Origin of the sequence: Pseudomonas sp. GM79 (assembly GCF_000282495.1) — a bacterium.
Lineage (GTDB): Bacteria > Pseudomonadota > Gammaproteobacteria > Pseudomonadales > Pseudomonadaceae > Aquipseudomonas.
This window is the reverse complement of sequence record NZ_AKJE01000047.1, coordinates 1-56,874: the sequence shown is the minus strand read 5'-3', so window position 1 is coordinate 56,874 and position 56,874 is coordinate 1. Positions and strand designations below refer to the sequence as shown.

General features: G+C 59.5%; 52 protein-coding genes and 1 other RNA gene (1 of these 53 only partly in view). 32 read left to right on the top strand and 21 right to left on the bottom strand.

Annotated elements, in window-relative coordinates; translation table 11 throughout:
* The 17 genes from rnpB to lpxC form a co-directional block, all read left to right on the top strand.
* Nucleotides 1–5, top strand: an RNA gene (gene rnpB / locus PMI36_RS30075) — RNase P RNA component class A; it begins 349 nt to the left of the window's first position.
* Between the two features lie 355 nt (nt 6–360).
* Nucleotides 361–816, top strand: coding sequence for a division/cell wall cluster transcriptional repressor MraZ (gene mraZ / locus PMI36_RS14965; protein ID WP_003205355.1), 456 nt, complete (start codon nt 361–363; stop codon nt 814–816).
* Nucleotides 813–1,760 carry a 16S rRNA (cytosine(1402)-N(4))-methyltransferase RsmH gene (gene rsmH, locus PMI36_RS14970; protein ID WP_008072115.1) on the top strand — a complete coding sequence of 316 codons (948 nt, stop codon included), beginning with the start codon at nt 813–815 and terminating at the stop codon, nt 1,758–1,760. Before mraZ ends, rsmH begins: the two co-directional genes overlap by 4 nt.
* Complete coding sequence (gene ftsL, locus PMI36_RS14975) at nt 1,757–2,050, top strand: cell division protein FtsL (RefSeq protein ID WP_032830409.1); 294 nt, start codon at nt 1,757–1,759, stop codon at nt 2,048–2,050. The genes rsmH and ftsL overlap by 4 nt, the downstream gene beginning before the upstream one ends.
* A complete protein-coding gene (locus PMI36_RS14980) occupies nt 2,050–3,789 on the top strand; it encodes a peptidoglycan D,D-transpeptidase FtsI family protein (protein WP_177319036.1) in 1,740 nt (579 codons plus the stop codon). Before ftsL ends, PMI36_RS14980 begins: the two co-directional genes overlap by 1 nt.
* Nucleotides 3,789–5,252, top strand: coding sequence for a UDP-N-acetylmuramoyl-L-alanyl-D-glutamate--2,6-diaminopimelate ligase (locus PMI36_RS14985; RefSeq protein ID WP_008072113.1), 1,464 nt, complete (start codon nt 3,789–3,791; stop codon nt 5,250–5,252). Before PMI36_RS14980 ends, PMI36_RS14985 begins: the two co-directional genes overlap by 1 nt.
* On the top strand, nt 5,245–6,612 hold the full coding sequence (locus PMI36_RS14990; RefSeq protein ID WP_008072112.1) for a UDP-N-acetylmuramoyl-tripeptide--D-alanyl-D-alanine ligase: 1,368 nt from the start codon (nt 5,245–5,247) through the stop codon (nt 6,610–6,612). Before PMI36_RS14985 ends, PMI36_RS14990 begins: the two co-directional genes overlap by 8 nt.
* Entirely contained in the window at nt 6,612–7,694 is a 1,083-nt protein-coding gene (mraY, locus tag PMI36_RS14995; protein WP_007904350.1) for a phospho-N-acetylmuramoyl-pentapeptide-transferase, read from the top strand. Before PMI36_RS14990 ends, mraY begins: the two co-directional genes overlap by 1 nt.
* Before the next feature lie 5 nt (nt 7,695–7,699).
* Nucleotides 7,700–9,046, top strand: a complete 1,347-nt coding sequence (gene murD / locus PMI36_RS15000) for a UDP-N-acetylmuramoyl-L-alanine--D-glutamate ligase (RefSeq protein ID WP_008072111.1) — start codon at nt 7,700–7,702, stop codon at nt 9,044–9,046.
* Nucleotides 9,043–10,260, top strand: a complete 1,218-nt coding sequence (ftsW, locus tag PMI36_RS15005; protein ID WP_008072110.1) for a putative lipid II flippase FtsW — start codon at nt 9,043–9,045, stop codon at nt 10,258–10,260. The genes murD and ftsW overlap by 4 nt, the downstream gene beginning before the upstream one ends.
* Entirely contained in the window at nt 10,250–11,320 is a 1,071-nt protein-coding gene (murG, locus tag PMI36_RS15010) for an undecaprenyldiphospho-muramoylpentapeptide beta-N-acetylglucosaminyltransferase (RefSeq protein WP_008072109.1), read from the top strand. The genes ftsW and murG overlap by 11 nt, the downstream gene beginning before the upstream one ends.
* Nucleotides 11,313–12,773: a UDP-N-acetylmuramate--L-alanine ligase gene (murC, locus tag PMI36_RS15015; RefSeq protein ID WP_008072108.1), complete on the top strand. Its 1,461-nt coding sequence runs from the start codon at nt 11,313–11,315 to the stop codon at nt 12,771–12,773. Before murG ends, murC begins: the two co-directional genes overlap by 8 nt.
* Entirely contained in the window at nt 12,770–13,753 is a 984-nt protein-coding gene (locus PMI36_RS15020; protein ID WP_008072107.1) for a D-alanine--D-alanine ligase, read from the top strand. Before murC ends, PMI36_RS15020 begins: the two co-directional genes overlap by 4 nt.
* A 4-nt stretch (nt 13,754–13,757) precedes the next feature.
* On the top strand, nt 13,758–14,624 hold the full coding sequence (locus PMI36_RS15025; RefSeq protein ID WP_008005022.1) for a cell division protein FtsQ/DivIB: 867 nt from the start codon (nt 13,758–13,760) through the stop codon (nt 14,622–14,624).
* A gap of 15 nt (nt 14,625–14,639) precedes the next feature.
* Nucleotides 14,640–15,899 carry a cell division protein FtsA gene (gene ftsA / locus PMI36_RS15030; RefSeq protein WP_007904319.1) on the top strand — a complete coding sequence of 420 codons (1,260 nt, stop codon included), beginning with the start codon at nt 14,640–14,642 and terminating at the stop codon, nt 15,897–15,899.
* 67 nt (nt 15,900–15,966) lie between these two features.
* On the top strand, nt 15,967–17,160 hold the full coding sequence (gene ftsZ, locus PMI36_RS15035; protein ID WP_007939850.1) for a cell division protein FtsZ: 1,194 nt from the start codon (nt 15,967–15,969) through the stop codon (nt 17,158–17,160).
* A 112-nt stretch (nt 17,161–17,272) separates the two neighbouring features.
* A complete protein-coding gene (lpxC, locus tag PMI36_RS15040) occupies nt 17,273–18,184 on the top strand; it encodes a UDP-3-O-acyl-N-acetylglucosamine deacetylase (RefSeq protein ID WP_007904315.1) in 912 nt (303 codons plus the stop codon).
* A gap of 150 nt (nt 18,185–18,334) precedes the next feature.
* Here lpxC and PMI36_RS15045 read toward each other — a convergent pair whose 3' ends face one another.
* The 3 genes from PMI36_RS15045 to PMI36_RS15055 form a co-directional block, all read right to left on the bottom strand.
* Complete coding sequence (locus tag PMI36_RS15045; RefSeq protein ID WP_008072105.1) at nt 18,335–19,831, bottom strand: sensor domain-containing diguanylate cyclase; 1,497 nt, start codon at nt 19,829–19,831, stop codon at nt 18,335–18,337.
* 269 nt (nt 19,832–20,100) lie between these two features.
* Nucleotides 20,101–23,193, bottom strand: a complete 3,093-nt coding sequence (locus PMI36_RS15050; RefSeq protein WP_008072104.1) for a multidrug efflux RND transporter permease subunit — start codon at nt 23,191–23,193, stop codon at nt 20,101–20,103.
* On the bottom strand, nt 23,190–24,350 hold the full coding sequence (locus PMI36_RS15055) for an efflux RND transporter periplasmic adaptor subunit (protein WP_008072103.1): 1,161 nt from the start codon (nt 24,348–24,350) through the stop codon (nt 23,190–23,192). The genes PMI36_RS15050 and PMI36_RS15055 overlap by 4 nt, the downstream gene beginning before the upstream one ends.
* 700 nt (nt 24,351–25,050) lie before the next feature.
* On the opposite strand from PMI36_RS15055, the gene PMI36_RS15060 reads away from it, so the two are divergent.
* The 3 genes from PMI36_RS15060 (at nt 25,051) to PMI36_RS15070 (ending at nt 27,122) form a co-directional block, all read left to right on the top strand.
* Complete coding sequence (locus tag PMI36_RS15060) at nt 25,051–25,413, top strand: DUF6124 family protein (protein ID WP_008072102.1); 363 nt, start codon at nt 25,051–25,053, stop codon at nt 25,411–25,413.
* 166 nt (nt 25,414–25,579) lie between these two features.
* Nucleotides 25,580–25,837 carry a hypothetical protein gene (locus PMI36_RS15065; RefSeq protein WP_007905458.1) on the top strand — a complete coding sequence of 86 codons (258 nt, stop codon included), beginning with the start codon at nt 25,580–25,582 and terminating at the stop codon, nt 25,835–25,837.
* Nucleotides 25,838–25,979: 142 nt separating this feature from the next.
* Nucleotides 25,980–27,122: a transporter substrate-binding domain-containing protein gene (locus PMI36_RS15070; protein WP_008072101.1), complete on the top strand. Its 1,143-nt coding sequence runs from the start codon at nt 25,980–25,982 to the stop codon at nt 27,120–27,122.
* A gap of 53 nt (nt 27,123–27,175) precedes the next feature.
* Here PMI36_RS15070 and PMI36_RS15075 read toward each other — a convergent pair whose 3' ends face one another.
* From PMI36_RS15075 to norR, 5 genes are all read right to left on the bottom strand, one after another.
* Nucleotides 27,176–27,925 (bottom strand): YkgJ family cysteine cluster protein, encoded by a 750-nt coding sequence (locus tag PMI36_RS15075; RefSeq protein WP_008072100.1) that lies wholly within the window; start codon nt 27,923–27,925, stop codon nt 27,176–27,178.
* Between the two features lie 83 nt (nt 27,926–28,008).
* Nucleotides 28,009–28,335, bottom strand: coding sequence for a hypothetical protein (locus tag PMI36_RS15080; RefSeq protein WP_008072099.1), 327 nt, complete (start codon nt 28,333–28,335; stop codon nt 28,009–28,011).
* 177 nt (nt 28,336–28,512) lie between these two features.
* Nucleotides 28,513–28,971 (bottom strand): GNAT family N-acetyltransferase, encoded by a 459-nt coding sequence (locus tag PMI36_RS15085; protein ID WP_032830406.1) that lies wholly within the window; start codon nt 28,969–28,971, stop codon nt 28,513–28,515.
* Nucleotides 28,972–28,998: 27 nt separating this feature from the next.
* On the bottom strand, nt 28,999–29,901 hold the full coding sequence (locus tag PMI36_RS15090; protein WP_008072097.1) for a chemotaxis protein CheV: 903 nt from the start codon (nt 29,899–29,901) through the stop codon (nt 28,999–29,001).
* A gap of 190 nt (nt 29,902–30,091) precedes the next feature.
* On the bottom strand, nt 30,092–31,645 hold the full coding sequence (gene norR, locus PMI36_RS15095; protein ID WP_008072096.1) for a nitric oxide reductase transcriptional regulator NorR: 1,554 nt from the start codon (nt 31,643–31,645) through the stop codon (nt 30,092–30,094).
* Between the two features lie 147 nt (nt 31,646–31,792).
* Between norR and hmpA the strand changes: the two genes are divergently transcribed.
* Entirely contained in the window at nt 31,793–32,974 is a 1,182-nt protein-coding gene (gene hmpA, locus PMI36_RS15100) for an NO-inducible flavohemoprotein (protein WP_008072095.1), read from the top strand.
* A 234-nt stretch (nt 32,975–33,208) separates the two neighbouring features.
* The gene (locus PMI36_RS15105; RefSeq protein WP_007905477.1) at nt 33,209–33,985 is read left to right on the top strand and encodes an ABC transporter substrate-binding protein; all 777 of its coding nucleotides are present in this window, start codon (nt 33,209–33,211) and stop codon (nt 33,983–33,985) included.
* Nucleotides 33,986–34,109: 124 nt separating this feature from the next.
* Here the strand turns inward: PMI36_RS15105 and PMI36_RS15110 are convergent, their stop codons facing one another.
* The 5 genes from PMI36_RS15110 to PMI36_RS15130 form a co-directional block, all read right to left on the bottom strand.
* A complete protein-coding gene (locus PMI36_RS15110) occupies nt 34,110–34,751 on the bottom strand; it encodes a helix-turn-helix transcriptional regulator (RefSeq protein ID WP_008072094.1) in 642 nt (213 codons plus the stop codon).
* Nucleotides 34,752–34,843: 92 nt separating this feature from the next.
* Nucleotides 34,844–35,971, bottom strand: a complete 1,128-nt coding sequence (locus tag PMI36_RS15115) for an NAD(P)/FAD-dependent oxidoreductase (RefSeq protein WP_008072093.1) — start codon at nt 35,969–35,971, stop codon at nt 34,844–34,846.
* Between the two features lie 149 nt (nt 35,972–36,120).
* Nucleotides 36,121–37,068: an ornithine cyclodeaminase family protein gene (locus PMI36_RS15120; protein WP_008072092.1), complete on the bottom strand. Its 948-nt coding sequence runs from the start codon at nt 37,066–37,068 to the stop codon at nt 36,121–36,123.
* Nucleotides 37,069–37,207: 139 nt separating this feature from the next.
* Nucleotides 37,208–38,695, bottom strand: coding sequence for an ATP-dependent RNA helicase RhlB (gene rhlB / locus PMI36_RS15125; RefSeq protein WP_008072091.1), 1,488 nt, complete (start codon nt 38,693–38,695; stop codon nt 37,208–37,210).
* Nucleotides 38,696–38,780: 85 nt separating this feature from the next.
* Entirely contained in the window at nt 38,781–39,437 is a 657-nt protein-coding gene (locus tag PMI36_RS15130) for an alpha/beta hydrolase (protein WP_008072090.1), read from the bottom strand.
* A gap of 469 nt (nt 39,438–39,906) precedes the next feature.
* Between PMI36_RS15130 and PMI36_RS15135 the strand changes: the two genes are divergently transcribed.
* The 4 genes from PMI36_RS15135 (at nt 39,907) to PMI36_RS15150 (ending at nt 44,068) form a co-directional block, all read left to right on the top strand.
* Nucleotides 39,907–40,938, top strand: a complete 1,032-nt coding sequence (locus PMI36_RS15135) for an amino acid ABC transporter substrate-binding protein (RefSeq protein WP_008072088.1) — start codon at nt 39,907–39,909, stop codon at nt 40,936–40,938.
* A gap of 65 nt (nt 40,939–41,003) precedes the next feature.
* The gene (locus tag PMI36_RS15140; protein ID WP_008072087.1) at nt 41,004–42,185 is read left to right on the top strand and encodes an amino acid ABC transporter permease; all 1,182 of its coding nucleotides are present in this window, start codon (nt 41,004–41,006) and stop codon (nt 42,183–42,185) included.
* Between the two features lie 10 nt (nt 42,186–42,195).
* Nucleotides 42,196–43,293 (top strand): amino acid ABC transporter permease, encoded by a 1,098-nt coding sequence (locus PMI36_RS15145; RefSeq protein ID WP_008072084.1) that lies wholly within the window; start codon nt 42,196–42,198, stop codon nt 43,291–43,293.
* Nucleotides 43,294–43,303: 10 nt separating this feature from the next.
* Nucleotides 43,304–44,068 (top strand): amino acid ABC transporter ATP-binding protein, encoded by a 765-nt coding sequence (locus PMI36_RS15150; protein ID WP_007905492.1) that lies wholly within the window; start codon nt 43,304–43,306, stop codon nt 44,066–44,068.
* Nucleotides 44,069–44,133: 65 nt separating this feature from the next.
* Here the strand turns inward: PMI36_RS15150 and PMI36_RS15155 are convergent, their stop codons facing one another.
* Complete coding sequence (locus PMI36_RS15155) at nt 44,134–44,622, bottom strand: type II toxin-antitoxin system MqsA family antitoxin (RefSeq protein WP_008072082.1); 489 nt, start codon at nt 44,620–44,622, stop codon at nt 44,134–44,136.
* Nucleotides 44,619–44,930, bottom strand: coding sequence for a type II toxin-antitoxin system MqsR family toxin (locus PMI36_RS15160; RefSeq protein ID WP_008072080.1), 312 nt, complete (start codon nt 44,928–44,930; stop codon nt 44,619–44,621). Before PMI36_RS15160 ends, PMI36_RS15155 begins: the two co-directional genes overlap by 4 nt.
* A gap of 167 nt (nt 44,931–45,097) precedes the next feature.
* Between PMI36_RS15160 and PMI36_RS15165 the strand changes: the two genes are divergently transcribed.
* From PMI36_RS15165 to PMI36_RS15185, 5 genes are all read left to right on the top strand, one after another.
* Nucleotides 45,098–45,757 carry a FadR/GntR family transcriptional regulator gene (locus PMI36_RS15165; protein WP_008072079.1) on the top strand — a complete coding sequence of 220 codons (660 nt, stop codon included), beginning with the start codon at nt 45,098–45,100 and terminating at the stop codon, nt 45,755–45,757.
* Complete coding sequence (locus PMI36_RS15170) at nt 45,747–47,063, top strand: CynX/NimT family MFS transporter (protein WP_008072076.1); 1,317 nt, start codon at nt 45,747–45,749, stop codon at nt 47,061–47,063. Before PMI36_RS15165 ends, PMI36_RS15170 begins: the two co-directional genes overlap by 11 nt.
* Nucleotides 47,064–47,177: 114 nt before the next feature.
* Entirely contained in the window at nt 47,178–47,648 is a 471-nt protein-coding gene (locus PMI36_RS15175; RefSeq protein ID WP_008072074.1) for a nuclear transport factor 2 family protein, read from the top strand.
* Between the two features lie 39 nt (nt 47,649–47,687).
* Nucleotides 47,688–48,008, top strand: coding sequence for a GIY-YIG nuclease family protein (locus PMI36_RS15180; protein WP_007905504.1), 321 nt, complete (start codon nt 47,688–47,690; stop codon nt 48,006–48,008).
* A gap of 88 nt (nt 48,009–48,096) precedes the next feature.
* Nucleotides 48,097–49,032, top strand: a complete 936-nt coding sequence (locus PMI36_RS15185; RefSeq protein ID WP_008072068.1) for a glutathione S-transferase family protein — start codon at nt 48,097–48,099, stop codon at nt 49,030–49,032.
* Nucleotides 49,033–49,155: 123 nt separating this feature from the next.
* Here PMI36_RS15185 and PMI36_RS15190 read toward each other — a convergent pair whose 3' ends face one another.
* Both PMI36_RS15190 and yejK read right to left on the bottom strand, forming a co-directional pair.
* Nucleotides 49,156–49,503 (bottom strand): glutaredoxin family protein, encoded by a 348-nt coding sequence (locus PMI36_RS15190; protein ID WP_008072066.1) that lies wholly within the window; start codon nt 49,501–49,503, stop codon nt 49,156–49,158.
* Nucleotides 49,503–50,507, bottom strand: coding sequence for a nucleoid-associated protein YejK (yejK, locus tag PMI36_RS15195; RefSeq protein WP_007905511.1), 1,005 nt, complete (start codon nt 50,505–50,507; stop codon nt 49,503–49,505). Before yejK ends, PMI36_RS15190 begins: the two co-directional genes overlap by 1 nt.
* Before the next feature lie 508 nt (nt 50,508–51,015).
* Between yejK and PMI36_RS15200 the strand changes: the two genes are divergently transcribed.
* Nucleotides 51,016–51,297 carry an HU family DNA-binding protein gene (locus PMI36_RS15200; protein WP_007905514.1) on the top strand — a complete coding sequence of 94 codons (282 nt, stop codon included), beginning with the start codon at nt 51,016–51,018 and terminating at the stop codon, nt 51,295–51,297.
* Nucleotides 51,298–51,524: 227 nt separating this feature from the next.
* Here PMI36_RS15200 and rlmF read toward each other — a convergent pair whose 3' ends face one another.
* From rlmF to PMI36_RS15220, 4 genes are all read right to left on the bottom strand, one after another.
* Nucleotides 51,525–52,547: a 23S rRNA (adenine(1618)-N(6))-methyltransferase RlmF gene (gene rlmF / locus PMI36_RS15205; protein ID WP_008072063.1), complete on the bottom strand. Its 1,023-nt coding sequence runs from the start codon at nt 52,545–52,547 to the stop codon at nt 51,525–51,527.
* Between the two features lie 275 nt (nt 52,548–52,822).
* Nucleotides 52,823–55,669 carry a valine--tRNA ligase gene (locus tag PMI36_RS15210; RefSeq protein WP_008072061.1) on the bottom strand — a complete coding sequence of 949 codons (2,847 nt, stop codon included), beginning with the start codon at nt 55,667–55,669 and terminating at the stop codon, nt 52,823–52,825.
* A gap of 222 nt (nt 55,670–55,891) precedes the next feature.
* Entirely contained in the window at nt 55,892–56,281 is a 390-nt protein-coding gene (locus PMI36_RS15215) for a hypothetical protein (RefSeq protein WP_008072054.1), read from the bottom strand.
* A gap of 8 nt (nt 56,282–56,289) precedes the next feature.
* Complete coding sequence (locus PMI36_RS15220) at nt 56,290–56,718, bottom strand: DNA polymerase III subunit chi (RefSeq protein ID WP_008072051.1); 429 nt, start codon at nt 56,716–56,718, stop codon at nt 56,290–56,292.
* Between the last annotated feature and the right edge of the window lie 156 nt (nt 56,719–56,874).

Sequence of the window (56,874 nt, the reverse complement as noted above, 5' to 3'; positions counted from 1 at the left end):
TCCACCTTTTTTTCCCTCTCTGCCGAGTCATTGGCAGCGATGTGTGTAATGGCAATTTCCCTCCCTGCTGAATCAATAGCAGAAGCGCTTTTGTAATACCGAAAAAATCTTACTCTTAACAAACTACTTTAACTTCTGAACGCAGCCTTATGTGCTGATTCAAGTTATTGAGCGAATTCATCCGTCAGATTCTCGTTAACCCTCCTTTTACGCTCCTAAATCTCCGTTCTGTAAGGCTTTTCCTTTAATCCGCGCCTTGACGGTGTGGTGGGCGCATTCCTATAGTGTGCGCAAGTGGCGGAAAGTGGCATGAAGTGGGTTTTTTGAGCGTAAAACGCTAATATTTGGAGAAACGCTGACGTGTTTCGCGGAGCTAACGCTATCAGTCTCGATGCAAAGGGCCGTCTCGCTATGCCGAGCCGGTACCGTGACGAGCTGGTTTCGCGTAGTTCCGGTCAATTAATCGTCACCATCGATGCCGTTGATCCGTGTTTGTGTGTTTATCCCCTCGATGAGTGGGAAATTATCGAAACCAAACTGCGCGCACTGCCTTCGCTTCGCGAAGAGAACCGCCGCCTGCAACGTTTACTGATTGGTAATGCCGTCGACCTCGAGCTCGATGGCAGTGGTCGTTTTCTGGTTCCGCCGCGTCTTCGCGAATATGCCAAGTTGGATAAGCGCGCGATGTTGGTAGGCCAACTGAACAAGTTCCAATTGTGGGACGAGGATGCCTGGAATGCGGTTTCTGCCGCTGACCTGGCTGCTATTCAACAACCGGGCGCCATGCCTGATGAACTGCGTGATTTAATCCTGTGACTATTGATAGCGGCTTTAACCACATCACCGTACTGCTTGACGAAGCCGTCGAGGCTCTCGCCGTACGTCCTGATGGCTGCTATCTGGACGGTACGTTCGGACGTGGCGGGCACAGTCGGTTGATCCTCAGCCAGCTCGGGCCTGATGGCCGGTTGCTCGGATTCGACAAAGATCCTCAAGCGATTGCCACCGGGCAAACGCTAGCGGCCGAAGACGGCCGCTTTGTCGTTGTGCAGCGCAGCTTTGCCGAGCTCGGTTCGGAAGTCGCCGAACGCGGTCTGGCCGGCAAGGTCAGCGGTGTTCTGCTCGACCTCGGCGTGTCCTCGCCACAGCTCGACGACCCGGAGCGCGGCTTCAGCTTCCTCAACGACGGTCCGTTGGACATGCGCATGGATCCGTCCCGCGGGATCAGCGCTGCCGAGTTCGTCAACACCGCGCCGGTGGAAGAAATCGCCCGGGTGTTCAAGCAATACGGCGAAGAGCGTTTCTCCGGTCGCATGGCGCGTGCCGTGGCTGAGCGTCGCGACATCAAGCCGTTCGAGCGCACTGGTGATCTGGCTGAAGTGCTAAAAGTCGCCAACCCGGCATGGGAAAAGGGCAAGAACCCGGCGACCCGTGCATTCCAGGGCCTGCGTATTCACGTCAACAACGAACTGGGCGATCTGGAAGCCGGCCTCGAAGCGGCGCTGGAATGCCTGGAAGTGGGCGGCCGTCTGGTTGTCATCAGCTTCCACTCGCTGGAAGACCGCATCGTCAAACTGTTCATGCGCAAACTGGTGAAGGGCGAAGCCGACAACCTGCCGCGCAACCTGCCGGTCCGTCACGTTGCTTTCGAACCGGTAATCAAAATCCATGGCAAAGCGCAGACCGCCTCGGAGGCCGAACTCAAAGCCAACCCACGTTCCCGTAGTGCCGTCATGCGTGTCGCGGAGAAGCTGCGGTGAGCAAGCTTTTCGCCAAGCCACTTCCCGGCGGAAGCTTTTTCATGCTGCTGTTGTTTGCCGGCGTGCTTGTGTCGGCTATAGGCGTGTCCTATAGCGCGCACTGGAACCGTCAGTTGCTCAATTCGCTGTACGGCGAGTTGAGCGTGCGCGACAAGGCGCAGGCGGAGTGGGGCCGGTTGATTCTCGAGCAGAGTACCTGGACCGCCCATAGCCGCATCGAAGTCCTGGCCACCGAGCAACTGAAGATGCGCATTCCCGGCGCCGCTGAAGTGCAGATGGTGGCGCCATGATGAAACTCGAAGGCGCGCTCTTTCCATGGCGGTTCCGTCTGGTGGTCGGGTTGCTCGGCATCATGGTGGCGGCGATTGCCTGGCGCATCATCGATTTGCAAGTGGTCGACCGTGCCTTCCTTAAAGGTCAGGGCGATGCGCGCAGTGTTCGTCATATTCCAATTCCGGCTCACCGTGGTCTGATCACCGACCGTAACGGCGAGCCGTTGGCCGTGAGTACCCCGGTCACCACCCTGTGGGCCAACGCCAAGGAAATGCAAACGGCCAAAGAGAAGTGGCCGGCACTGGCGGCTGCCTTGGGGCAGGACCCGAAAGCCCTGGCTGAACGTCTCGAAGCCCAGGCCAACAAAGAATTCATTTATCTGGTGCGCGGGCTGACCCCCGAGCAAGGCCAGGCTGTGCTCGATCTGAAAGTGCCGGGTGTTTATGGCATCGAAGAGTTCCGGCGTTTCTACCCGGCCGGCGAAGTCACCGCCCACATGGTCGGCTTCACCGACATCGATGACCACGGGCGCGAAGGCGTCGAGCTGGCCTACGACGAATGGCTGGCCGGCGTCCCCGGCAAGCGGCAGGTGATCAAGGACCGGCGCGGCCGGCTGATCAAAGATGTCCAGGTCACCAAAAACGCCAAGGCCGGCAAGCCCTTGGCGTTGTCCATTGACCTGCGTCTGCAATATCTGGCCAACCGTGAACTGCGCAATGCGATCATCGAGAATGGCGCCAAGGCCGGTAGCCTGGTGATCATGGACGTGAAGACCGGCGAGATCCTCGCCATGGTCAACCAGCCGACCTACAACCCGAACAACCGTCGCAACCTGCAACCGGCGATGATGCGCAACCGCGCGATGATCGACGTATTCGAGCCGGGTTCGACCATGAAGGCGATCTCCATGAGCGCCGCGATTGAAACCGGCCGCTGGAAGCCGACCGATACCGTCGAAGTGTATCCAGGCACCTTGCAGATTGGTAAGTACACCATCAAGGACGTATCGAAGAGTGAAGGCCCGGTACTCGACCTGACCGGTATCCTGATCAATTCCAGTAACGTCGGCATGAGTAAGGTCGCGTTCGATATCGGCGGCGAAACGATTTTCCGCCTGGCGCAGAAAGTCGGCCTCGGCCAGGATACCGGGCTCGGTTTCCCGGGCGAGCGCGTCGGCAACCTGCCGAACTACCGCGAATGGCGCAAGGCTGAAACCGCCACGCTGTCCTACGGCTACGGTATTTCCGTGACTGCGATCCAGTTGGTCCACGCCTTCTCGGCCCTGGCCAACAATGGTCGCCTTGCGCCGCTGACCCTGATCAAAACCGACAAAGCACCGCAAACCACACAGGTATTGCCGGAAGCTGTCGCGAAAACCATGCAAACCATGCTGCAACAAGTGATCGAAGCCCCGCGCGGTGTATTCCGTGCGCAGGTGCCGGCGTATCACGTGGGCGGCAAGTCGGGTACTGCACGTAAAACGTCGGTCGGCACCAAGGGCTACGCCGAGAACTCCTATCGCTCGCTGTTCGCCGGCTTCGGCCCGATGAGCGATCCGCGCTACGCAATCGTGGTGGTGATTGATGAACCGACCAAAGCCGGTTACTTCGGTGGTCTGGTATCGGCGCCGGTGTTCAGCAAAGTGATGTCCGGGACCCTGCGCCTGATGAACATCACCCCGGACAACCTGCCTGCCACTCAACAAGCGAACGCCGCACCGGTCGTTCCGCTGAAAGCTAATGGAGGGCGCGGCTGATGTCGCTGAGCCTGAACAAGATTTTCGCCCACGCCGGCCGCGATCTGTTGATCCGCGAATTGGCGCTGGACAGCCGCAACGTACGAGCAGGCGATCTGTTCCTCGCGGTTCCTGGTGGCAAGTTCGACGGGCGTGCGCACATCGCCGACGCCTTGCAACGCGGCGCTGCTGCCGTGGCTTATGAAGTCGAAGGCGCGACTGTGCTGCCGATCACCGACGTGCCGTTGATTCCGGTCAAAGGCCTGGCGGCGCAGCTGTCGGACATCGCCGGGCGCTTTTATGGCGACCCGAGCCGTCATTTGAACCTGATCGGCGTGACTGGCACCAACGGTAAAACCAGCGTGACGCAATTGGTCGCCCAGGCGCTCGACCTGCTTGGTCAGCACTGCGGCATTGTCGGCACCCTGGGCTCCGGTTTCTACGGCGCGCTGGAAAGCGGTCTGCACACCACGCCAAACCCGATTGCGGTGCAAGCGACCCTCGCCGACCTGAAAAAAGCCGGCGCCAAAGCCGTGGCCATGGAAGTCTCTTCCCACGGCCTGGATCAGGGCCGCGTGACGGCGTTGGCGTTCGATGTGGCGGTGATGACCAACCTGTCGCGCGATCATCTGGATTACCACGGCACCATGCAGGCCTATGGCGAAACCAAGGCCAAGTTGTTTGCCTGGAATGATCTGAAGTGCCGGGTGGTCAACCTGGACGACGATTTCGGCCGGCAACTGGCTGGCGATGAAGGCGAGTCGCGACTGATCACTTACAGCCTGGAAGATTCCAGCGCCTACCTGTATTGCCGCCAGGCGCAGTTCGACGACGAAGGCGTGCGCGCCACGCTGGTCACGCCGCAAGGCGAACACCATTTGCGCAGCACCTTGCTCGGCCGTTTCAACCTGAGCAACGTCTTGGCAGCCATCGGCGCCTTGCTCGGGCTGGACTACGCACTGGACGAAATCCTCAAAGTGCTGCCGAAACTCGAAGGCCCGGCCGGTCGCATGCAGCGCCTGGGTGGTGGTACTCAGCCGTTGGTGGTGGTTGATTACGCCCACACACCGGATGCGCTGGAAAAAGTCTTGATGGCCCTGCGTCCACACGCCAAAGGCCGGTTGCTGTGCCTGTTCGGTTGCGGCGGTGATCGCGATCGCGGCAAGCGTCCGCTGATGGCGGAAGTGGTCGAGCGCCTGGCCGATGGCGTACTGGTCACCGATGACAATCCACGCACCGAAGACCCAACAGTGATTTTCGACGACATCCGCGCCGGTTTTACCGCTGTGGATAAAGTGACCTTCGTCGCAGGCCGTGGCCAGGCGATTGCCCAATTGATCGCCAGCGCATCGGCCGATGACGTGATTGTCCTGGCCGGTAAAGGTCACGAGGACTATCAGGAAATCAACGGCGAGCGCCACGCTTTCTCCGATCTGGTCGAGGCCGATCACGCCCTGACCGCGTGGGAGGTGGCCCATGCTTAAAGCCTTGAAACTGAGCGAACTGACCGGCGCACTGAATGCCCGTCTGATTGCCAGCGACGCCAGCTTCGACGGCGTCAGCATCGACAGCCGCGCGATCAAGCCCGGCCAATTGTTTATTGCCTTGGCCGGCCCGCGTTTCGATGGTCATGACTACCTCAATGATGTCGCCGCCAAAGGCGCCGTGGGTGCCCTGGTCGAGCGCGAAGTCGCCGACAGCGCGCTGCCGCAGCTGCTGGTCAAGGACACCCGTCAGGCCCTCGGCCAATTGGGCGCGATGAACCGCGCTGCGTTCACTCATCCGGTCGCAGCCATCACCGGTTCCAGCGGCAAGACCACGGTCAAGGAAATGCTTGCGAGCATCCTGCGTACGCGCGGTCCGGTGCTGGCGACCCGTGGCAACCTGAACAACGACCTCGGTGTTCCGCTGACCCTGCTCGAACTGGCGCCGGAACACACGGCGGCGGTCATCGAGTTGGGGGCTTCGCGTCTTGGCGAGATTGCCTACACCGTTGCCATGACCAAACCGCATGTCGCTGTGCTGAACAATGCCGGCACTGCCCACGTCGGTGAGTTCGGCGGCCCGGAAAAAATCGTCGAGGCCAAGGGCGAGATTATTGAAGGGCTGGATGCCTCGGGCATCGCCGTGCTGAACCTCGACGACAAGGCGTTCCCGATCTGGAAGGCCCGTGCCGCTGCCCGACGGGTGCTGAGTTTCTCTCAGCTGGATGCCACCGCAGATTTCCATGCCAGCTTCATCGTTTCCGATGCACGCGGCTGCCCTGCATTCGAACTGCACACGCCGCAAGGTATTGCCCGGATTCAATTGAACCTGCTCGGCGGGCACAACGTCACCAACGCAGTCGCCGCCGCCGCGGCGGCTCACGCCCTGGGCGTGTCCTTGTCGCATATCGCTTCGGGGCTCAATGCAGTGCAACCGGTCAAGGGTCGTGCCGTCGCGCAACTGGCGACTAACGGTATGCGCGTGATTGATGACACGTACAACGCAAACCCCACCTCCATGTGCGCCGCCGTTGATATACTCGCCGGCTTTTCCGGCCGCACCGTTCTGGTGCTCGGAGATATCGGCGAGTTGGGCGATTGGGCGGAGCAGGGGCACCGCGATGTGGGCGAGTACGCCCGCGGCAAGGTTTCCGCGCTTTACGCGGTCGGGCCAATGATGACCCACGCCGTAAACGCTTTCGGCGAGCAGGCTTTTCACTTCAGCACTCAGGCTGAGCTGATCAAGGCCCTGGAAGCCGAGCAGGACACAAACACCACCATTTTGATCAAGGGCTCGCGCAGCGCCGCGATGGAAAACATCGTCGCCGCTTTGTGCGGGACCCGTCTGGAGAAACATTAATGCTGCTGCTGCTAGCGGAGTATCTGCAACAGTTCTACAAAGGCTTCGCGGTCTTTCAGTACCTGACCCTGCGCGGGATTCTCGGTGTGCTGACCGCGCTGGTCTTGTCGCTGTGCTATGGCCCGTGGATGATCCGCACTTTGCAGAACCGTCAGATCGGTCAATCCGTTCGCAACGACGGTCCGCAATCGCACCTGTCCAAATCCGGCACCCCGACCATGGGCGGCGCGCTGATTCTTTCGTCCATCGGTGTCAGCACCTTGCTTTGGGCCGACCTGGCCAACCGTTACGTTTGGGTGGTGTTGCTGGTGACCCTGCTGTTCGGTGCCATCGGCTGGGTAGACGACTACCGCAAAGTCATCGAGAAAAACTCCCGTGGCCTTCCGAGCCGCTGGAAGTATTTCTGGCAGTCGGTGTTCGGCCTGGGCGCGGCGATCTTCCTTTATATGACTGCCGCGACGCCGGTAGAAACCACCCTGATCCTGCCGATGCTCAAGGACTACAGCATTCCACTGGGCGCGGGTTTCATCGTCCTGACCTATTTCGTGATTGTCGGCTCGAGCAACGCGGTCAACCTGACCGATGGTCTCGACGGTCTGGCGATCATGCCTACCGTGATGGTCGGCGGCGGTTTGGGGATCTTCTGCTACCTGTCGGGTAACGTGAAATTCGCTGAGTACCTGCTGATCCCCTACGTACCGGGCGCGGGTGAGTTGATTGTGTTCTGCGGCGCGCTGATCGGTGCGGGCCTGGGGTTCCTGTGGTTCAACACCTATCCGGCCCAAGTGTTCATGGGCGACGTCGGCGCACTGGCGCTGGGCGCGGCCCTGGGTACCATCGCGGTGATCGTCCGCCAGGAAATCGTTCTGTTCATCATGGGCGGCGTGTTCGTGATGGAGACCCTGTCGGTCGTCATCCAGGTTGCCTCCTTTAAGCTGACCGGTCGCCGTGTGTTCCGCATGGCACCGATACACCACCACTTTGAACTCAAGGGCTGGCCCGAGCCGCGCGTGATCGTCCGTTTCTGGATCATCACCGTGATTCTGGTACTGGTCGGCCTTGCCACCCTGAAGCTGAGGTAGAACGAGTGTCTCTGATCGCTTCTGACCACTTCCGCATCGTTGTCGGCCTCGGCAAGAGCGGCATGTCCCTGGTTCGCTTCCTGGCGAACCGGGGCGTGTCGTTTGCTGTCGCCGATACGCGGGAAAATCCACCGGAACTGGCCACGCTCAAGCGTGACTATCCGCACGTGGAAGTGCGTTGTGGCGAGCTGGACGTCGAGTTCCTGTGCCGTGCCGATGAGCTCTACGTGAGCCCCGGCCTGGCGCTGGCGACCCCGGCCCTGCAGGCTGCCGCCGCCCGTGGCGTGAAATTGTCCGGCGACATCGAGCTGTTCGCGCGTAACGCGAAGGCGCCGATTGTCGCCATCAGCGGTTCCAACGCCAAAAGCACCGTCACCACCCTGGTCGGCGAAATGGCGGCTGCGGCTGGCAAGCGTGTTGCTGTCGGCGGCAATCTCGGCACACCGGCGCTGGATTTGCTCAGCGACGACATCGAGTTGTACGTGATGGAGTTGTCGAGCTTCCAGCTCGAAACCACCGATCAACTCAACGCCGAAGTGGCGACCGTGCTCAACATCAGCGAAGACCACATGGATCGCTACAGTGGTCTGCCGGCCTATCACCTGGCCAAGCACCGGATCTTCCGGGGTGCCAGGCAGTTTGTGGTCAACCGTCAGGACGCCCTGAGCCGTCCGCTGATGGGTGAAGGCCAACCGTGCTGGACCTTCGGTCTGAACAAGCCCGACTTCAAGGCCTTCGGGATCCGGGAAGAGGACGGCGAGAAATACCTGGCCTTCGAATTCCAGAACCTGATGCCGGTGCGCGAGTTGAAAGTTCGTGGGGCGCATAACCAGTCCAACGCTCTTGCGGCCTTGGCACTGGGGCATGCCGTCGGCCTGCCGTTCGACGCCATGCTTTCGGCCCTGCGCAATTTCGCCGGGCTCGAGCATCGCTGCCAATGGGTACGCGAGCTGAATGGCGTGAGCTACTACAACGATTCCAAAGCCACCAACGTCGGTGCCGCTCTGGCCGCCATCGAAGGCCTGGGTGCGGACATCGACGGCAAACTCGTGCTGATCGCCGGTGGCGATGGCAAGGGGGCCGAATTCAAGGATTTACGTGATCCGGTGGCGGCCAACTGCCGCGCCGTCATTTTGATGGGCCGTGATTCCGACAAGATCGGCGAGGCCATCGGCGATGCCGTGCCACTGATTCGTGTCGGCTCGCTGATCGAAGCGGTCGCGCAATGCCGCGCCATCGCAGAAAAGGGCGACGCGGTGCTGCTGTCGCCGGCCTGCGCCAGTTTCGACATGTTCAAGAACTACGAAGATCGCGGTCACCAGTTTGTCCGCGCCGTGGAGGACTTGGCATGAGCCTCCTGAATATCATCAAGCCGTACCCGTCGCCGATCATCACCGGGCGCGGCATCGACCTCGATTTCCCGATGCTCGCCGGTTGTCTGGCGCTGCTGGGCCTGGGCCTGGTCATGATTGCATCGGCATCCACTGAAGTGGGGGCGGTGCAATCGGGCAGTGCCCTGTATTACATGATCCGCCACCTTATCTACGTGGTGCTGGGACTTGGCGCCTGCATCGTCACCATGATGATTCCGATCGCTACCTGGCAACGCCTGGGCTGGCTGATGCTGATTGGTGCATTCGGTTTGCTGGTGATGGTGATCATCCCCGGCATTGGCCGTGAAGTGAACGGTTCGATGCGCTGGATCGGCTTCAGCTTCTTCAACGTTCAGCCTTCCGAGATCGCCAAGGTGTTCGTGGTGATCTACCTCGCCGGTTATCTGGTGCGTCGCCAGAAAGAAGTACGTGAAAGCTGGATGGGTTTCTTCAAGCCGTTCATCGTTCTGCTGCCGATGGCGGGGCTGTTGCTGATGGAACCGGACTTCGGTGCCACCGTCGTAATGATGGGGGCGGCTGCAGCGATGCTGTTCCTCGGCGGCGTCGGGCTGTTCCGTTTTTCCTTGATGGTTGTCCTGGCTGTCGGTGCGGTGGTGTTGTTGATTCAAATGCAGCCGTATCGAATGGCGCGACTGACCAACTTTGCGGACCCGTGGGCCGACCAGTTCGGTGCGGGCTATCAGTTGTCTCAAGCCTTGATCGCTTTCGGTCGCGGCGAATGGCTGGGCGTTGGCCTGGGCAACAGCGTGCAGAAACAGTTCTACCTGCCGGAAGCCCACACTGACTTCGTGTTCTCGGTGCTGGCCGAAGAACTGGGTGCCGTGGGTTCGTTGTGCACCTTGGCGCTGTTCGTCTTTGTTTGTATTCGTGGCATGTACATCGGTTATTGGGCCGAGAAGGCCAAACAATTTTTCGCCGCCTATATCGCGTATGGCTTGTCGTTCCTGTGGATCGGTCAGTTCCTGATCAACATCGGAGTGAACGTAGGCCTATTGCCGACCAAGGGGCTGACTCTGCCATTCCTCAGTTATGGCGGCAGTTCGTTGGTGATCTGCTGTGCCTGTCTTGGCTTGTTGCTGCGCATCGAGTGGGAGAGTCGAACCCACTTGGGCAGTGAAGAGATGGAGTTCCATGAGAGCGACTTCGCCGAGGAGCCGAACCATGGGCGCTAACGTATTGATCATGGCTGGCGGCACTGGGGGCCACGTGTTCCCGGCACTGGCCTGCGCTCGCGAGTTCCAGGCCCGCGGTTACACCGTGCACTGGTTGGGCACGCCGCGCGGGATCGAGAACGATCTGGTGCCGGCGGCCGGCCTTCAATTGCATCGGATCAACGCCAGCGGTTTGCGCGGCAAGGGCAAATTGTCCCTGCTCAAGGCACCGTTCATGTTGCTCAAGTCGATCTGGCAGGCGCGGGCGATCATTCGTCAGCTGCGACCAGTCTGCGTCGTCGGCTTCGGGGGTTATGTGACCGGGCCCGGCGGCGTTGCAGCCAAATTGTCCGGCGTGCCGGTGATCGTTCACGAACAGAACGCCGTGGCCGGTACCGCCAATCGGTTGCTGGTGCCGTTGGCCGCCCGAGTCTGTGAAGCGTTCCCCGACACCTTTACCCTGTCGAACAGCCGTCGCACCACCGGTAACCCGGTGCGTACCGAGTTGTTCCTCGAAACACCGCGACCTGCCCTGGCCGGTCGCAAGGCGCGTTTGCTGATCCTGGGCGGAAGCCTGGGCGCAGAGCCGTTGAACAAGTTGCTGCCTGAAGCCCTGTCGCAAGTCGCTCCCGATCTGCGCCCGGACGTGTTTCATCAGGCCGGCAAAAACCACGATGAAGTGACTGCAGAGCGCTATCGCGCAGCTGGCGTCGAGGCGCAAGTGCAGCCTTTCATCAAAGACATGGCCCAAGCCTATGGCTGGGCCGACCTGGTGGTGTGCCGCGCAGGCGCGCTGACCATCAGTGAACTGGCGGCAGCCGGTCTGCCCTCGATGCTGGTGCCTTTGCCCCACGCGATCGACGATCACCAGACCCGCAACGCCGACTATTTGGCCCGTGAAGGCGCTGCCTTCCTGATGCCGCAAAGAACGACTGGCGCAGCGGACCTTGCCGCTCGCCTGACAGAGGTCTTGATGCAACCGCAACGACTCAACGACATGGCCACCGCGGCACGCCGCCTGGCCAAACCCGATGCCACTCGTAACGTGGTCGATACCTGCCTGGAGGTGGCCCATGGTTGAGAACAAGAAAGCCATGCCGCACCCGGAAATGCGCCGCATCCGTCGCATCCACTTCGTCGGTATCGGCGGCGTGGGTATGTGCGGCATTGCCGAAGTGTTGCTGAACCTGGGCTATGAAGTGTCCGGTTCCGACCTGAAAGCATCGCCGGTGACCGAGCGCCTGGAATCCTTCGGTGCCCACATTTATATCGGCCACCGTGCCGAGAACGCCGCGAACGCCGATGTGCTGGTCACCTCCAGCGCTGTGAACACTTCCAACCCGGAAGTGGCCACCGCCCTGGAACGCCGGATTCCGGTGGTGCCACGGGCCGAGATGCTGGCTGAATTGATGCGCTACCGTCACGGCATCGCCGTCGCCGGTACCCACGGCAAAACCACCACCACCAGCCTGATCGCTTCGGTGTTCGCCGCCGGTGGCCTGGACCCAACGTTCGTCATCGGTGGTCGTCTGAATGCCGCGGGCACCAATGCCCAGCTCGGCACCAGCCGTTACCTGATCGCCGAAGCCGACGAAAGCGATGCCAGCTTCCTGCACTTGCAGCCGCTGGTGGCCGTGGTCACCAACATCGATGCCGACCACATGGCGACCTACGACGGCGACTTCAACAAACTGAAGAAAACCTTCGTCGAGTTCCTGCACAACCTGCCGTTCTACGGCTTGGCAGTGGTGTGCCTGGATGATCCGGTGGTGCGTGAAATCCTCCCGCAGGTGAAGCGTCCGACGGTCACTTATGGCTTTGGCGACGATGCCGACGTGCGCGCCATCAATGTGCGCCAAAAAGGCATGCAGACCTTCTTTACCGTGCTGCGCCCTGATCGCGAGCCGCTGGATGTGTCGGTGAACATGCCCGGCAACCACAACGTGCTGAACGCGCTGGCGACCATTTGCATCGCCACCGACGAAGGCGTCAGCGATGAAGCCATCGTCCAGGGCCTGTCCGGCTTTCAGGGTGTTGGTCGTCGCTTCCAGGTGTACGGCGAACTGCCGGTTGATGGCGGCAACGTGATGCTGGTGGATGACTACGGTCACCACCCGACCGAAGTCGCGGCCGTGATCAAAGCCGTGCGCGGTGGCTGGCCGGAGCGCCGTCTGGTGATGGTTTACCAGCCGCACCGTTACAGCCGTACCCGCGACCTGTACGACGATTTCGTCAATGTGCTGGCCGACGCCAATGTGCTGCTGTTGATGGAAGTCTACCCGGCCGGCGAAGAGCCGATCCCGGGCGCCGACAGCCGCAAGCTGTGCAACAGCATTCGCCAGCGCGGTCAGCTCGACCCGATCTACATCGAGCGCGGCATCGACCTCGCGCCAATCGTCAAGCCGCTGCTGCGTGCCGGCGACATTCTGTTGTGCCAGGGCGCCGGTGATATCGGCGGTCTCGCACCGAAACTATTGAACAGTCCGTTTTTCGCTGGCGCGGTTGCCGCGCCAAGCGTGGGGAAGTTGAAATGACTGCTGCTTACGCCAACCTCGTCTCCACTCTCTTGCCGAAAGACTTCGGCCGTGTCGCCGTGCTGTTCGGCGGCAAGAGTGCCGAGCGTGAAGTCTCCCTGAAGTCGGGTAACGCGGTGCTCGATGCATTGCAAAGCGCCGGTGTGGATGCCTTCGGTCTTGATGTGGGCGATGACCTGCTGCAGCGTCTGCTGAACGAAAAAATCGACCGCGCCTTCATCATCCTCCACGGTCGTGGCGGTGAAGACGGCAGCATGCAGGGCCTGCTCGAATGCCTTGGCATTCCGTACACCGGCAGCGGCATTCTGGCCTCGGCACTGGCCATGGACAAACTGCGCACCAAGCAGGTCTGGCACAGCCTCGGTATTCCGACACCACGCCATGCGGTACTGAGCTGCGAGGCCGATTGTATTTCGGCGGCCACGGAACTGGGCTTCCCTTTGATCGTCAAACCGGCCCATGAAGGTTCCAGTATCGGGATGGCCAAAGTGACCTCCGCGTCCGAATTGATCGACGCATGGAAAGCGGCCAGTACCTACGATTCGCAAGTGTTGGTCGAGCAATGGATTCAAGGTCCGGAGTTCACCATCGCCACCCTGCGTGACCAGGTGTTGCCTCCAATCGCCCTGGGCACAACCCACAGTTTCTACGACTACGACGCCAAGTACGTGGCTTCCGATACCCAGTACCGGATCCCATGTGGCCTGGACAGCAACAAAGAAAAAGAACTCATGGACCTCACGGCCAAAGCTTGTGAGGCGCTGGGTATCGCCGGTTGGGGCAGGGCAGACGTGATGCAGGACGCCGACGGGCAGTTCTGGTTCCTGGAAGTCAACACCGCACCGGGCATGACCGATCACAGTCTGGTTCCGATGGCGGCCCGTGCCGCTGGCCTGGATTTCCAGCAACTGGTTCTGGCGATTCTGGCCGCCAGCGTTACCGGCAATGCTGCCGGTAACCAAGAGCCGACAAGAGGTTAAGACCATGCAAGGCGCTCAGCTACGTCATCAGCCTTCCGCACCCGGCCGCAAGCCGGTGCCGCGGGGTGCCAGCCGAATGGTGGCCAAAGAGCCGATGTCCGCGCGCCTGCCGAAAGCCAATTTTGGTTTTCTGAAAAGTCTGTTCTGGCCCGTGCTGTTGGTCGCGCTGGGGTTCGGCACTTATGAAGGCGCACAGCGTTTGCTGCCGTACGCCGACCGGCCGATCACCAAGATCGCGGTGCAGGGCGACTTGAGTTACATCAGCCAGCAAGCGGTGCAGCAGCGGATCGCCCCCTACGTGGCGTCGAGCTTCTTCACCATCGACCTGGCGAGCATGCGTACCGAGCTTGAACAGATGCCATGGATTGCCCACGCCGAAGTGCGTCGGGTGTGGCCGGATCAGGTGGTGATTCGCCTGGAAGAACAACTGCCGGTGGCCCGCTGGGGCGATGAGTCGCTGCTGAACAACCAGGGGCAGGCGTTCACCCCGCGCGAGCTGGCGAACTACGAACACTTGCCACAGCTGTTCGGCCCGCAGCGGGCCCAGCAGCAAGTGATGCAGCAATACCAGGTGCTGAGCCAGATGCTCAGGCCATTGGGCTTCTCGATTGCACGCCTGGAGTTGCGTGAACGAGGCAGTTGGTTCCTGACCACCGGCGCCGGCAGCGCGGGCCCGGGAATCGAACTGCTGCTGGGACGCGGCAAGCTGGTGGAAAAGATGCGCCGCTTCATTGCCATCTATGACAAGACGCTCAAAGAGCAGATTACGAACATTGCGCGCATCGATCTGCGCTACGCCAACGGCCTCGCTGTTGGCTGGCGGGAACCTGTAGCGCCCACGACAGCCCAACCCGCTGTCGCGAAGAATTAAGAAGAGGCAGGACCCATGGCAAACGTGCAAAGCGGCAAAATGATCGTCGGTCTCGATATCGGCACCTCCAAGGTGGTGGCGCTGGTCGGCGAGGTCTCGGACGACGGCACGCTCGAAATCGTCGGGATCGGTACTCATCCGTCCCGCGGCCTGAAAAAAGGCGTAGTGGTGAACATTGAGTCCACCGTCCAGTCGATCCAGCGCGCTATCGAAGAAGCGCAGCTGATGGCCGGTTGCCGGATCCACTCGGCGTTTGTCGGCGTGGCCGGCAATCACATCCGCAGCTTGAACTCCCATGGCATCGTGGCGATTCGTGATCGCGAAGTCAGCTCCGCCGACCTTGAGCGCGTTCTCGACGCTGCCCAGGCGGTGGCGATCCCGGCTGACCAGCGCGTACTGCACACCCTGCCGCAGGATTATGTGATTGATAACCAGGAAGGCGTTCGCGAGCCGCTGGGTATGTCCGGCGTGCGTCTGGAAGCCAAGGTTCACGTCGTCACTTGCGCCGTCAACGCCGCACAGAATATTGAAAAATGCGTGCGCCGCTGCGGTCTGGAAATCGACGACATCATTCTCGAACAGTTGGCCTCGGCCTACTCGGTCCTGACCGACGACGAGAAAGAGCTGGGCGTGTGCCTGGTGGACATCGGCGGCGGCACCACTGACATCGCGATCTTCACTGAAGGCGCGATCCGTCACACCGCGGTGATCCCGATTGCGGGCGATCAGGTGACCAACGACATCGCCATGGCGCTGCGCACCCCGACCCAGTACGCCGAAGAAATCAAGATTCGCTACGCCTGTGCCCTGGCCAAACTGGCCGGTGCCGGTGAAACCATCAAAGTGCCGAGCGTCGGCGACCGTCCACCGCGCGAACTGTCCCGTCAGGCTCTGGCCGAAGTGGTCGAGCCGCGTTACGACGAGCTGTTCACCCTGATCCAGGCCGAACTGCGTCGCAGTGGCTACGAAGACCTGATCCCGGCCGGCATCGTGCTGACTGGCGGTACGTCGAAGATGGAAGGCGCGGTCGAACTGGCCGAAGAGATCTTCCACATGCCGGTCCGCCTGGGCGTGCCGCATGGCGTCAAGGGCCTGGACGACGTGGTCCGCAACCCGATTTATTCCACCGGCGTTGGCCTGTTGATGTACGGCCTGCAGAAGCAGTCCGACGGGATTTCGTTCTCGGGCATCGGCAGCCGCGACAGCTACAGCAATGACGAACCGAAAGTCGCCTTGCTCGATCGCTTCAAGAGCTGGGTACAAGGCAATTTCTAAAGCTATACCGCAACACCGCTTCAAACAGCAGTAGGCGAAAAAACTAGAGAACGTAAGGAGAGGGAAAATGTTCGAACTCGTAGACAACATCCCCGCAAGCCCGGTAATTAAAGTTATCGGTGTTGGCGGTGGCGGCGGCAACGCTGTCAATCACATGGTCAAGAGCAACATTGAAGGCGTTGAATTCATCTGCGCCAACACTGATGCCCAGGCACTGAAAAGCATCAGTGCGCGGACCATCCTGCAACTGGGTACCAGCGTGACCAAAGGTCTGGGCGCCGGTGCCAACCCTGAAGTAGGTCGTCAGGCCGCTCTCGAGGACCGTGAGCGCATTGCCGAAGTCCTGCAGGGCACCAACATGGTGTTCATCACCACCGGCATGGGCGGTGGTACCGGTACCGGTGCTGCGCCAATCATTGCCGAAGTGGCCAAGGAAATGGGGATCCTCACCGTAGCAGTGGTGACCCGTCCGTTCCCGTTTGAAGGTCGCAAGCGCATGCAGCTCGCCGACGAAGGCATTCGTCTGCTGTCTGAAAGCGTCGACTCGTTGATCACCATTCCCAACGAGAAGCTGCTGACCATCCTCGGTAAAGACGCAAGCCTGCTGTCGGCTTTCGCCAAGGCCGACGATGTACTGGCCGGTGCCGTTCGCGGTATCTCCGACATCATCAAGCGTCCGGGCATGATCAACGTCGACTTTGCCGACGTGCGTACCGTGATGAGCGAAATGGGCATGGCGATGATGGGCACTGGCTGCGCCAGCGGTCCGAACCGTGCACGTGAGGCCACCGAAGCGGCCATTCGCAACCCGTTGCTCGAAGACGTGAACCTGCAAGGCGCACGCGGCATCCTGGTGAACATCACCGCCGGTCCTGACCTGTCCCTGGGTGAGTACTCCGACGTGGGTAGCATCATCGAAGCCTTCGCTTCCGAGCACGCGATGGTCAAGGTCGGTACCGTTATCGATCCGGACATGCGCGACGAGCTGCACGTGACTGTTGTTGCCACCGGTTTAGGCGCTAAAATCGAGAAGCCTGTGAAGGTCATCGACAATACCGTTCACACCTCGATGGCTTCCCAGCCACAACAACAAGCCCCTGTTCGTCAGGAACAGCCTGCGGTGAACTACCGTGACCTGGATCGTCCGACCGTCATGCGCAACCAGGCTCAGGCCGGTGCTGCGACTGCCGCGAAGATGAACCCGCAAGATGACCTGGACTACCTGGACATCCCGGCTTTCCTGCGTCGTCAGGCCGATTGATGAAATGTATCAGGGGTATTAGGGTGATTGGTGTTCAGCAAAGGTCTGGTCTGCTATCATCGCCAGCCTTTGTTGATACCAGTTCGCAATTTGCGCTGAAGCGGCCCATGCCATGATAAAACAACGCACCCTGAAGAATATTATCCGTGCCACAGGTGTCGGCCTGCACTCCGGGGAGAAGGTCTACCTGACCCTCAAGCCAGCGCCCGTCGACACCGGCATTGTGTTTTGTCGTGCTGACCTCGACCCTGTGGTGCAGATTCCTGCCCGCGCGGAAAACGTTGGCGAAACCACTATGTCGACCACGCTTGTTAGCGGTGACGTCAAAGTGGACACGGTGGAGCACCTGCTCTCGGCCATGGCTGGCCTGGGCATCGATAACGCCTACGTCGAGCTCTCCGCGTCCGAAGTCCCGATCATGGATGGTAGCGCTGGACCCTTCGTATTCCTGATTCAATCGGCCGGCCTGGAAGAACAGGACGCCGCCAAGAAGTTCATCCGGATCCTGCGGGAAGTGACAGTGGAAGACGGCGACAAGCGCGCCACTTTCGTCCCTTTCGAAGGTTTCAAAGTGAGCTTCGAGATCGATTTCGATCACCCGGTTTTCCGTGACCGCACACAAAGTGCAAGCGTGGATTTTTCCAGCACTTCGTTCGTAAAAGAAGTCAGCCGCGCCCGTACCTTTGGTTTCATGAGTGACATCGAGTACCTGCGCAAGCACAACCTCGCACTCGGCGGCAGCGTTGAAAACGCTATTGTGGTCGACGCGGATGGTGTACTGAACGAAGACGGCCTTCGCTATGAAGACGAATTCGTGAAGCACAAGATCCTCGATGCAATTGGTGACCTCTACCTGCTGGGCAATAGCCTGATTGGTGAGTTCAAGGGCTTCAAGTCCGGACATGCATTGAACAACCAGCTGCTGCGCAAGTTGATTGAGCAGACAGATGCTTGGGAAGTCGTGACTTTCGAAGACGCCAGCACTGCACCGATCTCTTACATGCGTCCTGTTGCGGCCGTGTAAGCAAAAAACCTCTCTAGTTTTTTAAAGGCTACCTTCGGGTGGCCTTTTTTTATGCCAAGATCAAAAGATCGCAGCCTTCGGCAGCTCCTGCATTTGGAATGCGTTTCCCTGTAGGAGCTGCCGAAGGCTGCGATCTTTTGATTCTGGCTTCTAATCCGCGCAAACCACCCGATTCCGCCCACTTTCCTTGGCCTGATACAGCGCCTTGTCCGCCGAAAACAGCAATTGCTCCAGGCTGATATCGGACGCCGTCGTCCAGGTACTGATACCGATACTGACAGTAATCGGCGACATACCACCCTCCGCCAACGGCAACTGCTCCACCGCTGCGCGGACGTTGTCGGCAATCTGTTGCGCGCCGGCGCTGTCGGTTTCAGCCAGGATCACCGAAAACTCCTCGCCACCGTAACGGGCGACCAGATCCGCCGGCCGTCGAACATGGGTGCCGATCACTTTGGCCACCCAGCGCAAGGCATCGTCGCCGCCCTGATGGCCATGGCGATCGTTGAACGCCTTGAAGTGATCGACATCGATCATCAGCACCGACAATGGCAGACCAGAACGTTGGGCGCGAAACCATTCATGGTGCAAGGCCTGATCCAGGCTTCGACGGTTGGCCAGACCGGTCAAAGGGTCGGTAGCGGCCAGTTGTGCCAGTTCCTGCTCGGCACTTTGACGCCGACGCAATTCCCGGCAGAGCAACCAGGTCAGCCACAGCAAGCTCACACACAAGGCAATGGTCGCGAAGCTGACCACCACAGCAGTGCGCTTCCAGGCCGCAAAGACCTCATCACTGGACAGCGCAACGATGACGATCAACGGCAAGTTCCCGACCTTGGAGAAGGTGTACAAGCGCTTGTCACGGTATCGATCGGACATGCTGGTGAAGCTGCCGTTGCCTTCTTTGACGATGCGTTGGAAATTGGGACGGTGACTGAAGTTTTTGCCGATCAGCTCTTCGGCCAGACGTGGTTGCTGAGCCAGAAGAGTCCCGTCCTTGCTGATCAGATTGACCGTGCTGTCGCGGCCGATGCTCAAACTGTTGAACAACTGATCGAAGTAACTCAACCGCATGGCGGCTTCGGCCACGCCCAGGAACTCACCCTGGGGGCCGTTCACCCGGCGGCTGAAACTGATACGCCAATCCTGTTCGGGCGACCTGGCTCTGAAGGGGGGACTGATGAACATGCCCGGGTCCGGGTTGTTCACGTGAGACTGGAAGTATTCGCGATCGGCATAGTTGCCCTGCCTGGGCTCCACCGAGGCCGAGTCGGCGATCACGTCGCCCTTGTTGTCGAGCAACAAAATGTTGCCCTTGTACGGCGCGGCAGTGGCGCGGTCGAAATAGGCCAGATGACGAATGGCTGGAGAAACGCTCTTGAGGTCTTCTCGCTGGGAGGCAGCGATCAAACCCAGCAGGGACACATCATAGAGTTCGACATTGCGCAGCACGTCGGCGTCGATCAATTGCACGATATTGTTGGCGGCGCGAGCAGCGGACAATTCGGCATTGGCGCGTTCACGGATCAGCAGAAAGGTCACGATGCTGAGTATCGCAATCACCAACAACAAACTGCCGAGAACCAGAAGCCGCTCCGATCGTGTCGAACGGATCGGAAGTTGAGATTTCGCACTGCTCACACTCATGGTTCTGACTTCTGCAAATAAGGCGTTATGAAAGTTCTTTTACAAGAATCGGGCAGAGTCCCAGAAACCGGTCGCGTTCAGAGCGCCTGTATAAATGCCGGATAAAAAAAAGGCCAGCAAAACATGCTGGCCTTTTGCTAATTGAAGCTTAGAAGACATTCAGCGGGCAGTCGATAATTACCCGGTGTTGGTGGTTTGGTATTTTTGTGGCGAGGGGGCTTGCCCCCGTTGGGCTGCGAAGCGGCCCCTGAACCGCGTGAGACCCCGCCTCAGTCTGTGGTCGCCATCGCCTGCAGCGGTGCGGGCTTAGGCCGATGGAATAGCCGCTCGAGCCACAAGTATATGACCGGCGTGGTGAACAACGTCAGCGCCTGGCTCACCAGCAAGCCGCCGACCACCGCGATGCCCAATGGCTGGCGCAGTTCGGCGCCAGTGCCGTAGCCGAGCATCAGCGGCAGGGCGCCGAGCAAGGCGGCGAGGGTGGTCATGATGATCGGCCGGAACCGCGTCATACACGCCTCATAGATCGCCTCTTCGGGAGGCAAGCCACGGTTACGTTGGGCGTCCAGCGCGAAGTCGATCATCAAGATGCCGTTCTTCTTGACGATGCCGATCAGCAACACCAGCCCGATCAACGCCATGATCGAAAAATCCTGGCCGCAGATCCACAGCATGATCACCGCCCCGAGCCCCGCCGACGGCAGCGTCGAGATGATCGTCAGCGGATGCACGAAGCTCTCGTAGAGCACGCCAAGAATGATGTACACCGCCACCAGCGCCGCCAGAATCAGCCACGGCTGGTTGGCCAGCGAACTCTGGAACGCCAGGGCCGCGCCCTGGAAATTACCGCTGATGGCCACCGGCATGCCAATGTCGGTCTTGGCCTGATTGAGCATGATCACCGCATCGCCCAACGCGACACCCGGCGCCAAGTTGAACGACAGGTTGGCCGCCGGGAACATCCCGTCGTGAGCGATGGACAACGGGCCGATGGTCGGTGCATCGAATTTCGCCAGGGCCGACAGCGGCACCATTTCCCCGCTCAGCGGCGAGCGCAGGTAGAAATAGTTGAGGCTTTCGGCCTTGCCGCGCTGCTTGGTGTCCAGTTCCAGAATCACGTTGTACTGGTTGGTCTGGGTCTGGAATTCGTTGATCTGCCGCTGGCCGAAGGCGTCGTACAGCGCTTCGTCGACATCACTGGCGGTCAGGCCGAAACGCGCCGCTGCACTGCGGTCGATGCTGATGTGGGTGATGCTGCCGCCCAGTTGCAGGTCATTGGAAATGTCGCGAAACGCCGGGTTGCCGCGCAGTTTTTCGGTCAGGCGCTGGGTCCAGGTGCTCAGGAGTGCCCCGTCGTTGCTCTTGAGCACGTATTGGTACTGCGCACGGCTCGGGCCGGAGCTGAGGTTGATGTCTTGCCCGGCGCGCAGGTACAGCACGATGCCCGGGACTTTCATCAGTTGCGGGCGAATCCGGTCGATGAACTGGCTGGCGGACACGTCACGGTCGCCGCGTTTTTTCAGTGAAATCCAGAACCGTCCGTTGGCGATTGTCTGGTTGCTGCCCGCAACGCCGACCGAGTGTGAGAACGTCTCGACAGCGGGGTCGGCGGCGACGATTTCTGCCATTGCCAGGTGTTTTTTCACCATGTCGCCGTAGGAAATATCAGCGGCTGCTTCGGTGGTGCCAAGGACGAAACCGGTGTCCTGCACCGGGAAGAAACCCTTCGGAATGAAAATGTACCCGGCGACCGCCAGGCCGAGGGACAGGCCGAACACACCGATCATCAATTTCTGATGGGCGAGGGCGCGGCGCAGGCCTTTCTCATACAGCGCCAGCAAGCGCTCGCCGAAGCCCGATTGGCTGTGTTCCGGCGCACGCATGAATAGCGCGGCCAACGTCGGTGCGAGCGTCAGGGACACCACCACAGAAATCATGATGGTCGAGGTGGCGGTCAAGGCGAACTCCTTGAACAACCGCCCGACCACGCCGCCCATGAACAGCAGCGGAATGAACGCCGCCACCAGCGAGAAACTGATCGAGACCACGGTAAAACCGATCTCGCCGGCGCCCTTGATGGCCGCCTCGCGCATGCCGTCGCCGGCTTCCAGATGACGGTGAATGTTTTCCACCACCACAATCGCATCGTCCACCACAAACCCGACGGACACCACGATCGCCACCAGCGTCAGGTTATTCAGGCTGAAGCCCATGATGTACATCAGGGCAAAACTGGCGATCAACGACACACCGAGCACCGACGCCACGATCAGGGTCGCCGACAACTGCCGCAGGAACAGCGCCATCACCGCCACCACCAGCAGGATCGCGATCAGCAGAGTGACTTCCACTTCATGCAGCGAAGCGCGGATGGTCTGGGTGCGGTCGATCAACACTTTGACTTGCACCGAGGCCGGCAGCATGGCCTCCAGCGTCGGCAGGGCCGCTTGAATACGGTCGACGGTCTCGACGATGTTGGCCCCCGGTTGCCGGAAAATCACCAGATTCACCCCCGGCTGACCGTCAGCCCAGGCCTGGATGTAGGCGTCTTCCGAACCGTTGACGACTTTGGCTACATCCTTGAGATGAACCGGTGCGCCGTCCTTGTAGGAAACAATCAGCTGACCGTATTCCTGGGGGTGGAACAATTGGTCGTTGGTGGACAATGTCGAAATGCTCGATTCGCCATACAAGGCACCCTTGGCCAGGTTGAGGCTGGTCTGCTGGATCGCCAGGCGAATGTCCGCCAGGGTCAGGCCAATGGCGGCGAGTTTGTCCGCCGAGGCCTGCACGCGGATCGCCGGACGCTGCTGACCGGTGATGTTGATATTGCCTACGCCGTCGATCTGGCTGATCTGACGGGCGAGCAGGGTTTCCACCAGGTCACTGACTTCGGTGCCGGGCATTTGCGGCGAGTTGATGCTGAGGATCAGCACCGGGCTGTCGGCCGGGTTGACCTTCCTCCAGTTCGGCAGGTTCGGCATGTCTTTGGGCAGTTTGCCGGCGGCGGTGTTGATCGCGGCCTGGACTTCCTGCGCGGCGGTATCGATGCTTTTGTCGAGGGTGAATTGCAAGGTCAGGATGGTCGAGCCCAAGGCGCTGCTCGAGGTCATCTGGGTCACGCCGGGGATGGCGCTGAATTGCACTTCAAGCGGCGTGGCCACCGACGAGGCCATGGTTTCGGGGTTGGCGCCAGGCAGTTGCGCGGCCACCTGGATGGTCGGGAATTCTGCTTCCGGCAGTGGCGCAATCGACAGTCGCGGAAAGGCGATTACCCCCAGCAACACCAAGGCAAAGGTCAGCAGGACCGTCGCCACCGGATGATCGATGCACCACGCGGAAACCGAGCCATGTCCCTTCATGGTTTCGGCTCCGATTGCACCATTTGCGGCGGGTCGGTCACTACCTGCACGGTTGAGCCAGGTTTGAGCCTCGACTGGCCGTCGCTGACCAGCACATCGCCTGGTTTCACGCCTTTGATGAGGTCCTGGCCGCTGCCTTGATAAACCATCTGCACCTGAACGGCTTCGACCTTGTCGCCGTTGACCCGGTAGACGAAATGTTGATCGAGGCCACGTTGTACGACGGTGGGTGGCACCACCAGCGCATTTTTATCCAGTGCTGTCTGAATTTTTACCGTTACCAGCAGGCCCGGCCAGAGTTTCTGTGCGGGGTTGGCGAACTCAGCCTTGGCGCGGATGGTCCCGGTGTTGGCGTTGATCTGGTTGTCGATCAGGGTCAGGCGGCCTTCGCCTAGCAGGTTGCCGGTTTCGCCGTCGGTGTCGGCACCGATGTAAGCCTTGACCGGCGTGTGCTGGGGATCGTTGATCAGGCCTTGCAGGGTCGGCAACATGTGTTGCGGCAGGGAAAATTCCACGGCGATCGGGTCGATCTGGGTCACTGTGAACAAGCCTTGGGTGTCAGTCATGCGCAGGAAGTTGCCTTCATCCACTGTGCGAATACCGACGCGACCGGTGACCGGGGAGCGAATCTGTGTGTAAGAAAGCTGCACCAGAGCGGCGTCGATCGATGCCTGATTGCCTTGGGCGGTGGCTTTGAGTTGGTTGACCAGGGCTTGTTGCTGGTCATAGGTCTGCTTGGACACGCCGTCGTCGACGCTCAGCAGTTTGTAACGTTTGAGGTTGACCTGCGCCACTTGCAGTTGCGCCTGACTTTCGCCCAGTTGCGCCCGGGCCTGGTCGAGGCTGGCGCGGATCGAGCGGTCGTCGATGGTGGCCAGCAGGTCACCTTTGTTCACCAGTTGGCCTTCCTTGACCAGCAGTTTGGTGAGGATGCCGTCGATCTGCGGACGCACGACCACGCTGTGCAAGGACAGCACCGAGCCAATGCCGCTGATGTAGCGGGGCACGTCTTTTTCGGTGACGCTGACCACTCGCACGGGGATGGCGGTGGAGGGGGCCAGTTTGGTCGTGGCGGGTTTGGCGGCATACCACACGCCCAGGGCTGCCAGGGTGATCAGAAGGGCGGCGAACAGGGCGTTTTTTTTATGAATTCGCATGCGAGTGGGGCGCCGGGCAGAGTGGTCGGAGTTTTGTCAGGTTTATACCTTCCTTTATAAACCTGTTCGCCCATCAGGAGAGTGACTGGTAACTGACGGCGCTGTCAGTTTGGACCTCTTTGGATTGATGCTGATTCCCCGTGATCAAAAGCGCAGGCGAACTAATGAGTGGTGAGGGGCCGGTGCACGCCGCTCCATTGTAGGAGCGGCCTGACAGCCGACCAATCTCTCGCAGATGTACACGATTCAACTGTGGGAGCGGGCTTGCTCGCGAAGGCGGCCTGACAGCCGACCAATTCCTCGCGGATGTACACAACTCCACGTAGGAGCTGCCGAAGGCTGCGATCTTTTGATGTTGTTTTTTAAGATCAAAAGATCGCAGCCTCGTTTCACTCGACAGCTCCTACAGTAATCCGTGTCAGACGAGAATTCGGTGTCAGACGTGGGATTGATCGTTCTCACGCTCCCGCGTGGGAATGCTGCCAGGGACGCTCTGCGCTCCACTTTGAATGTTTAATGGATGTGTCAAAACATGGAGTTTTCCCACGCATTTTTCAGGTTGTCCGTCGGACGCGGGCTCTCTAATCTTTGGTTGTCGCTGCACATTCAGCGACCGGGCGTGAGATCCCCGAAACAAGTAGGCGAAAGCCTCACGACCATAATGGCAAGTGATGGCTCCAATTGAGATTAGGAGCTACAAATGGAAAACGATAATTCTGATTCGAAGTTCAACAAATCCAACCCCGACACCCTGTGCACCGAAGAATTACTCAAAGACCGCGAAGCCATAAAACGCGCCCTCGACTACTACCTCGATCCCCCGGCGCAATACACCGAAAAGCCCCATCGCCCCAGCACCCTGTTCATGGTCGTCCCGGGGGCTGGCACCGAAAGCCTGCTGGCCCACGCCTGTGAATCGTTGGCCTCAGCGAGTGTCCTGGCCAGCGATTTCGCCAACAACCTGACCGGCCCGCAGCGCCACACGGCGTTGGCGATCCAGCAGGTCATCATGCTGGCGGAGTTGGTAGTGAATCGGGCGCTAGATAACGTCGATCCGGCGTAGACACACCGCAAACAATGTGGGAGCGAGCTTGCTCGCGATAGCGGCAGGACGGTCAACACAAAACCCGACTGACCAACTGCAGCTTGCGGCTCCCGACACAGGTATACTGCCGCCTTTCGCGGCTCGCCTACCGGGCCCGACTCTTTAAGCATCACCCGGAGCTTTCATGACTTCCCCGACACAACCGCCGGTTGCCGACGCTTTGAGCGACGACCAGGCAGACCTGCCAGACAGCGTCGACTCCAGCGCAGACAGCGAAACCAAAGCGGCGATTCCAGCGTTCAAGTTTCCGTTCAAGCCAGGTGAATTGGCTGCGGCGAAGAATGCCAGCCAGCCTTGGTACAAGAATGGCGCGAAGAATGGCCATACCAAGACTCCCGGCGCAGCACCTCCCGGAACGCGTCGTTCGATGGGTAAACGCTGATAGTCGGGTATTTTGTTGGCGGGTAACTATTCCTCCCGCCAATGAGACAGTTCCCACAAGGACGCGCGATTACTCCTCTAGGAAAGACGGTTGTCATTCATCAAGAATTCACGCCCTGTGAATTTTTGATGAAGGTCGCCAGATGTCTCTGCTGAAAACCCTGTCCCTGCTCTCTCTGATGGCCCTGACCACCGGCTGCGTGTCCTCTGCGGTCGATCCGCAGATCCGCTTCGGGGTCGAAGCCCTGGTTCCACCGTTCGAGAGCCGTAACGACAAAGGTGAGCTAGTCGGATTGAACATCGAGTTGGGCAACGCACTGTGTGCTGAGCTCCAATCCCGCTGTGTCTGGATCGATCAGGATTACGCGACTAACCTCCATGCCCTTGAAGCCGGCCGCTTCGACGTGATCATGCCGATGACGGCTACACAGGCGCGGCGCGAGCGGGTCGATTTCACCGACAATCTTTATCCCCTGAGCAGCCGTCTGGTAGCGCGCAAAGGCGCGACGTTGCAACCGGATGTGCAATCGCTCAAAGGCAAGCGTATCGGCGTGCTGGCGGGCACCAGTCGTGAAGCGTTCGCCAAGGCGCGTTGGGCGGACGCGGGCGTAACGGTGCGCAGTTTTCAATTCAACGATCAGTTGATTGCCAGTCTTCTGGCGGGCGAGATCGATGCCACCCTGCAAGACTCCATCGAAATCACTCAAGCGTTGCTAAGCCAACCTCAAGGACAGGCGTTCGACTTCGCCGGTCCTGCCCTCAACGATCCGATGCTGGGCAATGGTGTGGCGATGGCCGTGCGCAAAAGCGACACCCGCTTGCGCGATAACCTGAATGCAGCCCTTGAGCGTCTCAAGCAAAATGGCCAGTACCAAGCGATTACCGAGCGCTACTTGCCGCCAGCAGTACCCGATTCACCACGTTACTTTCCGAATGAAGAAGGCTTGCCATTTTCCGATGCGGTACAGGCCGGTGAGACCCTTTATCTTTCCGGGATGCTCGGTCTGGATGCCGATGGCCAACTGGTCAAGGGCGGGATTGGCCCGCAAATGACCCAGGCCATGGAGAACCTGCGCACCGAACTGCAACGTCGAGGCTCCTCCCTCGCTCATGTGGCCAAATGCACGGTCATACTTGCCGATATCAAAGACTTCGATGCCATGAATGCGGTTTACCGCCGCACTTTCCCAGCCGATCGCCTACCTGCCCGGACAACGTTCGCGGCTAAAAAACTGCTGGCGAATGCTCGGGTGGAAGTCGAATGCCTTGCGGTTGCTGCTCGCTGACTCACTACCAGACAAGCCACTGTGCAACTAAAGTTGTGCAGTGGTTGGGTGTTTCAGGCTGCCCGCAACGAAATAAACGCATAGCTAACCGGTGTATCGGTTGCCACCTGTGCACCCGCCGCCTGCACTTGCCCGGCAATATCCTCTCCCGACACGTGAAACAGCCAATCACTGCTCGACTCCATCTGCGATTGCGCTGAAATCTGATCGATAACCGTGGCAAACGCGTTCACATCCGGCAAATAAGCGGTAAATCCATCGCCCTTCAACGCTGTCGTCCGAATCCCCAACAACGCGCAAATCGCCTCCTTGGTCTGAATCTCATCGCGATCGGCCTGACGGGAGCGCTGGATCAATCCCGTCAGTTCCTGATCCACCAGCTCACCCCCGATGATCAAGTCCGGCCCTGTTATCCAGGACTCGGGCGGGCATTCCTTGATAGATGGGTTGAGCGGGATGTGCGGGTTGATTTCCATCGGGTAGATGCGGCACACCAGTGGTCGGCGTTCGTAGATGCGGCAGAGTTTGTCTTCGTCAAGATTCCGGCAGGGGCCGACGTTGTACGCGGCAAAGGTGATCGCCACGTGGGCCTCGCAGGCGCCGCTTCGAACCGCCACCGAGCGGCGTTCGGCGTGTTCGCGTTGCTGCGCGGGCAGGCCCAGGCCATTGGCGAGGAAGGCCTCCACCAGCACGATCACCTGACCGCCATCGGCCGCCCACATCCGGGCTTCGGCCAGTGTCAGGGGCACGTGGTGGTCGTTGCAGCATTTGCCACAACCTACGCAGGAAAACGTTGTATTCATTGAACGGCCAGTCACCTGTGAGGGCATGAAATGGCGACAAAAAGCCACCGCAAGGGCCTGTGCCGAAGCAAGTTATGCGCCAGTCACTGCGCTTTTGCTGTTGGGCGGATGGAGTCCCACTCGGTTACGTAGGCGGTTTTGCTTTTCTTGTTGTAGAGGCACAGCTCGGTGCCTTGTTGGCCTTTCATGTGTTTTTGCGGGGACTGGCCTTGCAGCAGGAGCGCGGTATAACCGACCCGGTCATCGAACTGCGCGGCGTTGCCGACGGGTTTGGCGTTCTTCAGGCCGCTGGCCTTGGTGCAACTGGCGAGCACGGCTTTGTCGTAGGCGGCCCAGGCGTCGGGGCTGGAAGCGTGGGCTTGGGTGGCGAGGGCGGTGAGGCAGAGGAAGGTCAGGGTGGTGGCTTTCATGGTTTGGGCATCCTTGGCGTGTAGTGGCCGAGGTCGGAGTATGCCTGATGGATCGATGTTGGTTGTGCCGGCCTCTTCGCGAGCAAGCCCGCTCCCACAGTTGATTTGTGTCGTACACCGAATCTGTGAACGACAACGAACCACTGTGGGAGCGGGCTTGCTCGCGAAAGCGGTGTGTCAGACAGGCACGGGCTCCCGGCGGACCACATACATCCCGGCACTTTCATACAAACGCTGGGCCCGAAGGTTGTTTTCCAGCACCTTCAGATCCACAAAGCCTTCGCGACGGTGCTGAAACACATTGAAAGCATTCAGCAGCAATGCACGGCCAAGTCCGAGGCCTTGAGCGCGCGGATGCACCACCAGGCTCTTGATGTAGGCACTGGTCCAGCACTGGGCAACGCCGACGATTCCTTCGGCATCGAACGCGATGAAGCACAGGGACGGATCGTATTCGGGATCGGTTTCGAAACGCTGTTGCCAGACTTCCAGCGCCGGTACGCGACCGCCACCTTCTCGATAGCCCAGTTCCATCAAGTGATGGACGGCTTCGGCGAGTTCAGGACGGTACTGGGTCAACTCAATGCCATTTGGCCAAGTGCAAGGCGGCACATCCTCTGCGAGGTTGCGCCGCATCAGAAAACAAAAGTCCTCGGCCACAACTCAGTGACCTTGTTCAGTGACGGCCCTGGCCGCCGCGATCAGGCATTTGGTCAGTTCCGGTGAGGAGAATTTGGTCAGCACCGCGTTGGCCCCGGCCAGTCGGGCCTTCTCGCTGTTCATCGCGCTGTCCAGCGAGGTGTGCAGCAACACATAGAGGTGCGAGAAGTCGGGGGTTTCGCGCAGTGTGCGGGTGAGGGCATAACCGTCCATTTCCGACATTTCGATGTCCGAGACGATCAGGTTAATTTGCTGGGCGGTACCTTGCAGGTCCAGCAGGCAGTCGATGGCTTCCTTGGCGCTGCGAGCAGTGTGGCATTGCAGGCCGAGGTTGCGCAGGGTGTGTACCGATTGTTGCAGGGCGACCTGGCTGTCATCGACCACCAGGATTCGCGCGTTGCCAAGGACTTCGGCGTCTTCCATGCTCAACTCGGTCGGGGCCGTTTCGATCTGCGCCGGAGCGATGCCGTGGATGACCTTTTCGATGTCCAGCACTTGCACCAGCGTGCCGTCGACCGAGGTCACGCCGGTGATGTACGAGCGCACGCCACCGGAGCCGAAGGGCGGTGGACGGATGTCGGTAGTCAGGCAATGGACGATCTTGCTCACCGCCTGAACGTGCAGGCCCTGCTTGGAGCGGCTGACGTCGGTGACGATCAGGCAGCCACCGTTCGGGTCTTCCAGCGGTCGCTCGCCGATGGCGCGGCTCAGGTCGATCACCGACAGCGATGCGCCACGCAGGGTGGCGATGCCTTTGACGTGGGGGTGCGACTCCGGCAGCTTGGTCAGCGGCGGGCAGGGGATGATTTCGCTGACTTTCAGCAGGTTGATCGCCATCAGCTTGCCGCTGCGCAAGGTAAACAGCAGAAGCGAAAGTGAATCTGCGCGGGCTTTGTTGGAAGACATAAAAACCTTCTGTGGAAAAAGGTGATGGGCGATTGTGAAGATCGCCAACAGCTATCGATGCCGGGTTATCGACTTGTCGGGGGCAGGCTTTAGTGCCAATAAATGTTGGGTAGATCAAAAGATCGCAGCCTCGCTTCGCTCGACAGCTCCTACAAGGGATTGGCGTGCCGCCGAAGGCTGCGATATTGGCTTATTTCATACCCAACCGCTTGGCCATCCGTCCAAGGTTCGCCCGATCCAGACCCAGCTCCCGCGCCGCGCTGGCCCAGTTATTCTGGTGCCGTTGCAGGCAAGCGCTGATCAGTTGGCGCTGATAATGCTCGGTGGCCTCACGCAAATCCCCTGAAATCAATGCAGCCGTCGGCGCAGCAACCAGCGGTTCTGGCGCGGGTTCAACGCTGCCATTGGGCAAGTCCAGATCCGCGGCGCTCAAGCTGAGAATCTTTGGCCGTTGCTTGCAGTTGCCCAGCGCCTTCAACGCACTGCGGCCAATCAAGTGCTCCAGCTCTCGCACGTTCCCTGGCCAGTCATACGCCAACAATGCCGCTTGCGCATCGCTGGTCAGGCGCAGGCTGTTGAGGCCCATGCGTGAGCGGTTTTGCTCCAGGAAGAAGCCGCTGAGCAACAGCACATCCCGACCGCGATCGCGCAGTGCGGGCACCAGCAGCGGGTAAACGCTCAAGCGATGATAGAAGTCGGCACGGTAGCGACCGCTGCGCACTTCTTCGGCCAGGTCACGGTTGGTCGCGGCGATCAATCGCACGTCGACCTGATGTTCCTGGTCCGACCCCAGCCGCTGTAACTGCCCGCTCTGCAGCACTCGCAGCAATTTGGCCTGCACCGTCAGCGACAGTTCGCCGACTTCATCGAGGAACAACGTACCGCCATTGGCCAGCTCGAACTTGCCGCGCCGATCATTCGTCGCGCCGGTGAAAGCCCCGCGCACATGGCCGAACAATTCGCTCTCCACCAGCGTGTCTGGCAGGGCGGCGCAATTGAGGCTGATGATGGGTTTATCGGCCCGTGGGGACGCTGCGTGGATAGCCTGGGCCACCAGCTCTTTGCCAACTCCGGTTTCGCCGGTGATCAGCACCGTCAGGTCGCTGCCGCCCACCAGGCTGATCTCTTCCACCAGTCGTTTGTAAGTCTTGCTCTGGCCGATCATTTCGCGGTTCTGCTGGCCGCTGGCCTGACGGTAAACCTCGGCGCGCTGATGTTCGTCCTCGACGCGGTTGGCCAGCCGTTCGATGCGCTCGGCGGCGTTGACTGTGGCGGCGGCGAGGCTGGCGAAGGCTTGCAGGGCGTCCAGTTCGATCGGCTCGAAACGTTCAGGGTCGAGCGCGTCGAGGGTCAGCAAACCCCACGGGCGCTCGTCGATAAACAGCGGGCAGCCCATGCAGTCGTGGACTTCCAGATGATCGTGAAGACCATCGACCAGGCCGTCATAAGGATCGGGCAAATCGCTGTCGGCGGCGAAGCGAGTCGGGCCGGGGCTGCTGAGCAGCGCTTCGAAGCGCGGGTGTTCGCTGACCTTGAAACGTCGGCCGAGGGTGTCGGTGCTCAACCCGTCCACCGCCAGCGGCACCAGCCATTCGCCATCGAGTCGCAGCAGGGCCGCGGCGTCGCAAGGGAGCAGGGCGCGCATGGCTTCGAGCAGGCGCCGGTAGCGCTCGCCTTCGGGCAGTTCGCGGGACAGGTCGGAGACCAGGGGCAGCAACGTCGTGAGCAGTAATTTTGCAGTCATAATGACTCCGTGTAGTCGGTGTGACTATAAAACGTCGCGTGTCGATATGACTACTATGTTTTTAACTTACTGATTTATAAGGTTTTAATTGTTGGCATGGAAACTGATACGTAAAGGTTATTCATATAAAGCCCAGGGGTTGCTCTTATGCTTAGCGTTCAAGACCGTGCCATCGTCAAGTCCACCGTGCCGTTGCTGGAAAGCGGCGGCGAAGCGTTGATCACTCACTTCTATCGCATGATGCTCTCCGAATACCCGGAAGTCCGCCCGCTGTTCAACCAGGCCCACCAGGCCAGCGGCGATCAGCCTCGCGCCCTGGCCAACGGTGTATTGATGTATGCGCGGCACATCGACCAGCTCGATCAGTTGGGCGATCTGGTGGCCAAGATCATTAACAAACACGTGGCCCTGCAAATCCTCCCGGAACATTACCCGATCGTGGGTAGCTGCCTGTTGCGAGCGATCTCCGAAGTGCTGGGCGAAGAGATTGCCACGCCTGAAGTGATGAGCGCGTGGGGCGCGGCCTACGGTCAATTGGCCGAGATCCTGATTGGCGCCGAAGCCACCATCTACGACCAGAAAGCCCAGGCGCCGGGCGGCTGGCGTGGTGCGCGGGAGTTCATCGTGGTGGCCAAGGTCGAGGAGAGCGCGGAAATCATCTCGTTCTACTTCGAACCGGCGGACAAGGGGCCGATTCTCGCGGCAGAGCCTGGCCAGTACATCGGCATGAAACTGATCCTCGATGGCGAAGAAATTCGACGTAACTATTCGCTGTCGGCGCTGGCCAACAAGGGCCAGTACCGCATCAGCGTCAAGCGCGAAACCGGCGGCCGTGCTTCCAACCATTTGCACGATCAACTGCACGTCGGCGCGAGCATCCAGCTGTTCCCGCCAGCGGGCGATTTCACCCTGACCGCCAGCGATAAACCGCTGGTGCTGATCAGTGGCGGCGTCGGCATCACCCCGACGCTGGCGATGCTCGAAGCGGCGCTGGCGACCGAGCGGCCGGTGCACTTTATCCACTGTGCGCGCAACGGTAGCGTGCATGCTTTCCGTGACTGGATCGATGGCCTGGCCGAGCGTCATCCGCAGCTCAAGCGTTTTTATTGCTATGCCGAAGACGATGGCATCAGCCCGGCGGCGGACAAGGTTGGCCTGTTGAGCCAGGAACAACTTGGCGAGTGGTTGCCGGAACAGCGTGATGTGGATGCGTACTTCCTGGGGCCTAAAGGCTTCATGGCGGCGATCAAGCGTCACCTCAAGGCTTTGGGTGTACCGGAGAAGCAGAGCCGTTACGAGTTCTTCGGGCCGGCTGCCGCGCTGGAATAACGCTCTGGGCGGTTCCTGAGGGCCGGGTCAGTGTTTCGCTTGTTCGCGAAGCACCGACCCGGCCTTTTTTACATTTGGCGAGCACCCGACCAGAGGCCGGGTATGACGCTGCCTACCTGATTGACGGAAAATACATAAAAGTCCAGTATGGAATTCTAAGTACAAAAAGGTTTCCCCCGTTTCAGCTTTTTCTTCTGTCTTGCCAAACCAACAACAACCCGCGAGAGAACGAATATGAAGAAATTCCCCCTCATCACCGGTCTGGCCCTGAGCCTGTTGGCGTGCAGTAGCTTGTTTGCCGCCGAGAAAGACCTGCGTATCGGTATCGAAGCGGCTTATCCGCCGTTCGCGTCCAAAACCGACAAAGGCGAGATTGTCGGCTTCGACTACGACATCGGCAATGCCCTGTGCGCGCAGATGAAGGTCAAGTGTGTGTGGGTCGAAGGCGAGTTCGACGGTCTGATTCCTTCCCTGAAGGTGAAGAAAATCGACATGGCGCTGTCGTCCATGACCATTAACGAAGACCGTAAGAAGTCGGTGGACTTCACCCACAAGTACTACTTCACCTCATCGCGTCTGGTGATGAAGGACGGCGCGGTAGTGGATGATCAGTACGCCAGCCTCAAGGGCAAGAACATCGGCGTGCAGCGCGCAACCACCACTGACCGTTACGCTACCGAGGTCTTTGAACCCAAGGGCATCAACGTCAAGCGTTACGGCAACAACGAAGAAATCTACATGGACCTGGCAGCCGGTCGCCTTGATGCGATTTTTGCCGACACCATTCCACTGAATGACTTTCTGTCGATGCCGCGTGGCAAGGGCTATGCGTTTGTCGGGCCGGAATTGAAAGACCCGAAATACGTGGGTGAGGGCGCCGGGATTGCCGTGCGCAAGGGGAATACGCAGTTGGTGGCGGATCTGAACAAGGCGATCGACGAGATTCGCGCCAATGGCGAGTATCAGAAGATTTCGCAGAAGTATTTCAAGTCGGATATTTACGGCGATTGATTAATCGCTTTCGCGAGCAAGCCCGCTCCCACAGTTGATCGAGTTCTTCCTGAAGAAATGCGATTGAATGTGGGAGCGGGCTTGCTCGCGAAGGGGCCCCGCCAGACAGCCAAAATCCCAGGGCCTAACCCTTCAATTCCTTCAAATGCTTGTACACCGTCGCCCGGCCCATGTTCAGCACATTGGCCACATAGTTGGAGGCGCTTTTGCCTTTGAAGGCGCCTTCGGCGTGCAGCGCCAGCACCAGTTCGCGTTTGTGATCGCGGGTCAGCACGTTCAGGCTCAGCTGACGCTCGCGCAACCAGGCGTGCAGAAAGGTGTTGATCCGTTCCTGCCAGTCATCGCGAAACAGTGAGTCCGGTTGCGGGATCAGCTTGGTTGGCGACAGGAACAAATCCAGCGCCGCTTTCGCGTTCTCGAACAGCGAGATATTCAGGTTGATGCACAGCACCGCCAGCGGACGACCCTCGCTGTCGCGCAGCACGCTGCTGAGGCTGCGAATCTTCTGGCCGTCCCAGTTGAGCTTTTCGTACGGCCCGATGTTTCGTTCGCTGACGTCTTCGCTGAGCATGTCTTCCAGCGACGAGTCGTCGCCGATTTCCCGTTTGGACAGGTTGTTGGCGATGTAATCGACCTTTTGCGTACGCAGGTCGTGCAGCACCACCTCGGCATGAGGGAAGAACAACGTGGCGATGGCATCGGCAATCGCGCGGAAGTTGTCCATGGACGTAGCGTCCAGTGCCGAGTTTTTTTCAGGTGCGTTCATACAGTGGAACTCCAGGCAGCGTCAGTGCCCCGTTAAAAATGGGCACTGGAAGTTTGCCGCAATCGTGTGGACACGTCACCTGACGGGCAGGATCAGCTCAGGCGGGCGGGGGAGAGCATCTCGGCGTCCAGGCCGAAACGGGTGAGCTGCTCGGGCAAGGCTTCACCGCGTACCAGTGCAGCGCTGGCCTGACCCATGGCCGGCGACGTCTGGATGCCGTAGCCGCCTTGCGCCGCGACCCAGAATAGTCCTGGCACCTGCTGATCGAAGCCGGACAGCAAATCCCCGTCGCGCACGAAACTGCGCAGGCCGGCCCAGGTGCGGGTCGGACGGCGAATGGTCAGGGTCGTGGCTTCTTCGATCTGGTAGATGCCCATGGCGATGTCCAGTTCTTCGGGCTGCACGTCGTGCGGTTCTACCGGGTCGGCGTTGGCCGGTGAGCCGAGGAACATGCCAGCGTCGGGCTTCATATAGAAGGATTCATCGAGGCTGACCAGCATTGGCCAGTCGTGGATATCCAGGCCCTCGGGGCCGGCAAAGATAAAGGCTGCCCGGCGCTTGGGCTGCACGCCCAGAGGTCGGGCGCCGGCCAGTTCGCCAATCTTGTCGGCCCAGGCACCGGCGGCGTTGATGATGATCGGGGCGCTGAAAGTCTGAGTGTTGGTTTGAACCTGCCATTGCCCTTCGACATCACGGCTCAGGCTCAACACTTCGCTGTCGGTATGAACTTCACCTTTATTGCGCCGGATACCGCGCAAATAGCCCTGATGCAGGGCGTCGGTATCGATGTCGCTGGCAGTCGGGTCGTAGATTGCGCCATGGACTTTTTCCCGACGCAGGATTGGCAGGCGCGCACAGGCTTCGTCGGCGCTCAGCTGTTGCATTTCTGGCACCGTGGCTTTGGCGCTCAGGTATTGATTGCTCAGCTCGGCTGGATCGCCGGTGAAGTCGACGGTCATCTCGCCGCGCGGGGTCAGCAATGGGTGTTCGCAGAAACCGGGCGGTGGAGCGTCGAAGAAGTCGCGGCTGGCCTGAGTCAATGCCCGAACCTGCGGTGTACCGTAGGCGGCGGTGAACAGCGCTGCCGAGCGTCCGGTGGAGTGATAGGCCGGATGGGATTCGCGTTCGAGCACAATCACCCGCCCGTGCTGCGACAGCCAGAAACCGGTGGAAGCGCCGGCAATCCCGCCGCCGATGATGATGAAATCTGCCTGGCTCATGAACGTCTCCTGTGGGGCGCAAATGCCGAAATTGTGGAATTCCCCTGTAGGAGCTGACGAGTGAAACGAGGCTGCGATCTTTTGACTTTGCTTTTTAAAGGCAAGATCAAAAGATCGCAGCCTTCGGCAGCTCCTACAGGTTTGTGGTGTTAGTGCTGTAGGCGATAGAGGGCATTGGCCAGTGCGATGTCTTCCAGGCCCAGGCCGATGGAGCGGAAGAACACCGGGCGGTCGTAGTCGGGGCGCTGGACTTTTTCGCTGAGCAAGTCGGGCAGGTCGCCGACAATCGAACGCTTGTCCCAGCCATGCTGCTCACCGGCGATCAGCATTTCGCCGGCCGAGCCCGGAGTGGTTTGACGATAGTCACAGAACACCTGCATGTCATTGAGGCTTTGTGGAGGCACTTCATGGGCGCGTGGGGCGTTGGTGCTGATGGAGGTGATCAGCGCCGGTTTGCTCAAAATTGACGGGTCGATCACCGGGCCGGCGGATGAGGTGCAAAGCATGATCACGTCCGCGTCCTGAATCGCGGCTTCGCAACTGTCGACGAGGGTCAGCCGTGGATCGAGGCTTTTAAGCTGTGCCAGCGCTTCGGGATTCTTGCCGTTCAGGCTTGGGGAATAAAGGCTGATGCTTTGCCAGTCCCGCAGGCCCTTGACGTAGTGCAGGTGCGCCTGGGCCACGTTACCGCTGCCGATAATTGCCAGTCGACGGGCCTTCAATGGAGCAAGGGCATCGACCGCCACCGCCGTCGTCGCGGCGGTGCGAGCCGTGGTCAATTCACCGGCATCGCAGAGCAGCAGCGGCTGGCCGGTCTGCATCGACATCAGCAGCGTCCAGGCGGTCACCAACGGGCCCTGTTCGCGCACGATGTAGGGAGACGTCTTGACGCCATAGACCCCGTCTTCGGCCAGCACACCCAGGTAGTTGATGAAGTCCCCGGCACCCTGCGGGAATTCCACCAGCTGTTGCGCCGGCTGCACGGCTTGCCCGGCGGCCAGGTCGCGGAACAGCTTGCGCAGGATCTGCGGCACGTCAACGTGTGCCAGCAGTTCGCGGGCTTGAGGTTGGGTGATCACGTAAGGCGTGCTGGGCATGGTCGGCTCCGGGCGCTGAAAGTAAACTAATTTGTCCATTATGGACTTTTAGTTGTCTCTAGCAAGTCCTGTTGAAAAAAGCCGGACGAAAAAAAAGCGCAGTCCGTTGCCGGCTGCGCCTCTTTCTGAAAGGCCCGAGTTACGGGCGCTTGCGCTCAACCGCCCGCAGCAGATGCGTCGGTGGCGTTTCACAACTGATCTTGCGACCCAGCAACGCCTCGATGGACGGTAGCTGGTAGGAGTCGTCTTCACCGGCAAAACTGATGGACACGCCATCCGCGCCGGCACGGCCGGTACGACCGATGCGGTGCACGTAGTCGTCCGGGACTTCCGGCAGGGTGAAGTTGATCACGTGGCTGATGCCGTCAATGTGAATGCCGCGACCGGCCACATCGGTGGCCACCAGCACGCGGATCTTGCCTTCGCGGAAACCTTCCAGGGTCTTGATGCGCTTGTGCTGCGGCACATCGCCCGACAGTTGCGCCGCATTGACGCCATCACGTACCAGGCGTTCTTCGATGCGCCGCACTTCGTCCTTGCGGTTGGCGAAGACCATGACCCGTTCCCAGCCGTTATCGTTGACCAGGTTGTAGAGCAGTTTGTATTTGTCGGCACCGGCCACCGCATAGATGTGTTGCTCGACGTTTTCGCTGGCCACGTTCTGCGCTTCGATCTCGACGATCGACGGGTCGGTGGTCCATTGCTTGGCGAGGTTCATCACGTCTTCGGTGAAGGTCGCGGAGAACAGCAGCGTCTGGCGCTCGTTCTTCGGCGGAGTCTGGCGAATGATCTGACGCACTTGCGGGATGAAACCCATGTCGAGCATCCGGTCGGCTTCGTCCAGCACCATCACTTCGACCATGTCCAGATGCACGTCGCCGCGCTGGTTGAAGTCGAGCAAACGGCCCGGAGTGGCCACGAGGATGTCGCAGTGACGGGCTTCGAGGTGCTTGAGTTGCTTGTCGAAGTCCATGCCGCCGACAAATGTCATGACGTTAAGGCCGGTGTACTTGGTCAGGTCGGCTGCGTCCTTGGCGATCTGTACCACCAGTTCCCGGGTCGGGGCGATGATCAGTGCTCGCGGTTCACCCATGTAGCGCTCTTTGGGCGGCGGGGTTTGCAGCAGCTGAGTGATGATCGAAATCAGGAACGCGGCGGTTTTGCCAGTGCCGGTCTGGGCGCGACCGATGGCGTCTTTGCCCGCGAGGGTGAAGCCAAGCACCTGTGCCTGGATCGGCGTGCAATAGGGGAAGCCCAGGTCCTGAATTGCGTGCATCAGTTCGGGGGCGAGTTTGAAATCGTGGAAGCGGGTTTTGCCTTCCTGGGGCTCTACGACGAAGTCTTCGAGTTTCCAGGGAATAACCGGCGCTTTTGGCTTGGGTTCGCGACGCGGTTTTGCCGGTTTCGGGGCTTCGCTGCGCGGCTGCTCAGAGGCGATGGGCTCGGCTGTGGGGGCGGTCGGTGTGGTCACCGGCTCGTGCTTCGGTGCCGCTACGGTTGCGGTCCGGCCAGGCTGATTACCGTCGGTGCGGTGGCTGGGGGTATGAGAAGGAGCGCTGGAGACTGGCGCGAGCTGCTCAGTCTCGCTTTTACCGAACATTTTCTTGAGTGCTTTGAGCACGGTCATCTCATCAATTGGTTAAGGAATATACGCCGGCCAGTGTAATGCAAGAATCGGACGCGGCGTAGTGGGATGGATCAATGGGTAGCTTTTAGCGCAAACGCCCTGCAAGCCAGACGCCGATGTCGCGAATTTCTTCGGGTAACACTTCGTGGCCCATTGGGTATTCCTGCCATGTCACGGTGACACCATGTTGCTTTAAATACTCGTAGGCGGTCCGGCCCATGGAGTTTTGTACAACGTCATCGTACTGGCCGTGCAACGACAGCACCGGAATGCGTTGCTGGCTGGCGGAAAGCTGCAGTTCATCGCTGAAGGTCGGGGCATAAGTGGAGAGGGCAAGTACGCCGCCCAAGGGTCCCTGCCATTTCAGAAAGGCTGTGTGCAATACCACGGCACCACCTTGGGAAAAACCGGCGAGAAAGATGCGCGAGGCGTCTATTCCGCCGGCCTTCTGCTCTTCGATCAAATCAACGACCCGTTGCGCGGATGCCTCCAGCTGCTCGCGGCTGATCGCCCGCGCCGGGCTCATTGCCAATATGTCGTACCAGCTTGGCATCTCATAGCCGCCATTAATGGTGACGGCGCGAGTCGGGGCCTGGGGTAAAACGAAACGGGTGCTGAGCAGGTTTTCCTGTAACGCTTCTGCTACCGGCAAAAAGTCGTAGCGGTCGGCACCCAGCCCGTGCAGCCAGATGACGCAGGCGTCTGCGGGCTTGACGGGTTGAAGAATCAGGGGCTCGGTCATGTCTGCTCCATTGTTGTGCGTGCGCTCTCATTAAGTGCGAGGTGCGAGTGCGCAATAGGTTGATCAGTTAAGAAGATGTCGCAAGGTTGAAAGTTTTGCTATTGACCTTGCGCTGAATCGCTTTAGCGAGCGGTCTGGTACGGGCTTTGCTATGGGGAAGCCTGTGCAACCATTCTCATACCTGGCGGTAACACTATCAGTGTATGGCTGGTGATGGGATAGCAAAGAATCCGGTGATGGATGTTCGCCAGTGGCCGCTACGGGCTTCGCGAACGTGAAAGGGCTACAGCCCGTTCGGCCGATTGGTGAGAAGTGAGTTATCCATGATGTGGATTTTCTCCTACTAGACTCATAGCGACGGTCCTTACGTCGGTTGACCCTAAAAAAAGCCAACACGGGTCAGCAACGCCTCAAAAGGGTGCGACAGGGCTCAAGCTCCGACACAACAAGAGCAAAACTGGAGGTTTGAATGAAGATGTTGAAATCCACCCTGGCCATCGTGACTGCAGCCGCAGTACTCGGTGTCAGTGGGTTCGCTCAGGCGGGTGCAACCCTGGATGCAGTGCAGAAGAAAGGTTTCGTACAGTGCGGCGTAAGTGATGGTCTGCCGGGCTTCTCGGTTCCGGACTCTACCGGCAAGATCGTTGGTATCGATGCTGACTTCTGCCGCGCTGTGGCCGCTGCCGTATTCGGCGACGCGACCAAGGTCAAATTCAGCCAGTTGAATGCCAAGGAGCGTTTCACTGCTCTGCAATCCGGCGAAATCGACGTGCTGTCGCGCAACTCCACCATGACCAGCTCTCGTGACGCGGGCATGGGCTTGAAGTTTCCAGGCTTCATCACCTACTACGACGGCATCGGCTTCCTGGCTAACAACAAGCTGGGCGTGAAAAGTGCCAAGGAACTGGACGGTGCAACCATCTGCATCCAGGCCGGTACCACCACTGAGCTGAACGTCTCCGACTACTTCCGCGCCAATGGCCTGAAATACACCCCGATCACTTTCGACACCTCCGATGAAAGCGCCAAGTCGCTGGAATCCGGTCGTTGCGACGTGCTGACCTCCGACAAGTCCCAGCTGTTCGCCCAGCGCAGCAAGCTGGCTTCGCCGAAGGACTACGTGGTTCTGCCGGAAACCATTTCCAAGGAGCCCCTGGGCCCGGTCGTGCGTAATGGCGATGACGAGTGGCTGGCCATCGTGCGTTGGACTGGCTACGCCCTGCTCAATGCTGAAGAAGCAGGCGTGACTTCGAAGAACGTCGAAGCCGAAGCCAAGTCCACCAAGAACCCTGACGTCGCTCGTATGCTGGGCGCTGACGGTGAATACGGTAAAGACCTGAAACTGCCGAAAGACTGGGTCGTGAAGATCGTCAAGCAAGTCGGCAACTATGGCGAGATGTTCGAGCGCAACCTCGGCAAGGATACTCCGCTGCAAATCGACCGCGGCCTGAACGCGCTGTGGAACGCTGGCGGCATTCAATACGCACCACCAGTGCGCTGATGGTTCTATCACCCGGTGGGCCAACCACCGGGTGATGTTCTGTTCCATTATTTCCGGGGCACTTCATGCAAAATTCAATCGGCGCACCTAAGCAGAGGCTCAGCCTCAGCGATCCACGAGTGCGTGCGTGGCTGTTTCAGATCATCACGGTTGTCGCCGTGGTCGGGATGGGTTGGTACCTGTTCGACAACACGCAAACCAACCTTCAGCACCGGGGCATTACCTCGGGTTTCGACTTTCTTGAGCGCAGTGCCGGTTTCGGCATCGCTCAGCACCTGATCGACTACACCGAATCGGACAGCTATGCCCGTGTGTTCGTCATCGGTTTGCTCAACACCCTGCTGGTCACCTTTATCGGTGTAATCCTGGCGACGATCCTCGGTTTCATCGTCGGTGTGGCACGGCTGTCTAAGAACTGGATCATTGCCAAGCTGGCGACGGTGTATGTAGAGGTCTTCCGTAACATTCCGCCGTTGCTGCAAATCCTGTTCTGGTACTTCGCCGTGTTCCTGACCATGCCGGGGCCACGCAACAGCCATAACTTCGGCGACACCTTCTTCGTCAGCAGCCGCGGCCTGAACATGCCCGCAGCGTTGGCGGCAGACGGTTTCTGGCCATTTGTGGCGAGCATCGTCGTGGCTATCGTCGCGATCGTGCTGATGAGCCGCTGGGCGACCAAACGTTTCGAAGCGACCGGCGTACCGTTCCATAAATTCTGGGCAGGCCTGGCGCTGTTCCTGCTGATCCCTGCGCTGTGTGCCTTGATCTTCGGCGCGCCACTGCACTGGGAAATGCCGGAGCTCAAGGGCTTCAACTTCGTCGGTGGCTGGGTGCTGATCCCGGAACTGCTGGCGCTGACCCTGGCCCTGACGGTGTACACCGCAGCGTTCATCGCCGAAATCGTGCGTTCGGGTATCAAGTCGGTCAGCCACGGCCAGACCGAAGCGGCCCACTCGTTGGGATTGCGCAACGGTCCGACCCTGCGCAAGGTGATCATCCCGCAAGCCCTGCGCGTGATCATTCCACCGCTGACCAGCCAATACCTGAACCTGGCGAAAAACTCCTCGCTGGCGGCCGGTATCGGTTATCCGGAGATGGTGTCGTTGTTTGCCGGTACGGTGCTGAACCAGACCGGGCAGGCGATCGAAGTCATTGCCATCACCATGAGCGTGTACCTGGCGATCAGTATCAGCATTTCCCTGCTGATGAACTGGTACAACAAGCGCATTGCGCTGATCGAGCGGTAAGGAAAAGCGCATGACGACTCATACTTTCAAACCCGATATGCCACCACCGAGCAGCAGCATCGGTGTCGTGGCGTGGATGCGGGCGCACATGTTCTCCAGCTGGATCAACACCCTGCTGACACTGTTCGCGTTCTATCTGATTTACCTGATAGTTCCGCCTGTCGTGAGCTGGGCGATTCTCGATGCCAACTGGGTCGGCACTACTCGCGCCGATTGCACCAAGGACGGCGCCTGCTGGGTGTTCATCCAGCAGCGCTTCGGCCAGTTCATGTACGGTTACTACCCGACAGACCTGCGCTGGCGCGTAGACCTGACCGTGTGGCTGGCGGTGATTGGCGTGGCGCCGTTGTTCATCGCACGCGTTCCACACAAGGCAATCTACGGCCTGAGCTTTCTGGTGCTCTATCCGATCATTTCCTACGTCTTGTTGCACGGTGGATGGTTCGGTCTGACCGAAGTGGCGACCAGCCAGTGGGGCGGCCTGATGCTGACCCTGGTGATCGCTACCGTCGGTATCGTCGGCGCACTGCCGCTGGGTATCGTTCTTGCCCTGGGCCGGCGTTCGAACATGCCGGCGATTCGCGTGGTCTGCGTGACCTTCATCGAATTCTGGCGCGGCGTGCCGTTGATCACGGTGCTGTTCATGTCTTCGGTGATGTTGCCGTTGTTCCTGCCCGAAGGCATGAACTTCGACAAACTGCTGCGCGCGCTCATTGGTGTGATCCTGTTCCAGTCGGCCTACATCGCTGAAGTGGTGCGTGGCGGTCTGCAAGCGATCCCCAAAGGTCAGTACGAAGCGGCTGCAGCGATGGGCCTCGGATACTGGCGCAGCATGGGCCTGGTGATTCTGCCGCAAGCCCTGAAGCTGGTGATCCCTGGCATCGTCAATACCTTCATTGCGCTGTTTAAGGATACGAGCCTGGTGATCATCATCGGTCTGTTCGATCTGCTCAACAGCGTCAAGCAAGCCGCCGCCGACCCGAAATGGCTGGGCATGGCCACTGAAGGCTATGTGTTCGCGGCCCTGGTGTTCTGGATTTTCTGTTTTGGTATGTCGCGCTATTCCATGCATCTGGAACGCAAGCTCGACACTGGCCACAAGCGTTAGGAGTTCTGTAATGAGCGAAGCAATCAAAAAGCCTGTGAGCCCTGAAGGCATTATTCAGATGCAGGGCGTGAACAAGTGGTATGGCCAGTTCCACGTGTTGAAAGACATCAACCTGAACGTCAAGCAAGGCGAGCGTATCGTTTTGTGCGGCCCGTCGGGTTCCGGCAAATCCACCACCATCCGTTGCCTCAATCGTCTGGAAGAACACCAGCAGGGCCGCATCGTGGTCGATGGCGTGGAGCTGACCAACGACCTCAAGCAGATCGAAGCGATCCGCCGTGAAGTCGGCATGGTGTTCCAGCACTTCAACCTGTTCCCGCACTTGACCATCCTGCAGAACTGCACCCTGGCGCCAATGTGGGTACGCAAGATGCCCAAGCGCAAGGCCGAGGAAATCGCCATGCATTACCTGGAGCGCGTACGCATTCCGGAGCAGGCGCATAAATACCCGGGGCAACTGTCTGGCGGTCAGCAACAGCGTGTGGCGATTGCCCGTGCCCTGTGCATGAAACCAAAAATCATGCTGTTCGACGAACCGACTTCAGCACTTGACCCCGAGATGGTGAAAGAGGTTCTGGACACCATGATCGGCTTGGCCGAAGACGGCATGACCATGCTCTGCGTGACCCACGAAATGGGCTTCGCCCGTACCGTGGCCAACCGCGTGATCTTCATGGACAAGGGTGAAATCGTCGAACAGGCTGCGCCAAACGACTTCTTCGACAACCCGCAGAATGAGCGGACGAAGCTGTTCTTGAGCCAGATCCTGCATTGATTGGCGCTTGGCAGTGAAATAAACCCGGACAGTGTTCCGGGTTTATTTTTGTTCTGCGTATGGGGTCAGGAGGTGAGCTCTGCCTCCGGTTCCGGATGGCGAGCGGCCAATAGTTGTTTGAGGGCGGCACCTTCGTTCAAGACCTGAATTTCAGCCAGCAAATAGGGATGACGATCCAATAGCTGCATTAGTGTGAGTAACGGTTTTGGCGCAGGTAGCTCGCCTCGTTCATACCGCGAAAAAGCATTGTTCCCACCGCCGGACAGCAACTGCACTGCGTTTTTTTGCGTAAGGTGGAGTTTACGACGGATGCGCTTTATCTCGGAGCCGATCAGTTGCAAGCAGTCCTTGAGCAATTGATCGCCTGCTTCCGAATAACGGTCAGCGCTGTCGGTGTCATGATCGAATTCGATTTCCCCACAAACTCTGCATTCCCAGCCCGCAAGATTGTTAACAAATCGAGACATTTGTTTGTAATTGACGGAGAGGGTGCGCCCTTCAAAGTGCCCCATTCCATCGTGAGTACCGCAGTTGACGCATTGCTGCGTTCTCATACGTTTTTCTCCTTGAAGGAGACTACCGGATGTCCACCACCGGGGCGGTAAGACACTTTGATGTAAATCTCCATTCCATGAAATGTTGTGTGATAAACGTCTTGCCAGACCCGGTGGTCGACATAGGTGGTCATGGATTTGAAGAGCATTCGGCGTTCCAGTGCGCAGGTCGCCTGGATCATTTGGCAGAGGTTTAAGCCCATGTCATTGCCCGATTCCAGAGCCCGCCGGGTGAATGCCTTTCTGCCCAGCCTGACAATCTCCGCCTTGACCACTGCCAAGTCGTAGTGGGGGGTATTCTTTTCCATAAGAAGCCGCTTGCCCTGTCCCTAAAATTACCCTTAAAGGGTAATTTTGACTAATCGAAAATCCCGCTCCTTCTCCTGCCCTTTGAACGTAGGCGGTTGCCGTCCTACGCGTAGCTGACTAACATGTCAGAAAATTCATCCTATGATTGGATGAAAGGGCGAATTCAATGTCAGAAATTTCTCCACTCATAAAGCGGTCCTTGGTCGATCAGGCCCTGGATCAGTTGCGCTTGCGCATCACCGAAGGTGTATGGACGGTCGGCCAGCGTTTACCTACCGAACCCGAGCTGTCCGCCGAGTTGGGCATCAGTCGCAACACCGTGCGCGAAGCCATGCGTGTACTGGCGTTTTCCGGGTTGATCGAAATCCGTCAGGGCGACGGCAGCTATCTGCGGGCGGTGGTCGATCCGCTCGACACCATAAAGGCGTTGTCCCGCTGCTCCCACGAGCAAGCCCGGGAGACTCGGCACATTCTGGAAGTCGAGGCCATCGGCCTGGCTGCGTTGCGTCGGACCGACGAAGACCTGGTCGCATTGCGCGAGGCGTTGGACGTCAGTGGCAGTCACTACCACGGCGATCTCGACACGTATATCGCTTGCGATCTGGTGTTCCACCGCCGCTTGGTTGACGCCGCACACAACCCGACCCTCAGCGAGTTGTATCGCTATTTCTCCAGCGTCATCGGCGCGCAATTGCGCGAAACCCTGAACATTTCCCCCCGACGTCAAGAAGTGTTCGACCTCCATATCGAACTGCTCGAGGCCGTCGAGCAACGCGACCCGGAACGGGCAAAAGCCCTGTCGAGGCAGTTGATCAATGAACCTTGAAACCGAGAACCCCATGTCCACCCAGCAGGCCAGCAACAGCAGCATCATTGAGCGCAAGCGTACGGCGGAGCTCGAAGAGCTGTTGATCGACGCCGAGGCCGATGACGAACAGGTCCAGCAAACTCACCCGGTCCTTCAGCGGCCATGGCTGCTGTTGCTCGGCCTGATTCTGGTGGCGCTGAACCTGCGTCCGGCGTTGTCGAGCATGGCGCCGATGCTCAGCGAGATCTCGAAGACGCTGGGGCTCTCGGCTGCCCAGGCCGGGTTGCTGACGACCTTGCCGGTACTTTGCCTCGGTCTGTTCGCACCCTTGGCGCCCGTGCTGGCGCGACGTTTTGGTGCCGAACGGGTGGTGTTGGGGATTCTTCTGATGCTGGCTGGCGGGATCATGTTGCGCAGCTCGTTCGGCGAGGTCGGCCTGTTCGCCGGTAGCGTGATGGCCGGCGCCAGTATCGGGGTGATCGGCGTGCTGCTGCCTGGCATTGTTAAACGCGATTTCCCGAAACAGGCCGGCACCATGACCGGCGTCTACACCATGGCCCTGTGCCTGGGCGCGGCCATGGCGGCTGGGGCGACGGTGCCGTTGAGCGAACATTTCGACAAAAGCTGGGCCTTGGGTCTCGGTTTCTGGGTGGTTCCAGCGTTGGTCGCGGCGATTTTCTGGCTGCCGCAAGTCGGTCAGAAACACGGCGCACACCATGTTGCCTATCGGGTCCGAGGGCTGTTGCGTGATCCGCTGGCCTGGCAAGTGACCTTGTATATGGGCTTGCAATCGTCTTTGGCCTACATCGTGTTTGGCTGGCTGCCGTCGATTCTGATCGGCCGCGGCCTGACGCCAACCCAAGCCGGTCTGGTGCTGTCGGGTTCGGTGATTGTCCAGTTGATCAGCTCGCTGGCAGCCCCCTGGCTGGCGACCCGTGGCAAGGATCAGCGATTGGCGATCGTGATCGTCATGGCAATGACCCTCGGCGGTCTGTTCGGTTGCCTTTATGCACCGATCGATGGCCTGTGGGGCTGGGCGATCCTGCTGGGGTTGGGGCAGGGCGCCACGTTCAGCCTGGCGTTGACCCTGATCGTGCTGCGTTCGCGGGATGCCCATGTCGCGGCCAACCTGTCGAGCATGGCCCAGGGCTTCGGATACACCCTGGCGTCCATGGGGCCGTTCGCGGTTGGCGTGGTACATGACTGGACTGGCGGCTGGAGCGCCGTGGGCTGGATCTTCGGCGTTATCGGCCTCGGCGCGATCATCGCCGGCTTCGGTGCCGGGCGTTCGTTGTACGTTCAGGTGCAAAGCGAGAAAGTCTGACGTTTTGCGCACTGTCGGTATTCGGGCCACGAATGCCGATAGTGTTCCGCGCATTTGTTGACTATCGTGCAGGCAATCTATTGAAGCCACTTTGCAACCCCAGGGAGCCTGCCCATGAGTGAAGCCCACAACGCCTTGATCACCCGGTTCTACCAAGCCTTCCAGCGGCTCGATGCCGAGGCCATGAGCGCCTGCTACACCGACGACGTGGTGTTCAGTGATCCGGCGTTTGGCGAACTGCGCGGGCGCGACGCCGGCGACATGTGGCGCATGCTCACCACCCGGGCCAAGGACTTCTCCCTGACCTTCGATAACGTGCGCAGCGATGAACGCACCGGCAGTGCCCATTGGGTGGCGACCTACCTGTTCAGTCAGACTGGCAATACCGTGGTCAACGACATCCATGCGCGTTTCGTGTTTCGTGATGGCAAGATCTGCGAGCATCACGACCGCTTTGATCTGTGGCGCTGGTCGCGTCAGGCGCTGGGTTTCAAAGGGCTGTTGCTGGGTTGGACGCCAGTGGTGAGAAACGCCGTTCGTGCTCAAGCGTTGAAGGGCCTGAAGGCATTCCAGGCCAGTCGCTGATAAGATCGCGGCTTGTTTCCTACAAGCCTTGATCGTCACGTGAACACCTCAAGCGAATCTTCCGTCATTGCCGCCGAACCGCCGCTGCCCGTCAGCAAACCCTGGTTCGTCTACCTCGTTCGCGCGGCCAATGGTTCGCTCTACTGCGGGATCAGCGACGATCCCGTGCGCCGCTTCGCCACCCACCAAAGTGGCAAAGGTGCGCGCTTCTTCCTGTCCAGTCCGGCCGTGGCGCTGGTGTACACCGAAGTCTGTCGCGACAAAAGCGAAGCACTGCGCCAGGAACGCCTGATTAAAAAACTCAAGAAAAGCGCCAAGGAATGTCTGGTGGCGAGCGCGGCTGCGGGCTTATCAATCTGACTGATAAGTGCCCATCAGGCAGATGGGTAGGCTGCTTGTGGATTGCGCGCTAAGCTGCGGGCTCCTTATCCGAGCGGCGGAGCCGAGCATGTCCGAGTTGATTCTTCATCACTACCCGACGTCCCCTTTCGCCGAAAAGGCCCGGTTGCTGCTGGGCTTCAAGGGGCTGTCCTGGCGCTCGGTGAACATCTCGCCAGTGATGCCCAAGCCCGATTTGACGGCGCTGACCGGCGGCTATCGCAAGACGCCGGTATTGCAGATTGGCGCTGATATTTATTGCGACACCGCGTTGATGGCTCGTCGTCTGGAGCAGGAAAAAGCCTTGCCGGCGTTTTTTCCGGAAGGCCAGGAAATGATCACCGCGACCTTCGCTGCGTGGGCCGATTCGGTGGTGTTCCAGCATGCGGTCAGCCTGGTGTTCCAGCCTGCGTCGGTGGCGGTGCGCTTTGGCAAGTTGTCGCCGGAAGCGATCAAGGGGTTCCTGGCCGATCGCGCCGGTTTGTTCAGTGGTGGCAGCGCTACACGGTTGTCCGCCGAACAGGCTCGGCATCAGTGGCCAACGATCATGGCGCGTCTGGAGCAGCAGCTTCAGCGCGAACAGGGCGACTTCCTGTTTGGCGAGCCGTCGATTGCCGACTTTGCTCTGGCTCACCCGTTGTGGTTTCTCAAGGCGACGCATGTGACGTCACCATTGGTGGATGCTTATCCGGCTGTATCAGCCTGGTTTGGCCGGGTGATGGGCTTTGGTCATGGTGCGTTCAGCGAGATGACGGCCGAGGAAGCCTTGGCGATTGCCCGCAACGCCACACCGGCGGCGTTGCCGGATGAACAGTTCGATGAGCCGAACGGGTTCGAGGTTGGCCAGCAAGTGGTGATCGCCGCGACTGATTACGGTGTTGATCCGGTGGCGGGTGAGTTGTTGTTTGCGGGTAGCGAAGAGCTGATTTTGCGTCGCGAAGACGAGCGGGCCGGCGTGGTGCATGTGCACTTTCCGCGGTTCGGGTTTCGTATCGAAGCGCGCTGATATTCTCTGACATGCTTTGGCGATAGGGAAACCGCCAAGATCGCAGCCTTCGGCAGCTCCTACATTGGGATGTCGTACACCCTGTAGGAGCTGCCGAAGGCTGCGATCTTTTGATCTTAAGGGTTATTCCAGCGCCGCAAGAACCTTGTCCGGGTCATACCCGCGTATCAACGTGCCGTTCACATCGATCAGCGGAATCCCGCGTCCTCCGAGCGCCTCATAGGCCTTCGCCAAGGCATCTTTCTCGATATCGAATTCCTTGTATGGAATGCCCTTCTGGTCGAGAAAACGTCGGGTCAGCTTGCAGTAGCCACACCATTCAGTGGCGTAGAGCACGACGTTGGCCTTGGCCTGGGTCTGCTCGGACGCCACTTGCGAGGGGTGAAACACCCGCTCGATCTTGCCCCAGTTCTGGTAAACAACGACCACCAGCAGAATCAGCAGGCATTTCTTCAATACGCCGCCGAGCATCAGTTGCGTCGCTTGAGCTGGTCGGTCAATTGGGTCGGCAGGCCTTTGATGATCAGCGTACCGGCTTCTTCGTCGTATTCGATCTTCGAGCCCAGCAGGTGCGCTTCGAAGCTGATGGACAAGCCCTCGGCACGGCCGGTGAAGCGGCGGAACTGGTTCAGGGTGCGCTTATCCGCAGGGATCTCAGGCGACAGGCCATAGTCTTTGTTGCGGATGTGATCGTAGAAAGCTTTCGGGCGTTCTTCGTCGATCAGCCCGGACAACTCTTCCAGGCCCATGGGCTCGCCCATTTTTGCCTGGCTGCTGGCGTAATCCACCAGGGTCTTGGTCTTCTCGCGCGCGGATTCTTCCGGCAGGTCTTCGCTTTCGACGAAGTCACTGAAGGCCTTGAGCAGGGTGCGGGTTTCGCCGGGGCCATCGACGCCTTCCTGGCAGCCGATGAAGTCGCGGAAGTACTCCGAAACCTTTTTGCCATTCTTGCCTTTGATGAACGAGATGTACTGCTTGGACTGTTTGTTGTTCTGCCACTCGGAGACGTTGATCCGCGCCGCCAGGTGCAACTGGCCAAGGTCCAGATGTCGCGAAGGGGTCACGTCCAGCTGATCGGTCACTGCCACGCCTTCACTGTGGTGCAGCAGGGCGATGGCGAGGTAATCGGTCATGCCTTGCTGGTAATGCGCAAACAGCACGTGCCCGCCCACAGAGAGGTTCGACTCTTCCATCAGCTTTTGCAGATGTTCCACTGCCACCCGGCTGAAGGCTGTGAAGTCCTTACCGCCGTCGAGGTATTCCTTCAGCCAGCCGCTGAACGGATGCGCCCCGGACTCGGCATGGAAGAAACCCCAGGCCTTGCCTTGTTTGGCGTTGTAGCTCTCGTTGAGGTCGGCAAGCATGTACTCGATGGCGCTGGACTCGGCCAGTTCGGAATCGCGGGCATGAAGCACTGCAGGTGTGCCGTCGGGTTTTTTGTCGATCAGGTGGACGATGCAATGACGGATCGGCATGGGCTTCTCGGCTGATTGAAGAGAGGAGGGCGTGCTCCCCCGAAAAAGCGCCCAGTGTACCGCAATCTCTGGTTTTGGCGTTGTAACCATGCCATAGCGCGCCCCCCGTAGGAGCTGCCGAAGGCTGCGATCTTTTGATCTTGTTTTTGAAAATCAAAGTCAAAAAATCGCAGCCTTCGGCAGCTCCTACAGGGGGAGATGGGGGAATTCCGGGTCATGGGGAGGCCCTTATGCAGTTTTTTACCGATTTAGAGCAATAAAGCTGACCAAATGGGTAGCTAGAGGCGGATATTTCCCCGTCTCTGTGCTAGTTTTGCCCGGTCTTACGCGAAGTCACTGCGTTAAGCGTGCATTCAGCATTTGTCAGGTCGAACCAAACCCTGATTTCGGTATCTATAACCCCGACTCGTCGAGGTTATGCCGAGGGTGCCAGATCCAGAAGATCGGGCTCGATGGCTGACACTGCACTCTGCAATCCATATGAATTTGATAGGGAAGGAACACTACAATGGCTCTTACTAAAGACCAACTGATCGCCGACATCGCTGAAGCTATCGACGCGCCAAAAACCACCGCGCGTAACGCTCTGGACCAACTGGGCCAAATCGTTGCTGATCAGCTGGAAAACGGCGGCGAAATCACCCTGCCAGGTATCGGCAAGCTGAAAGTGACTGAGCGTCCTGCCCGTACCGGCCGCAACCCTTCGACTGGCGCTGCCATCGAAATCGCTGCCAAGAAAGTGATCAAGCTGGTTGTGGCCAAAGGCCTGACCGACGCTGTTAACAAGTAAGACTTGTTAGAAAAAACCGTGCTCCGGAGTAATCCGGGCACGGTTTTTTTGTGCCATAAATTCTTCAAACACCGCAGATCTTTGTGGGAGCGGCGGTGCGACGATTCGACTTGCCCGCGATGGCGGCGTGTCAGTCGCCTTCTTTGACGCCTGACACACTGCTTTCGCGGGCAAGCCCGCTCCCACAGGGATTTCAGCGCTCAGAAATTTGGCTTGTGAGCAATTACTCAGCTTTTGCGCGTCCAGCGTTCGCGCCAGACCTGCTGCTCGGATTTGGTCTGGAAGGTCCAGGCGACGAAGCGGCTTTGCTTCTGCCCCTGAGACATTTCCACGACCTGGCTTTCCAATACACCGGCCTTTTTCAGTGCCGTCTGGATCGCAGGCAGGTTTGAGGCTTTCGAGACCAGGGTGCTGAACCAAAGCACTTTGTGTTGAAAATGCGCACTCTCGGCGATCAGTTGCGTCACAAACCGTGCTTCGCCGCCTTCACACCACAGTTCGGCCGATTGACCGCCAAAGTTCAGCACTGGCAGTTTGCGTTTCGGGTCGGCGCGGCCCAGTGCGCGCCATTTACGCTCGCTGCCCTTGGTTGCCTCGTCCATCGAGGCGTGGAACGGCGGGTTGCACATGGTCAGGTCAAAGCGTTCGCCGGGCTCGAGCAGGCCCAACAGAATGTGCTTGGGATTGCTTTGCTGGCGCAGCTGGATGGCTTTGTTCAGCCCGTTGGATTGCACGATGGCTTTGGCGGCGGCCACGGCCGTCGGGTCGATTTCCGAGCCGAGGAAGTGCCAGCGATAGTCGCTGTAGCCAATCAACGGATAGACGCAGTTGGCACCCATGCCGATATCAAGCACCTTGACCGGCGCACCGCGAGGAATCTCGCCGTCGTTGACGCTGGCCAGCAGGTCAGCCAGGAAGTGCACGTAGTCAGCACGACCCGGCACCGGTGGGCACAGGTAATCGGCCGGGATGTCCCAATGGGCGATGCCGTAGAACGATTTGAGCAGCGCCCGGTTGAACACCCGAACCGCGTCCGGGCTGGCGAAGTCGATGCTTTCCTTGCCATACGGATTGATGATCACGAACTTCGCCAGCTCCGGCGTGGTCTTGATCAGCGCCGGGAAGTCGTAACGACCCTGATGGCGATTGCGCGGGTGCAGGCTAGCCTTCTCGCGGGGTTCCACGGCTTTGGCCGGGGTAGCGGAGTCAGGCTTCTTGCGCGCAGGTCTTGGTGTGCGGGGGGCGTTCATGGGCGTTGTCGATTCGGGTATGGCTAAAAGTGGCGGGTATTGTCCCACATCCAGTGTAGGAGTGGTGTCGATCGCCCATCGTGCTGGTCACACTGATCAAATGTGGGAGCGGGCTTGCTCGCGAAAGCGGTGTGTCAGGCGACTTGAATGTTGGATGTAAGAATGCCTTCGCGAGCAAGCCCGCTCCCACAGGGATTTGCGGTGTTTTGGGGGAAAGTGATGGGCATAAAAAAGGGAGGCCGTTGCGGGCCTCCCTTTTTCATTGCGACTTGCCGTTACAGGCTGGCAATCCGCGCATGTTGCTCGGCCAACTTGCCCAAAGCCTGCTCAGCTTCAGCCAGTTTGGCGCGTTCCTTCTCGATGACTTCGGCCGGGGCCTTGTCGACGAAACCGGCGTTGGACAGCTTGCCGCCGACGCGCTGAACTTCGCCCTGCAAACGCAGGATTTCCTTGTCCAGACGAGCCAGTTCGGCGTCCTTGTCGATCAGGCCAGCCATCGGCACCAGCACTTCCATCTCGCCGACCAGCGCAGTGGCGGACAGCGGTGCTTCTTCGCCGGCCTTCAGAACAGTGATCGATTCCAGACGAGCCAGCTTCTTCAGCAGCGCTTCGTTCTCGGTGAGACGGCGCTGATCTTCGGCGCTGACGTTTTTCAGGAACAGGTTCAGCGGCTTGCCTGGACCAATGTTCATTTCGCCACGGATGTTACGCGTGCCGAGCATCAGGCCCTTGAGCCATTCGATGTCGTCTTCGGCGCCCTGATCGATACGCGCTTCGTTGGCCACTGGCCAAGGTTGCAGCATGATCGTCTTGCCTTCGATACCGGCCAGCGGCGCGACGCGCTGCCAGATTTCTTCGGTGATGAACGGCATGAACGGGTGCGCCAGACGCAGCGCGACTTCCAGCACTCGAACCAGAGTACGGCGGGTGCCGCGCTGACGTTCGACCGGTGCATTTTCGTCCCACAGCACAGGCTTGGACAGTTCCAGGTACCAGTCGCAATACTGGTTCCAGATGAACTCGTACAAGGCTTGTGCGGCCAGATCGAAACGGAACTGATCGAGTTGACGGGTCACTTCGGCTTCGGTGCGTTGCAGCTGCGAAATGATCCAGCGATCCGCCAGGGACAGCTCGTAGGCTTCGCCGTTCTGACCGCAATCTTCGCCCTTGTCCAGCACGTAGCGCGCAGCGTTCCAGATCTTGTTGCAGAAGTTGCGATAGCCTTCGACGCGGCCCATGTCGAACTTGATGTCGCGACCGGTCGATGCCAGCGAGCAGAACGTGAAGCGCAGGGCGTCGGTGCCATAGCTGGCGATGCCGTCGGCGAACTCGTCGCGGGTCTGCTTCTCGATCTTCTTCGCCAGTTTCGGCTGCATCATGCCGGAAGTGCGTTTCTGCACCAGGTCTTCGAGCTCGATACCATCGATGATGTCCAGCGGGTCCAGGACGTTGCCCTTGGACTTGGACATCTTCTGGCCCTGGCCATCACGCACCAGACCGTGCACGTAAACGGTCTTGAATGGAACCTGCGGCGTGCCGTCTTCGTTTTTCACCAAGTGCATGGTGAGCATGATCATCCGGGCAACCCAGAAGAAAATGATGTCGAAACCGGTCACCAGCACGTCGGTGGAGTGGAATTTCTTCAGGAATTCGGTCTGCTCCGGCCAGCCGAGCGTGGAGAAAGTCCACAGGCCCGAACTGAACCAGGTGTCCAGAACGTCGTTGTCCTGTTGCAGCGCAACGTCCGGGCCCAAGTTGTGCTTGGCCCGTACTTCGGCTTCGTCGCGACCGACGTAGACCTTGCCCGACTCGTCGTACCAGGCCGGAATACGGTGGCCCCACCACAGCTGACGGCTGATGCACCAATCCTGGATGTCGCGCATCCACGAGAAGTACATGTTTTCGTATTGTTTTGGCACGAACTGAATGCGGCCGTCTTCAACCGCAGCGATGGCCGGCTCGGCCAATGGCTTGGTGGAAACGTACCATTGGTCGGTCAGCCACGGCTCGATGATGGTGCCGGAGCGGTCGCCTTTCGGCACTTTCAGGGCGTGATCGTCGACGCTGACCAGCAGGCCGGCGGCCTCGAAGGCGGCCACGATTTCCTTGCGGGCCTGGAAGCGGTTGAGGCCGACGTATTCGGCGGGCAGCGTGCCGTCGATTTGCTCGTTGACGCTGCCGTCGAGGTTGAACACCTGGGCTGCCGGCAGCACGTCAGCATTCTTGTCGAAGATGTTCAGCAGCGGCAGGTTGTGGCGCTTGCCGACTTCGTAGTCGTTGAAGTCGTGGGCCGGGGTGATTTTCACGCAGCCGGTGCCAAATTCAGGGTCGCAGTAATCGTCGGCGATGATCGGGATGCGGCGGCCGACCAGCGGCAGCTCGACAAATTTGCCGATCAGGGCTTTGTAGCGTTCATCGTTCGGGTTAACGGCCACGGCGGCGTCGCCGAGCATGGTTTCCGGACGCGTGGTCGCGACGATCAGGTAATCGTTACCTTCAGCGGTTTTGGCGCCGTCGGCCAGCGGGTACTTCAGGTTCCACAGGAAACCTTTCTCGTCGTGGTTTTCCACTTCGAGGTCGGAAATCGCCGTGTGCAGCTTGGTGTCCCAGTTGACCAGACGCTTGCCGCGGTAGATCAAGCCGTCTTCGTGCAGGCGCACGAACGCTTCCTTAACCGCTTCCGAGAGACCGTCGTCCATGGTGAAGCGCTCACGGCTCCAGTCCACGGACGAGCCGAGGCGGCGGATCTGACGGCTGATGTTGCCGCCGGACTGATCCTTCCATTCCCAGACTTTCTCGAGGAACTTTTCGCGGCCCAGATCATGGCGACTCTGGCCTTGGGCTTCGAGTTGACGCTCCACCAGCATTTGCGTGGCGATACCGGCGTGGTCGGTACCCGGCTGCCACAGGGTGTTGCGACCCTGCATGCGGCGGAAACGGATCAGGGCGTCCATGATCGCGTTGTTGAAGCCGTGACCCATGTGCAGGCTGCCGGTGACGTTCGGCGGCGGGATCATGATGGTGTAGGACTCGCCCGCGCCTTGCGGGGCGAAGTAATTCTCAGACTCCCAGGTGTTGTACCAGGAAGTTTCAATGGCGTGCGGCTGGTAGGTCTTATCCATGCGCGGCGGGACCCTATTGGCATTTATTCAGGAAAAGCCGGCAAGTATAGCGGGGCGTGGGGCGTAGGGCGAGTTGATCGCGGGATGAGCTGACCATCAGCCATTGCACAAAAACAATGTGGGAGCGGGCTTGCTCGCGAAGGCGGCCTGTCATCCAACACTAATGTTGAATGTTACTGCCTCTTCGCGAGCAAGCCCGCTCCCACATTAGAATGGTGGTGTTTATTCGTACTGGCTGAGCAACCGCTCCATCCGCGCATCCAGCCGACGTTTGATTTCGGTTTCGATGTGCGGGGCGAAATCGTCGATCACGTCTTGCATGATCAATAGCGCGGCGGCGCGCAGTTCGCTGTCCAGGTGCAGCAGGGCGTCAGGGCCTTTGCTCGCGGCAGGCGACGGTTGCGCGGCTGGGGCGGGTGGCGGTGTCGTTTCGACCGGTTGCGGCGCATTGCCGACAGTGTCGAACAGCATGGGAATCTGTTCCTGATCACCTTCGATGACCGTGTCGGTCAGCAAGGGCGGTTGCAGGTTGTCATCGCCGAGCAGTTGGCGGATCGACTCGAGGTCATCCAGCAGATGCGCGGAATTTTGCTGCGGTTTTGGAGTGTCCATCGGAATGCTCAGAGTCGCTGTAAACGGTGATCTTGCAGAGGATAGCCCTGTTCGCGGTAGAAACGGAAACTCTCCCGCGCAGCCGAACGAATCGTCGGATCTTCCACCACCACTTCCGCCACGCGGGCGAACTGTTTGGCAAATACCGGGACTTTCAGGTCGAGATTGACCAGCAGATCCTGATGCTGACCGCAGTCATCACCAAGACCCAGGACAATCAAACCCTCCGGCTCGCTTTCGGCGGGACCGTGGGGCACGAAGCTTTCGCCCTTGAAGGCCCACAAACGCGCATCGAGGTCATCACGCTGGGCGGCATCGCTGCAGTGCAGGTAAATGCGGTGGCCCATGCGCCAGGCTTTTTCGGTGAGCTTGCAGGCGAAATCCAGCCGTGCCGAAGGATCGGCGCTGGGCAGGATATAGAAGTCGACTTTGGTCATTGCGGTTCCTGAGCCCCGGGGCGGCGCCACTGGTCAGTGGCACCGCTCGGGGGGCGTTCTCAACTAGTTTTCCCGCCGCGTTGTCGCCTTAGAGCGGGCCAGGCAAGGCGCAGGCCGCTGGGAATGGTTGTTCCCTTTCCAAGGCCTGCAACGCAG

Bases quoted from the DNA above. Each gene is read 5' to 3' on its own strand.
- PMI36_RS14980 (WP_177319036.1), top strand. From the start codon at position 2,050: ATGAAACTCGAAGGCGCGCTCTTTCCATGGCGGTTCCGTCTGGTGGTC.
- PMI36_RS14985 (WP_008072113.1), top strand. From the start codon at position 3,789: ATGTCGCTGAGCCTGAACAAGATTTTCGCCCACGCCGGCCGCGATCTG.
- PMI36_RS14990 (WP_008072112.1), top strand. From the start codon at position 5,245: ATGCTTAAAGCCTTGAAACTGAGCGAACTGACCGGCGCACTGAATGCC.
- mraY (WP_007904350.1), top strand. From the start codon at position 6,612: ATGCTGCTGCTGCTAGCGGAGTATCTGCAACAGTTCTACAAAGGCTTC.
- ftsW (WP_008072110.1), top strand. From the start codon at position 9,043: ATGAGCCTCCTGAATATCATCAAGCCGTACCCGTCGCCGATCATCACC.
- murG (WP_008072109.1), top strand. From the start codon at position 10,250: ATGGGCGCTAACGTATTGATCATGGCTGGCGGCACTGGGGGCCACGTG.
- murC (WP_008072108.1), top strand. From the start codon at position 11,313: ATGGTTGAGAACAAGAAAGCCATGCCGCACCCGGAAATGCGCCGCATC.
- PMI36_RS15020 (WP_008072107.1), top strand. From the start codon at position 12,770: ATGACTGCTGCTTACGCCAACCTCGTCTCCACTCTCTTGCCGAAAGAC.
- PMI36_RS15025 (WP_008005022.1), top strand. From the start codon at position 13,758: ATGCAAGGCGCTCAGCTACGTCATCAGCCTTCCGCACCCGGCCGCAAG.
- ftsA (WP_007904319.1), top strand. From the start codon at position 14,640: ATGGCAAACGTGCAAAGCGGCAAAATGATCGTCGGTCTCGATATCGGC.
- ftsZ (WP_007939850.1), top strand. From the start codon at position 15,967: ATGTTCGAACTCGTAGACAACATCCCCGCAAGCCCGGTAATTAAAGTT.
- lpxC (WP_007904315.1), top strand. From the start codon at position 17,273: ATGATAAAACAACGCACCCTGAAGAATATTATCCGTGCCACAGGTGTC.
- PMI36_RS15045 (WP_008072105.1), bottom strand. From the start codon at position 19,831: ATGAGTGTGAGCAGTGCGAAATCTCAACTTCCGATCCGTTCGACACGA.
- PMI36_RS15050 (WP_008072104.1), bottom strand. From the start codon at position 23,193: ATGAAGGGACATGGCTCGGTTTCCGCGTGGTGCATCGATCATCCGGTG.
- PMI36_RS15055 (WP_008072103.1), bottom strand. From the start codon at position 24,350: ATGCGAATTCATAAAAAAAACGCCCTGTTCGCCGCCCTTCTGATCACC.
- PMI36_RS15060 (WP_008072102.1), top strand. From the start codon at position 25,051: ATGGAAAACGATAATTCTGATTCGAAGTTCAACAAATCCAACCCCGAC.
- PMI36_RS15065 (WP_007905458.1), top strand. From the start codon at position 25,580: ATGACTTCCCCGACACAACCGCCGGTTGCCGACGCTTTGAGCGACGAC.
- PMI36_RS15070 (WP_008072101.1), top strand. From the start codon at position 25,980: ATGTCTCTGCTGAAAACCCTGTCCCTGCTCTCTCTGATGGCCCTGACC.
- PMI36_RS15075 (WP_008072100.1), bottom strand. From the start codon at position 27,925: ATGAATACAACGTTTTCCTGCGTAGGTTGTGGCAAATGCTGCAACGAC.
- PMI36_RS15080 (WP_008072099.1), bottom strand. From the start codon at position 28,335: ATGAAAGCCACCACCCTGACCTTCCTCTGCCTCACCGCCCTCGCCACC.
- PMI36_RS15085 (WP_032830406.1), bottom strand. From the start codon at position 28,971: ATGCGGCGCAACCTCGCAGAGGATGTGCCGCCTTGCACTTGGCCAAAT.
- PMI36_RS15090 (WP_008072097.1), bottom strand. From the start codon at position 29,901: ATGTCTTCCAACAAAGCCCGCGCAGATTCACTTTCGCTTCTGCTGTTT.
- norR (WP_008072096.1), bottom strand. From the start codon at position 31,645: ATGACTGCAAAATTACTGCTCACGACGTTGCTGCCCCTGGTCTCCGAC.
- hmpA (WP_008072095.1), top strand. From the start codon at position 31,793: ATGCTTAGCGTTCAAGACCGTGCCATCGTCAAGTCCACCGTGCCGTTG.
- PMI36_RS15105 (WP_007905477.1), top strand. From the start codon at position 33,209: ATGAAGAAATTCCCCCTCATCACCGGTCTGGCCCTGAGCCTGTTGGCG.
- PMI36_RS15110 (WP_008072094.1), bottom strand. From the start codon at position 34,751: ATGAACGCACCTGAAAAAAACTCGGCACTGGACGCTACGTCCATGGAC.
- PMI36_RS15115 (WP_008072093.1), bottom strand. From the start codon at position 35,971: ATGAGCCAGGCAGATTTCATCATCATCGGCGGCGGGATTGCCGGCGCT.
- PMI36_RS15120 (WP_008072092.1), bottom strand. From the start codon at position 37,068: ATGCCCAGCACGCCTTACGTGATCACCCAACCTCAAGCCCGCGAACTG.
- rhlB (WP_008072091.1), bottom strand. From the start codon at position 38,695: ATGACCGTGCTCAAAGCACTCAAGAAAATGTTCGGTAAAAGCGAGACT.
- PMI36_RS15130 (WP_008072090.1), bottom strand. From the start codon at position 39,437: ATGACCGAGCCCCTGATTCTTCAACCCGTCAAGCCCGCAGACGCCTGC.
- PMI36_RS15135 (WP_008072088.1), top strand. From the start codon at position 39,907: ATGAAGATGTTGAAATCCACCCTGGCCATCGTGACTGCAGCCGCAGTA.
- PMI36_RS15140 (WP_008072087.1), top strand. From the start codon at position 41,004: ATGCAAAATTCAATCGGCGCACCTAAGCAGAGGCTCAGCCTCAGCGAT.
- PMI36_RS15145 (WP_008072084.1), top strand. From the start codon at position 42,196: ATGACGACTCATACTTTCAAACCCGATATGCCACCACCGAGCAGCAGC.
- PMI36_RS15150 (WP_007905492.1), top strand. From the start codon at position 43,304: ATGAGCGAAGCAATCAAAAAGCCTGTGAGCCCTGAAGGCATTATTCAG.
- PMI36_RS15155 (WP_008072082.1), bottom strand. From the start codon at position 44,622: ATGAGAACGCAGCAATGCGTCAACTGCGGTACTCACGATGGAATGGGG.
- PMI36_RS15160 (WP_008072080.1), bottom strand. From the start codon at position 44,930: ATGGAAAAGAATACCCCCCACTACGACTTGGCAGTGGTCAAGGCGGAG.
- PMI36_RS15165 (WP_008072079.1), top strand. From the start codon at position 45,098: ATGTCAGAAATTTCTCCACTCATAAAGCGGTCCTTGGTCGATCAGGCC.
- PMI36_RS15170 (WP_008072076.1), top strand. From the start codon at position 45,747: ATGAACCTTGAAACCGAGAACCCCATGTCCACCCAGCAGGCCAGCAAC.
- PMI36_RS15175 (WP_008072074.1), top strand. From the start codon at position 47,178: ATGAGTGAAGCCCACAACGCCTTGATCACCCGGTTCTACCAAGCCTTC.
- PMI36_RS15185 (WP_008072068.1), top strand. From the start codon at position 48,097: ATGTCCGAGTTGATTCTTCATCACTACCCGACGTCCCCTTTCGCCGAA.
- PMI36_RS15190 (WP_008072066.1), bottom strand. From the start codon at position 49,503: ATGCTCGGCGGCGTATTGAAGAAATGCCTGCTGATTCTGCTGGTGGTC.
- yejK (WP_007905511.1), bottom strand. From the start codon at position 50,507: ATGCCGATCCGTCATTGCATCGTCCACCTGATCGACAAAAAACCCGAC.
- PMI36_RS15200 (WP_007905514.1), top strand. From the start codon at position 51,016: ATGGCTCTTACTAAAGACCAACTGATCGCCGACATCGCTGAAGCTATC.
- rlmF (WP_008072063.1), bottom strand. From the start codon at position 52,547: ATGAACGCCCCCCGCACACCAAGACCTGCGCGCAAGAAGCCTGACTCC.
- PMI36_RS15210 (WP_008072061.1), bottom strand. From the start codon at position 55,669: ATGGATAAGACCTACCAGCCGCACGCCATTGAAACTTCCTGGTACAAC.
- PMI36_RS15215 (WP_008072054.1), bottom strand. From the start codon at position 56,281: ATGGACACTCCAAAACCGCAGCAAAATTCCGCGCATCTGCTGGATGAC.
- PMI36_RS15220 (WP_008072051.1), bottom strand. From the start codon at position 56,718: ATGACCAAAGTCGACTTCTATATCCTGCCCAGCGCCGATCCTTCGGCA.